Origin of the sequence: Mesorhizobium sp. WSM3873 (genome assembly GCF_001672445.1) — a bacterium.
Classification (GTDB): domain Bacteria; phylum Pseudomonadota; class Alphaproteobacteria; order Rhizobiales; family Rhizobiaceae; genus Mesorhizobium.
The window spans coordinates 170,518-227,613 of record NZ_LYTM01000054.1; the positions used below are offsets into that span (position 1 = coordinate 170,518).

The 57,096-nt window shown below is 63.7% G+C and carries 52 protein-coding genes and 1 tRNA gene (2 of these 53 cut by a window edge); 28 read left to right on the forward strand and 25 right to left on the reverse strand.

Going from position 1 to position 57,096, the window contains the following annotated elements:
• Positions 1–1,548: the start of a glutamate synthase large subunit gene (gene gltB / locus A9K71_RS25375; protein ID WP_067002524.1), read on the reverse strand. Its footprint begins 3,171 nt before the window's first position; the window shows 1,548 of its 4,719 coding nt (coding positions 1–1,548); its start codon is at positions 1,546–1,548; its stop codon lies beyond the left edge, outside the window.
• A 490-nt stretch (positions 1,549–2,038) separates the two neighbouring features.
• Here gltB and A9K71_RS25380 point away from each other — a divergent pair, with 490 nt between their 5' ends.
• Positions 2,039–3,091 carry a low specificity L-threonine aldolase gene (locus tag A9K71_RS25380; RefSeq protein ID WP_067002762.1) on the forward strand — a complete coding sequence of 351 codons (1,053 nt, stop codon included), beginning with the start codon at positions 2,039–2,041 and terminating at the stop codon, positions 3,089–3,091.
• 180 nt (positions 3,092–3,271) lie between these two features.
• Here the strand turns inward: A9K71_RS25380 and A9K71_RS25385 are convergent, their stop codons facing one another.
• Entirely contained in the window at positions 3,272–3,739 is a 468-nt protein-coding gene (locus tag A9K71_RS25385) for an Hsp20 family protein (RefSeq protein ID WP_067002526.1), read from the reverse strand.
• A 462-nt stretch (positions 3,740–4,201) separates the two neighbouring features.
• On the opposite strand from A9K71_RS25385, the gene A9K71_RS25390 reads away from it, so the two are divergent.
• Positions 4,202–5,158: an alpha/beta hydrolase gene (locus A9K71_RS25390; protein ID WP_067002528.1), complete on the forward strand. Its 957-nt coding sequence runs from the start codon at positions 4,202–4,204 to the stop codon at positions 5,156–5,158.
• Between the two features lie 20 nt (positions 5,159–5,178).
• Here A9K71_RS25390 and hisN read toward each other — a convergent pair whose 3' ends face one another.
• The gene (gene hisN, locus A9K71_RS25395; protein ID WP_067002530.1) at positions 5,179–5,952 is read right to left on the reverse strand and encodes a histidinol-phosphatase; all 774 of its coding nucleotides are present in this window, start codon (positions 5,950–5,952) and stop codon (positions 5,179–5,181) included.
• 303 nt (positions 5,953–6,255) lie between these two features.
• On the reverse strand, positions 6,256–7,197 hold the full coding sequence (locus A9K71_RS25400; RefSeq protein ID WP_067002532.1) for an N-formylglutamate amidohydrolase: 942 nt from the start codon (positions 7,195–7,197) through the stop codon (positions 6,256–6,258).
• A gap of 165 nt (positions 7,198–7,362) precedes the next feature.
• Between A9K71_RS25400 and A9K71_RS25405 the strand changes: the two genes are divergently transcribed.
• The 3 genes from A9K71_RS25405 (at position 7,363) to A9K71_RS31785 (ending at position 8,323) form a co-directional block, all read left to right on the forward strand.
• Entirely contained in the window at positions 7,363–7,725 is a 363-nt protein-coding gene (locus tag A9K71_RS25405; RefSeq protein ID WP_006199474.1) for a response regulator, read from the forward strand.
• Positions 7,726–7,939: 214 nt separating this feature from the next.
• A tRNA-Val gene (locus tag A9K71_RS25410) sits at positions 7,940–8,014 on the forward strand.
• Between the two features lie 126 nt (positions 8,015–8,140).
• Positions 8,141–8,323 (forward strand): hypothetical protein, encoded by a 183-nt coding sequence (locus A9K71_RS31785; RefSeq protein WP_128372237.1) that lies wholly within the window; start codon positions 8,141–8,143, stop codon positions 8,321–8,323.
• A 467-nt stretch (positions 8,324–8,790) separates the two neighbouring features.
• Here the strand turns inward: A9K71_RS31785 and A9K71_RS25415 are convergent, their stop codons facing one another.
• Positions 8,791–9,945 (reverse strand): dihydrodipicolinate synthase family protein, encoded by a 1,155-nt coding sequence (locus A9K71_RS25415; RefSeq protein WP_067002534.1) that lies wholly within the window; start codon positions 9,943–9,945, stop codon positions 8,791–8,793.
• 230 nt (positions 9,946–10,175) lie between these two features.
• On the opposite strand from A9K71_RS25415, the gene A9K71_RS25420 reads away from it, so the two are divergent.
• The 14 genes from A9K71_RS25420 (at position 10,176) to A9K71_RS25485 (ending at position 26,333) form a co-directional block, all read left to right on the forward strand.
• Entirely contained in the window at positions 10,176–11,228 is a 1,053-nt protein-coding gene (locus A9K71_RS25420; RefSeq protein ID WP_067002537.1) for a LacI family DNA-binding transcriptional regulator, read from the forward strand.
• Positions 11,225–12,241 carry a Gfo/Idh/MocA family oxidoreductase gene (locus A9K71_RS25425; protein WP_067002539.1) on the forward strand — a complete coding sequence of 339 codons (1,017 nt, stop codon included), beginning with the start codon at positions 11,225–11,227 and terminating at the stop codon, positions 12,239–12,241. Before A9K71_RS25420 ends, A9K71_RS25425 begins: the two co-directional genes overlap by 4 nt.
• Positions 12,241–13,839 (forward strand): acyl CoA:acetate/3-ketoacid CoA transferase, encoded by a 1,599-nt coding sequence (locus A9K71_RS25430; RefSeq protein WP_067002541.1) that lies wholly within the window; start codon positions 12,241–12,243, stop codon positions 13,837–13,839. The genes A9K71_RS25425 and A9K71_RS25430 overlap by 1 nt, the downstream gene beginning before the upstream one ends.
• Positions 13,832–14,608, forward strand: a complete 777-nt coding sequence (locus tag A9K71_RS25435) for an enoyl-CoA hydratase/isomerase family protein (protein ID WP_067002763.1) — start codon at positions 13,832–13,834, stop codon at positions 14,606–14,608. Before A9K71_RS25430 ends, A9K71_RS25435 begins: the two co-directional genes overlap by 8 nt.
• 10 nt (positions 14,609–14,618) lie before the next feature.
• Positions 14,619–16,130: an aldehyde dehydrogenase family protein gene (locus A9K71_RS25440; protein ID WP_067002544.1), complete on the forward strand. Its 1,512-nt coding sequence runs from the start codon at positions 14,619–14,621 to the stop codon at positions 16,128–16,130.
• A gap of 59 nt (positions 16,131–16,189) precedes the next feature.
• A complete protein-coding gene (locus A9K71_RS25445; RefSeq protein WP_067002546.1) occupies positions 16,190–17,443 on the forward strand; it encodes an ABC transporter substrate-binding protein in 1,254 nt (417 codons plus the stop codon).
• Between the two features lie 187 nt (positions 17,444–17,630).
• On the forward strand, positions 17,631–18,590 hold the full coding sequence (locus A9K71_RS25450) for a sugar ABC transporter permease (RefSeq protein WP_067002547.1): 960 nt from the start codon (positions 17,631–17,633) through the stop codon (positions 18,588–18,590).
• The gene (locus A9K71_RS25455; RefSeq protein ID WP_067002549.1) at positions 18,587–19,531 is read left to right on the forward strand and encodes a carbohydrate ABC transporter permease; all 945 of its coding nucleotides are present in this window, start codon (positions 18,587–18,589) and stop codon (positions 19,529–19,531) included. The genes A9K71_RS25450 and A9K71_RS25455 overlap by 4 nt, the downstream gene beginning before the upstream one ends.
• A 22-nt stretch (positions 19,532–19,553) precedes the next feature.
• The gene (locus A9K71_RS25460) at positions 19,554–20,669 is read left to right on the forward strand and encodes an ABC transporter ATP-binding protein (RefSeq protein WP_067002551.1); all 1,116 of its coding nucleotides are present in this window, start codon (positions 19,554–19,556) and stop codon (positions 20,667–20,669) included.
• Positions 20,670–20,775: 106 nt separating this feature from the next.
• Entirely contained in the window at positions 20,776–22,278 is a 1,503-nt protein-coding gene (locus tag A9K71_RS25465; RefSeq protein WP_067002553.1) for a GMC family oxidoreductase, read from the forward strand.
• Positions 22,275–23,036, forward strand: a complete 762-nt coding sequence (locus tag A9K71_RS25470; protein ID WP_067002555.1) for a 3-ketoacyl-ACP reductase — start codon at positions 22,275–22,277, stop codon at positions 23,034–23,036. The genes A9K71_RS25465 and A9K71_RS25470 overlap by 4 nt, the downstream gene beginning before the upstream one ends.
• Positions 23,037–23,048: 12 nt before the next feature.
• Complete coding sequence (locus A9K71_RS25475; RefSeq protein ID WP_067002557.1) at positions 23,049–24,677, forward strand: GMC family oxidoreductase N-terminal domain-containing protein; 1,629 nt, start codon at positions 23,049–23,051, stop codon at positions 24,675–24,677.
• 10 nt (positions 24,678–24,687) lie between these two features.
• The gene (locus A9K71_RS25480; protein WP_067002558.1) at positions 24,688–25,005 is read left to right on the forward strand and encodes a Dabb family protein; all 318 of its coding nucleotides are present in this window, start codon (positions 24,688–24,690) and stop codon (positions 25,003–25,005) included.
• Between the two features lie 92 nt (positions 25,006–25,097).
• Positions 25,098–26,333 carry an MFS transporter gene (locus A9K71_RS25485; protein WP_067002765.1) on the forward strand — a complete coding sequence of 412 codons (1,236 nt, stop codon included), beginning with the start codon at positions 25,098–25,100 and terminating at the stop codon, positions 26,331–26,333.
• On the opposite strand, the gene A9K71_RS25490 is transcribed toward A9K71_RS25485, so the two are convergent.
• The 14 genes from A9K71_RS25490 to A9K71_RS25555 form a co-directional block, all read right to left on the reverse strand.
• Positions 26,320–27,165 carry an EamA family transporter gene (locus tag A9K71_RS25490; RefSeq protein ID WP_067002559.1) on the reverse strand — a complete coding sequence of 282 codons (846 nt, stop codon included), beginning with the start codon at positions 27,163–27,165 and terminating at the stop codon, positions 26,320–26,322. The two genes, A9K71_RS25485 and A9K71_RS25490, sit on opposite strands and share 14 nt — an antisense overlap.
• 7 nt (positions 27,166–27,172) lie before the next feature.
• Positions 27,173–28,090 (reverse strand): endonuclease/exonuclease/phosphatase family protein, encoded by a 918-nt coding sequence (locus A9K71_RS25495; protein ID WP_067002560.1) that lies wholly within the window; start codon positions 28,088–28,090, stop codon positions 27,173–27,175.
• Positions 28,091–28,202: 112 nt separating this feature from the next.
• Positions 28,203–29,753: a sodium:proton antiporter gene (locus tag A9K71_RS25500; protein WP_067002561.1), complete on the reverse strand. Its 1,551-nt coding sequence runs from the start codon at positions 29,751–29,753 to the stop codon at positions 28,203–28,205.
• 156 nt (positions 29,754–29,909) lie between these two features.
• Positions 29,910–30,974 (reverse strand): ABC transporter ATP-binding protein, encoded by a 1,065-nt coding sequence (locus A9K71_RS25505; RefSeq protein WP_067002562.1) that lies wholly within the window; start codon positions 30,972–30,974, stop codon positions 29,910–29,912.
• Between the two features lie 27 nt (positions 30,975–31,001).
• On the reverse strand, positions 31,002–31,793 hold the full coding sequence (locus tag A9K71_RS25510) for an ABC transporter permease (RefSeq protein ID WP_067002564.1): 792 nt from the start codon (positions 31,791–31,793) through the stop codon (positions 31,002–31,004).
• A complete protein-coding gene (locus tag A9K71_RS25515; RefSeq protein ID WP_170950271.1) occupies positions 31,790–32,635 on the reverse strand; it encodes an ABC transporter permease subunit in 846 nt (281 codons plus the stop codon). Before A9K71_RS25515 ends, A9K71_RS25510 begins: the two co-directional genes overlap by 4 nt.
• A 134-nt stretch (positions 32,636–32,769) precedes the next feature.
• Entirely contained in the window at positions 32,770–33,876 is a 1,107-nt protein-coding gene (locus A9K71_RS25520) for an ABC transporter substrate-binding protein (protein WP_067002568.1), read from the reverse strand.
• 241 nt (positions 33,877–34,117) lie between these two features.
• Positions 34,118–35,290, reverse strand: a complete 1,173-nt coding sequence (locus A9K71_RS25525; RefSeq protein ID WP_067002570.1) for an iron-containing alcohol dehydrogenase — start codon at positions 35,288–35,290, stop codon at positions 34,118–34,120.
• Positions 35,291–35,307: 17 nt separating this feature from the next.
• Entirely contained in the window at positions 35,308–36,693 is a 1,386-nt protein-coding gene (locus tag A9K71_RS25530; protein WP_067002572.1) for an aldehyde dehydrogenase family protein, read from the reverse strand.
• 24 nt (positions 36,694–36,717) lie between these two features.
• Complete coding sequence (locus A9K71_RS25535) at positions 36,718–37,134, reverse strand: type II toxin-antitoxin system VapC family toxin (RefSeq protein ID WP_067002574.1); 417 nt, start codon at positions 37,132–37,134, stop codon at positions 36,718–36,720.
• The gene (locus A9K71_RS25540; RefSeq protein WP_067002576.1) at positions 37,124–37,534 is read right to left on the reverse strand and encodes a hypothetical protein; all 411 of its coding nucleotides are present in this window, start codon (positions 37,532–37,534) and stop codon (positions 37,124–37,126) included. Before A9K71_RS25540 ends, A9K71_RS25535 begins: the two co-directional genes overlap by 11 nt.
• 71 nt (positions 37,535–37,605) lie before the next feature.
• The gene (locus tag A9K71_RS25545) at positions 37,606–38,976 is read right to left on the reverse strand and encodes a glutamine synthetase family protein (RefSeq protein ID WP_067002579.1); all 1,371 of its coding nucleotides are present in this window, start codon (positions 38,974–38,976) and stop codon (positions 37,606–37,608) included.
• Positions 38,977–39,063: 87 nt separating this feature from the next.
• Positions 39,064–40,620 carry an amino acid permease gene (locus A9K71_RS25550; RefSeq protein ID WP_067002581.1) on the reverse strand — a complete coding sequence of 519 codons (1,557 nt, stop codon included), beginning with the start codon at positions 40,618–40,620 and terminating at the stop codon, positions 39,064–39,066.
• A 22-nt stretch (positions 40,621–40,642) separates the two neighbouring features.
• The gene (locus A9K71_RS25555) at positions 40,643–41,461 is read right to left on the reverse strand and encodes an N-formylglutamate amidohydrolase (RefSeq protein ID WP_067002583.1); all 819 of its coding nucleotides are present in this window, start codon (positions 41,459–41,461) and stop codon (positions 40,643–40,645) included.
• A 146-nt stretch (positions 41,462–41,607) separates the two neighbouring features.
• On the opposite strand from A9K71_RS25555, the gene A9K71_RS25560 reads away from it, so the two are divergent.
• The 3 genes from A9K71_RS25560 (at position 41,608) to A9K71_RS25570 (ending at position 46,987) form a co-directional block, all read left to right on the forward strand.
• Positions 41,608–42,438, forward strand: a complete 831-nt coding sequence (locus A9K71_RS25560; RefSeq protein ID WP_067002767.1) for a MurR/RpiR family transcriptional regulator — start codon at positions 41,608–41,610, stop codon at positions 42,436–42,438.
• Between the two features lie 263 nt (positions 42,439–42,701).
• Positions 42,702–43,859: an efflux RND transporter periplasmic adaptor subunit gene (locus A9K71_RS25565; RefSeq protein ID WP_067002585.1), complete on the forward strand. Its 1,158-nt coding sequence runs from the start codon at positions 42,702–42,704 to the stop codon at positions 43,857–43,859.
• Positions 43,856–46,987: an efflux RND transporter permease subunit gene (locus tag A9K71_RS25570; protein WP_067002588.1), complete on the forward strand. Its 3,132-nt coding sequence runs from the start codon at positions 43,856–43,858 to the stop codon at positions 46,985–46,987. The genes A9K71_RS25565 and A9K71_RS25570 overlap by 4 nt, the downstream gene beginning before the upstream one ends.
• A 27-nt stretch (positions 46,988–47,014) precedes the next feature.
• Here the strand turns inward: A9K71_RS25570 and A9K71_RS25575 are convergent, their stop codons facing one another.
• The 3 genes from A9K71_RS25575 to A9K71_RS25585 form a co-directional block, all read right to left on the reverse strand.
• Positions 47,015–47,473 (reverse strand): hypothetical protein, encoded by a 459-nt coding sequence (locus A9K71_RS25575; protein ID WP_067002590.1) that lies wholly within the window; start codon positions 47,471–47,473, stop codon positions 47,015–47,017.
• 63 nt (positions 47,474–47,536) lie between these two features.
• Positions 47,537–48,574: a zinc-binding dehydrogenase gene (locus tag A9K71_RS25580; protein WP_067002592.1), complete on the reverse strand. Its 1,038-nt coding sequence runs from the start codon at positions 48,572–48,574 to the stop codon at positions 47,537–47,539.
• A gap of 5 nt (positions 48,575–48,579) precedes the next feature.
• Positions 48,580–49,821, reverse strand: a complete 1,242-nt coding sequence (locus A9K71_RS25585; protein ID WP_067002593.1) for an acyl-CoA dehydrogenase family protein — start codon at positions 49,819–49,821, stop codon at positions 48,580–48,582.
• 114 nt (positions 49,822–49,935) lie between these two features.
• Between A9K71_RS25585 and A9K71_RS25590 the strand changes: the two genes are divergently transcribed.
• From A9K71_RS25590 to A9K71_RS25610, 6 genes are all read left to right on the forward strand, one after another.
• Positions 49,936–50,751, forward strand: coding sequence for an SDR family oxidoreductase (locus tag A9K71_RS25590; protein ID WP_067002768.1), 816 nt, complete (start codon positions 49,936–49,938; stop codon positions 50,749–50,751).
• A gap of 45 nt (positions 50,752–50,796) precedes the next feature.
• Entirely contained in the window at positions 50,797–51,282 is a 486-nt protein-coding gene (locus A9K71_RS25595; RefSeq protein WP_277816115.1) for a MaoC family dehydratase, read from the forward strand.
• Positions 51,279–52,316 carry a phosphotransferase gene (locus A9K71_RS25600; protein WP_067002595.1) on the forward strand — a complete coding sequence of 346 codons (1,038 nt, stop codon included), beginning with the start codon at positions 51,279–51,281 and terminating at the stop codon, positions 52,314–52,316. The genes A9K71_RS25595 and A9K71_RS25600 overlap by 4 nt, the downstream gene beginning before the upstream one ends.
• A gap of 36 nt (positions 52,317–52,352) precedes the next feature.
• Complete coding sequence (locus A9K71_RS32725) at positions 52,353–52,508, forward strand: hypothetical protein (protein ID WP_245299772.1); 156 nt, start codon at positions 52,353–52,355, stop codon at positions 52,506–52,508.
• Between the two features lie 106 nt (positions 52,509–52,614).
• A complete protein-coding gene (locus tag A9K71_RS25605; RefSeq protein WP_067002597.1) occupies positions 52,615–53,259 on the forward strand; it encodes a TetR/AcrR family transcriptional regulator in 645 nt (214 codons plus the stop codon).
• Positions 53,260–53,416: 157 nt separating this feature from the next.
• Positions 53,417–53,653 carry a DUF680 domain-containing protein gene (locus tag A9K71_RS25610; RefSeq protein WP_067002599.1) on the forward strand — a complete coding sequence of 79 codons (237 nt, stop codon included), beginning with the start codon at positions 53,417–53,419 and terminating at the stop codon, positions 53,651–53,653.
• Between the two features lie 87 nt (positions 53,654–53,740).
• Here the strand turns inward: A9K71_RS25610 and A9K71_RS25615 are convergent, their stop codons facing one another.
• The 3 genes from A9K71_RS25615 to A9K71_RS25625 all read right to left on the reverse strand — a co-directional run.
• Entirely contained in the window at positions 53,741–53,959 is a 219-nt protein-coding gene (locus A9K71_RS25615) for a hypothetical protein (protein WP_067002602.1), read from the reverse strand.
• Between the two features lie 85 nt (positions 53,960–54,044).
• Positions 54,045–54,629, reverse strand: a complete 585-nt coding sequence (locus tag A9K71_RS25620; RefSeq protein WP_067002603.1) for a sarcosine oxidase subunit gamma — start codon at positions 54,627–54,629, stop codon at positions 54,045–54,047.
• A protein-coding gene (locus tag A9K71_RS25625) for a sarcosine oxidase subunit alpha (protein WP_067002605.1) crosses the window boundary here: on the reverse strand, positions 54,622–57,096 show its 3' portion. 534 nt of this gene lie beyond the right edge of the window; 2,475 of the gene's 3,009 nt are visible here — the last part of the coding sequence; its start codon lies off the right edge, out of view; it ends in the stop codon at positions 54,622–54,624. Before A9K71_RS25625 ends, A9K71_RS25620 begins: the two co-directional genes overlap by 8 nt.

Here is a 57,096-nt window from a genome sequence, read left to right on the forward strand (position 1 = left end):
GGCCATCGGCGCCATCAGAAGCTTGGTGTCTTCCTGTGTGTAGCCGAAGGCCTGCTGGCGGTCGAGCAGGCTGACATCCTTGCGCAGCGCCCGCGGCTCTACCGGCTTCAGCTCTTCAAGAATCAACTGCGTGTTGGCGAGCCAGGTCTTGTAAGGATGCCTGGTCGCGATCTCCGACTTGATCTCCTCGTCGGAGATGATGCGGCCCTTTGCCAGATCGATCAAAAGCATGCGGCCGGGCTGCAGCCGCCACTTCTGCACGATCTTTTCCTCCGGCACAGGCAGCACGCCGGCTTCCGAAGCCATGATGACGCGGTCGTCGTCGGTGACGATGTAGCGCGCGGGGCGCAGGCCGTTGCGATCGAGCGTCGCGCCGATCTGGCGTCCGTCGGTGAAGACGACCGCCGCCGGCCCGTCCCACGGCTCCATCAGCGCAGCGTGGTACTCGTAGAACGCCTTGCGGTCGGAATCCATGAGCTTGTTGCCGGCCCAGGCTTCCGGGATCAGCATCATCATGGCGTGGCTTAAGCTATAGCCGCCCTGAAACAGGAATTCGAGCGCATTGTCGAAGCACGCCGTGTCGGACTGACCCTCATAGGAGATCGGCCACAGCTTCGAGATGTTGTTGCCGAACAGCTCGGAATCGACCGAGGCCTGACGCGCCGCCATCCAGTTGTTGTTGCCGCGCACCGTGTTGATCTCGCCGTTATGCGCGACCATGCGATAGGGATGCGCCAGCTTCCACGACGGGAAGGTGTTGGTCGAGAAGCGCTGGTGGACGAGGATCAGCGCCGTGTCGAAGCGCGGATCCTTGAGGTCCTTGTAATAGGCGCCGACTTGGTAGGCGAGGAACATGCCCTTGTAGACGATGGTGCGCGCCGACAGCGACACGCAATAGGCGCCGACATCCTTGTTGTCGTTCTCGGCATAGATGCGGCCCGAGATCACCTTGCGCAGCAGGTAGAGCCTCGCCTCGTATTCCTCGTCGTCCGGAATGTCGGCCGTGCGGCCGATGAACACCTGGCGATGGAACGGCTCGGAGGCGACAATCTCCGGCGCCTTCGACAGCGACGAATTATCGACCGGCACGTCGCGGAAGCCGATCAGCGGCAGCCCTTCGGACTGGGCCGATTCGGCGATGATGTCCTCGATATGGGCGCGAAGTGCTGCGTCCTGCGGCATGAACCAGTGGCCGACGCCATATTGGCCTGCCGGCGGCAGTTCGACGCCCTTTGCGGCCATCTCATCGCGGAAGAACCGATCCGGAATCTGCACCAGCACGCCGGCGCCGTCGCCGACCAGCGGATCGGCGCCGACAGCGCCGCGATGGGTGAGGTTTTCCAGCATCGCCAGACCGTCCTCGACGATCTGGTGCGACTTTACGCCCTTCATGTTGGCGATGAAGCCGACGCCGCAGGCGTCATGCTCGTTGCGCGGATCGTAGAGGCCCTGCGCGATCAAACCATTGGCGGTGGTACCAGTTTTGACGGCTGGCGCTTTCGTCTGCGCGGCCTGGCCGTTGATCGCAGATGGCGTCAGTTCCGTCATCGTCCTGTCCTCCGTTCCGCACCCTTGGCGGTGATTTCCCTCGGGGCGCTGGTTTGCCTCGGGAAGCACGATGCTTCCCTTCGTCCTTGCTGCACGTCTCGCGAAATTCTTGCCGAACTATGCGGCCATACGCCCGGTTCGCATCCGGTATCGTACAGGCCAGAGCGGAGCCGTCTACCCGCCGCTCGCGACAATGGCCGGAATGGCAGCGATGATATGCCAGTCCAGCCTGTTTTGTGCGACAAAATAAGACAGCACTACTGTCCTAAATTTTTTATGGCAGAAATCCCGCACCTGCACAAGACCGATTCACAAAATTGTTGGGCGTGCCGCGACACAAAATTTCGCGACGGGATCAAAAAACGCAACCTCTGGTCAGTTGTTACGGCCCGGCTGGCTTCACAGTTTTGCGAAAGATTGGCCCTTGCGCTTCGCGCGCCAAAGCAGTCAAGTCGCGCCGCTTTCTGCCAATCACAATACGGACCTCTCGATGTTCTTTGCATCCGACAACTGGGCGGGCGTTCATCCCGACATTTCGGCGAACCTCTCCCGCCACGCGGCCGGCATCGCGACCGCGTATGGCGACGGCGACCTGGACCGGGCCGTCTACCGCCGCTTCAGCGAGATCTTCGAGCGGGAAGTTCAGGTGTTCTTCGTCGCCACCGGCACCGCGGCCAACGCCATTTCGATGGCGGCGTTGAACCGTATCGGCGGCATCGCCCTTTGTCATTCCGAAGCGCATATGAATGTCGACGAGTTCGGCGCGATGGGCTTCTACACCGGCGGCGCTCGTACGGCGCCGGTTGCGGGCCCCCTGGGGCGCATCAACCCGCAGGCTCTCGACGACGCCATCAAGCGCTATTCGCAGGACCTTGCGCCGGCCGGCCAGCCGATGGCCGTGACGATCACCCAGGCGACCGAGGTGGGCACCGTCTACACCGTCGACGACGTCAAGGCGATCGCCGAGGTCAGCCGCAGGCACAAGCTGCCGCTGCATATGGATGGCGCGCGCTTCGCCAATGCGATTGCCGCGACCGACGTCACGCCGGCGGAAATGACCTGGAGGAGCGGCGTCGACCTGATCTCCTTCGGCGGCACCAAGAACGGTTGCTGGATGGCCGACGCGGTGGTGATCTTCAACCCGGAAGTCGGCCGGGATCTGCGCCTGCTTCGCCAGCGCGCCGGACAGACCTTTTCCAAGGCGCGCTTCATCTCGGCGCAATTCGAAGCCTATTTCACCGACGACCTTTGGCTGAGGATGGCGCGGCATGCCAATGCGATGGCGGCACATCTCGCCGAGACGATCGAGGACGCGCCGGCGGGCAGGCTCGCCTGGCTGCCGCAGGCCAACGAAGTGTTCGCAATCTTCGACCGCGCTCTTGCCGAAAAGCTGCAGACCGCCGGCGTCAAATTCTATGAATGGGGCGTGCCGCAGGGTTTCGATGGCCATCTCGGCGACAAGGAAGCAATCTACCGTTTCGTCGCCAGCTTCGCCACCACCACGCAAGAGATCGACCGTCTCGGCCAACAGCTCTCGCAATGATCAGGCGAGCAAAGGCCCCAGCGACAGTTCGAGGCCAAGCAGGATCAAAAACGCCAGAAAACATCGGCGAAATGTCGCCGCGTTGATTTTCTGGCGCAGGATTAATGTCACAAACAAGCGGCGCCCTTCGGCGCCGCTTTCGTCTCGGGAGGGAGACGTTTCTTACATGGAGCCCGCGGCTTACGCGGCGGCCTTGGCCTCGATCTGCTTGGCCTTGTCCGAAGACGAGGTGATCGCGATCTTGCGCGGCTTCAGCTCTTCCGGAATGTTGCGCTTGAGGTCGACGAAGAGCAGGCCGTTCTTCAGCGTGGCGCCCTCGACCTCAACGTGGTCGGCGAGTTGGAAGCGACGCTCGAAGGCGCGCGAAGCGATGCCGCGATAGAGCAGCTCCGAACCCTCGCCATTGTTCTCTTCCTTGCGCTCACCCTTGACGGTGAGCACATTGCGGTGCGCCTCGATCGAGATCTCGTCTTCCGAGAAGCCGGCAACCGCCATCGAGATGCGATAGGCGTTCTCGCCGGTGCGCTCGATGTTATAGGGCGGATAGGTCTGCGCGCTCTCGGGCTGGCCGAGCGTGTCGAGCATGGTGAACAGCCGGTCGAAACCGACGGTCGAACGATAAAGCGGGGAAAAATCAACGTGACGCATGATGTGTTCTCCTGTTGAGCAACATGGTTTGCGTTTGACCCGTTACGAAACCCTCGAAAGGCGTTCCGGATAGGCCAGCGGCCCCGACATCGGCGGCCGCAACCTCCATTTGGGAAGCGGAAAAGCCCATTTCAAGAACTTCGCGCACCAACTTTCCCTTCGATTTTTTCGCTCGATGAACGCCAGATGAACCGAGGCTTCGGCATCCGTTCAGCCTGGGCTCGCTAGGCTGCAGTCGACAATACGGATATGCGGCGCCTCGATCGGTGCGCCGCGACGAGGCCGACCGGGTGTAACGTCCCTTCCTCCCGGATCGACAGAGGCCGGAAGCGCGCCGCAGGTGCTTCCGGCCTTCCCGTTCAGGAAAGCGCGTATCCCGGACCTTTGCTTTTGGCGCATGGGCGTCTATCACCGTGGCGACGCCTGGCCCGCTCGGGCAAGAAGCAATCAACGAAGCGCCGAATGACGGACCTTTTCTATCTGACTGAGGGCAATCCGCCGCCGCAGAACGCTGCCGGCGGCTTCTTCACCACCCGCGACGGCAGGAAGATCCGCTACGGCGTTTTCGCCGCCGTCGCCCGCCCGCTCCAGGGCACGGTGGTGCTGCTGACCGGCCGCAACGAGTGCATCGAGAAATATTTCGAGACCATCCGCGATCTCGCCGACCGCGGATTCGGCGTCGCCACCCTCGACTGGCGCGGCCAGGGCGATTCCAGCCGCCTGCTGCGCGACCGGCAGCGCGGCTATGTCCGCAGCTTCCGCGACTACACCCGTGATCTCGAGCAGTTCTTCGAGGAGATCGTGCTGCCCGATTGCCGCGGCCCCTATTACATCCTCGCCCATTCGACGGGAGCGGTGATCGCGCTGCTTGCCTCGCCGTCGATGGTCAACCGGGTGCGACGCATGGTGCTGATCGCGCCTTTCCTGGCCGTGCCCGACTTGCGGGTTTCGATCGCCACCATAAGGCGTGTCTGCGCGGTGTTCTGCGCGCTGGGCCTCGGCCGCCTCTATGCCGCCTGGGGGCCGCGCCCGAAATTGCCGACGCCCTTCGAAATGAACAAGGTGACGTCCGACCCGGAGCGCTACCGGCGCAATACCGACATTTACAAGGCCTGGCCCCACCTTGGACTCGGTGGTCCGACCATCCGCTGGCTGAAGGCCGCCGCCGCAGCCGCGGAGGCGGTCAGCGACCCCGATTTCATGGCAAGGATCCAGGTACCGACGCTGATCGTCGGCGCCGGCGCCGACCAGGTGGTCTCGACCAAGGCGGTCGAATCCTATGCCAGACGGCTTCGCGTCGGCTCTTTGTTGATGATCGACGGCGCGCATCATGAGATCCTGCAAGAGAGGGATCTCTTTCGCGAGCAGCTCCTGGCGGCCTTCGATGCTTTTGTTCCGGGAACCGGCGACGCTGCCTGATCACGGAACGACGCCGCGGATCAGCCGCGCAGCGCCGCCATTGCCGCGGCGTGCAATTCCGGCGTCGCCGCCGCCAATATGTCGCCGCCGTTTTCTGCCGGCCCGCCTTCGAAGGTGGTGACGACGCCGCCCGCCTTCTCGATGATCGGGATCAGCGCCACGATGTCGTAGGGTTTCAAACCCGGATCGGCGACGATATCGACGCTGCCCGCCGCCACCATGGCGAAGGCGTAGCAGTCGGTGCCATAGCGGGCGAGCTGCACCTGTTTCTCGAACGCGTCATAGCGGTTGCGCGCCGCGCCCTTGAACAGCGCCGGCGTGGTGGTGAACAGGGTCGCCTGCGAAAGCTGCGTCGTCTTGCGCGTCGCGAGCCTGCGCGGGCCACCCGGGCCTTCGTAATGCGAGCCGGAGGCATTGGCATAAAACAGCTCGCCGGTGAAGGGCTGCGACATCAGGCCGGCTACGGCATCGCCGTCGATCGTCAGTCCGACCAGCGTTCCCCAGACCGGCAGGCCGGAAATGAAGGCGCGTGTGCCGTCGATCGGGTCGATGACCCAGACATGCCGGCTCGAAATGTTCTCGCTGCCATGCTCCTCGCCGAGGATGCCGTGGTCGGGATACTCCGCCGAGATAAGCGCCCGGATCGCCCGCTCGGCCTCGCGATCGGCCTCCGTCACCGGATCGAAGCTCTCCGCCAGCTTATTGGCGACTGCGGCCTGGCTGCGGAAGCGAGGCAAGGTCTCGGCGGCGGCGGCACGCGCGATGCGCCGCATGAAGTCGATGCTGATATCCAAACCACTCTCCCCGTTGCGGCAACCATCTCGCAGCCGCTGTCTTCTTGTCGGACCGGAGCGTAAAACCGGGTCAGGCGCCCTCGCCTGTTGCCTCAAAGTCACACGTCAGGCGCCGAAACCGGATTTGCACATCATATTGAATTAAAAAAGCCTGAAGTCGATTGACATTTGTGCATCGCACAATACTTTTGTTCTCGGACAGCTTATCCTGTCCATGCCCTCCTTGGGCGTTTCCTCCCTAGACTTCGACCGTGTCGTGAAAACGATGCGGTCTTTTTTTAGCCGCGGTTCCCAGCGCCGCCGTCATTCGGCGGCGAGCGGCAGGTCGAGGAAATGATGGCCGGGCATCGAAATCAGTTCGGCCGAAAACCGCGTCAGGTCGTCGGCTAAAGCGTCGAAGCCGGCCGATTTCTGGAATGTCCGCTCGTTCATGTAGAGCCCGCGATTGACCTCGATCTGCAGCGCGTGGAGATGACGCGCCGGCCGCCCGTAATGCTCGGTTATGAAGCCGCCGGCATAAGGCTTGTTATGCGCGACAGCGTAGCCCATTCCGGTGAGCAGGCCGATCGCCCTCTCGGTTAGAGCCGCGCTGGCGGAAATGCCGAAACGATCGCCGATGATGAAGTCCGGCCGCGCGCCATTGTCGCCGACCCGGACGCTGGCCGGCATCGAATGGCAGTCGATCAGCACGGCATAGCCGAACCTGGCGTGGGTCCTGGTCAAGAGCCGCTTCAGCGTCTCGTGATAGGGCTTGTAGACGGCCTCTATGCGTCCCACGGCCTCGGAAAGCGGCAGACGCCCGGGATAGATGTCGAGCCCCTCTCCCACCAGCTTCGGCACGGTGCCCAGCCCGCCCGCGACGCGGGCCGAACGGATATTGCAGAAGGACGGCACCGGCTCCGCGAACATGCGCGGATCGAGTTCCCACGGTTCGCGGTTGACGTCGAGATAGGCGCGCGGGAAATTTGCCGCCAGCATCGGCGCGCCGAGCGCGACGGCGCCGCCGAACAGTTCATCGACATAGCAATCCTCCGAGCGGCGTATGGCGTTGCGGTCGAGCCGCACCATGGCCAGGAAGCGCTCGGGATAATGGCGGCCGCTATGCGGCGAGTTGAACAGGAAAGCTACGCGTTGCTCGGCGCCCGATCGGATTTCGAAGGGTGGTGTGACCGAAAAATCCTCGGCTGCCGTCTTCAATTTGAACGAACCAGGACGAAGCACTGCATCATGATGCGAAACTGCCATCTTGCGCCCGGCATGTCCAGCATTTCAGCCCCGCGAAACGCACAGTCGAAGTGGTCGCGACAAGGCCAACGTTCACTTGATGTTTACCGTCTCCTCCTCATATACAGGATGGTTAACGGGCTTGCCCGGCGGCAGGCTTGGGGCGGGTGATTCGGACGGGATACGATGGCACGCATTCTTCTGGCGGAAGACGACGACGATATGCGCCGGTTCCTCGTCAAGGCGCTGGAACGCGCCGGCTACCAGGTGAGCGATTTCGACAACGGCGCCAGCGCCTATGAGCGGCTGCGCGAGGAGCCTTTTTCGCTGCTTCTGACCGACATCGTCATGCCGGAGATGGACGGCATCGAGCTTGCCCGCCGCGCCACCGAGATTGATCCGGACCTCAAGGTCATGTTCATCACCGGCTTCGCTGCCGTCGCGCTCAATCCGGATTCCAAGGCGCCCAAGGACGCCAAGGTGCTGTCGAAGCCGTTCCATCTGCGCGATCTCGTCAACGAGGTCGAGAAGATGCTTCAGGCGGCCTAAAGGGTTTTTCCGGCCGACGCATGTCGTCCAAAACGGCGCAGCGGCTGGGAAAACGACATCAACTAAACAAAGATCTAAGCGCGTCACTCGAACCCGTTTCGACGCGACGCGCTTTGGGCATTGGCGCTTCCGCCGCTGCGGCAAACGGAGCTTTCTTTTCTTGTTCCTGCTATTGACGCGCCGGACCAAAAATGGTGTATGCGCGGCTTCGGATGGGCGTGTAGCTCAGCGGGAGAGCACTGCATTGACATTGCAGGGGTCACAAGTTCAATCCTTGTCACGCCCACCATCCTTTCAATAACTTAGCTAACGCAATGTGCCCATTGGCACAGAAACTCCGGGGCGAAGATTTCCAACCGCGACCCCTGAACCAAAGCGGACGCGTTCCGTTGCACGCCAATGGGGACTGGCTGCAATGGCCGAAGACGACGACCGTCTCTGGAAGGTCTATAAAGATTCCATCAAATTGCGCGCCGAGCGGTATCGGCTTCGAGCCGAAGTCGACGCCGAACGGCAACAAGCGCGACGGATCCGCAGCGAATTGCAATCGGCCCGAGAGGGAGCCTGGATATTCCGGCAAGGCCCAGAAGATCTCTGACGCCCGCAGTGCAACTGATCTGACGCTCGCGAGTTCACCTTCATCGTCGGCAACTAGCAAAGGACGCCGGCGGCTGAGAGACAGCGACCGCGCTCCCGTCTGAACCAAGACCGGAGACGCGCCATGCGAGACCGATTTCCCGACAATCCGCGTCCGCGCCCTCTTCAAGCCGAGAGCGACAGGAAACTCCTCGCCCAAACGCGAGATGTGATCAATCGTTCGAGGCAGAAGCTCATCGACACAGAACCGCAGATCGATCCGCACCGGTTGAAGCGGATTTCTCGCAAAGCCACTGGGGTCTAGACCTCGGCCTGCGGGAACATGCCGCTACTGCCGATCGGCCGGCCTAATGATGGTCCACGACCGCGGTGCCAACCTCCTCCAGTTGAAGTTCGACTGCTGCCGGTCCAAGCCCGATATCAGGGTTACAATTTTCGCCAGCGGCAGGGAAGCGAGAGGCGACCCTCTCAGACGCCCGAGACGGCGCAAAGCGCTTTCATCCTGGCGACGGCGAGATCTGGATCGGCCAGCAATCCCGCCTGATCGGCGAGACGGAAGACATCGGCGTAGTGGCAGATGCCGCGCGCCGACTGCATGCCGCCGACCATAGTGAAATGATCCTGGTGGCCATTCAGCCAGGCCATGAAGACGATGCCTGCCTTGTAAAATTCCGTCGGGGCTTCGAAGATCTTGCGCGACAGCGGCACGGTCGGCGCCATCAGCGCGTCATAGCCGGCCCGGTCGCCCTCGGCGAGCCTGGCCAACGCGGCGTTGGCCACCGGGGCGATGGCATCGAAGATGCCGAGCAGCGCATGCGAGTGCCTCTTGCCGTCCCCCGCGATCAGCTCCGGATAGTTGAAATCGTCACCCGTGAACATCACCACGCCTTCAGGCAAGCGGTCGCGCAGCAGCACCTCCTTATGGGCGTCGAGCAGCGATATCTTTATGCCTTCGACCTTGTCGGCGTGCCGCTCGATGATGGCGACCACGGTGTCCAGGGCGGTATCGAAATCATTGCTGCCCCAATAGCCCTTGAGCGCCGGATCGAACATGTCGCCCAGCCAGTGCAGGATCACCTTGCCGGAGGCTTGGCCGAGGATGCGGTCGTAGACGCGGGCATAGTCGTCCGGGCCTTTGGCCACGGCCGCCAACGCGCGGCTTGCCATCATGATCGCCTTGCCGCCCCCGCCTTCGATAAAGGCGAACTGCTCCTCATAGGCTCGGATCACATCGTCCAGCGACTTTGCCGCGGCCGGCGCCAGATGGTCGGTGCCGGCGCCGGAAGCGAGATCGGCGCCTTTCACCGTGCGCGCCTCGGCGATCGAGCGCCGGATCAGTTCTTTCGCGCTCGCCCAGTCGAAACCCATGCCGCGCTGCGAGGTGTCCATCGCCTCGGCGATGCGGAAGCCGAGCCGCCACAGGTGATGACGGAACGCCATGGTCTTGTCCCAGTCGACCGCCGGCCGCGACCAGGGATCGGTCATGGCGAAGGGGTTGGCGACGACATGGGCAGCGGCATAGGCGACGCGCGGGAAATCCGCGCCGATGATGGGCTGCGCCGGTTGGCCGACCAGCCGGTAGCCGACACGATCGCCATTCTTCGCAGGCAGGATGATGTCCATCGAACTCTCCCTTTGCGGCAGCCTATAGATGGAACGTTCCAATAAATCAAGAACCTTTATGATCCCCGCCGCTGAAGCGATCCAACGCAGCATCGCGGTCCTAAGCCCATGCGTTCTCTGGAGGCCGATCAATTTTTCGAAATCAACATGATTCCCAGTTGACTCCGGTTTGACGCAATGTTTAGAACGTTCCAATAAATTCTAACACCGGACACGGGGGAAGCACGGATATGGCCAGCCGGGCCAAGGCGACGATCCTGGATATCGCCCGTGAGGCCGGCGTGTCCAAATCGACGGTATCGCTCGTGCTGCAAGGCAGCGGGCTGATCCGGCCTGAGACCGCGCTCAAGGTCCGCAAGGCGATCGAGGATGTCGGCTATGTCTACAACCGCGGCGCCGCCAACCTGCGCAAGGCGCATTCCAACGTCATCGGCATGGTGATCAACGATCTCACCAATCCCTTCTTCGCCGAGCTGGCTGTCAGCATGGAGCGCGTCTTTCAGGCCGCCGGCATCGTGCCCTTCATCGCCAACACCGCGGAAAATCCGGTCCGCCAGGAAGAAGTGCTGAAGTCGCTGCTGGAACAAGGCGTCGCCGGTCTGATCGTCTCGCCGGCGCGCGGCACCACGCCCGGCGCCTTCCGCCGCATCGAGGCTGCCGGCGTGCCGGTCGTCTTCGCCATGCGCCGCCTGCCCGAGAGCCGCATCCCGGCAATCGCGCCCGACAACCATCGCGGCGCCTATCTCGCCACTCAGCATCTGATCGGCAAGGGCCACCGCCGGCTGGCTTTCTTCGGCGGTTCGTCCGACCTCGTTGTCTATCACGACAGGCTCGGCGGCTTCATCGAGGCCTGCGAGGCGCTTGGCATCCCGACCGCCAACCGAACGATTGTCGAAGGCGAGACCAGCCGCAGAGGCGGCATGGCCTGCCTGGAGACCGCGCTTGCGGCAGCCGAGCCGCCGACAGCCGCGCTTTGCTTCAACGACGCCGTCGCTTTCGGCGTCATGCTCGCGCTGCGCAAGCGCGGCCTGGAGGCCGGGGCCGACTTCGCCGTGGTCGGTTTCGACGACGTGGCCGAAGCCGAGCACTACATGCCGGCGCTGACCAGCGTCGCCGTCGACACCCCAGGCCTTGGCGAGCGCGCCGCGCACGTCATGCTGAAGATGATCCAGTCGCGCACGACGCGCGCCGAGGACCATATCGGCGCGGTCAGCCTCGTCGTCAGGGAAAGCTGCGGCCCGAGCCGCAGCGCGCACGGCACTGGAATGGGAGACGCGGCATGAGCGTGAGATGGGGCCTGATCGGCGCGAGCACGATCGCCAGGCAGTTCATGGTCAACGCCATTCGCGCGCAGGCCGACGGCGCGGTTGCCGCCGTGATGAGCTCCAGCGCAGAGCGGGCTCAAGGCTACGCCAAGGAAAACGGCATTCCTAAAGCCGTCTCGACGCTCGATGCGCTGCTTGGCTCGGACATTGATGCCGTCTACATCTCGACCACCAATGAGCTGCATCTCGAACAGGGGCTGGCCGCCATCAAGGCCGGCAAGCATGTGCTCTGCGAAAAGCCGCTGGCGCTGACCAGCGCCGATGCGCGCAAGATGGTGGCGGCGGCCAGGAAAGCCGGCATCGTGTTCGGCACCAACCATCATCTGCGCAATGCCGGCGCGCACCGGGCGATGCGCGAGGCGATCGCAACCGGCCGTATCGGCAAGCCGATCGCCGCGCGTGTCTTCCATTCCGTCTATCTGCCCGAAAGCCTGCAGGGCTGGCGCATCACCAGGCCCGAAGCCGGGGGCGGCGTGGTGCTCGACATCACGGTGCATGATGCAGACACGCTGCGCTTCGTGCTCGGCGACGATCCGGTCGAGATCTCGGCCTTCACACAGTCGGCCGGCATGGCCGGCGGCGGGCTGGAGGACGGCGCGATGTGCATCTGGCGCTTCAAGTCCGGCGTCATTGCGCAATCGCATGAAGGATTCACGACCAAGTTCGCCGGCATCGGTTTCGAAGTGCATGGGTCGGAGGGCTCGCTGATCGCCACCGATGTGATGACGCAGAAGCCGGTCGGCTCGGTGCTGCTGCGCACTGCAAATGGCGAGGCAGAGCTGAGCTTCGATCGCAAGGACCTCTACACCCGCTCGCTGCGCCAGTTCCATGCCGCGATCCGCGGCGAAGGCCAGCCTTCGGCCACCGGCGAGGACGGCATTTGGTCGCTGGCATCCGCCGAAGCAGCACTGCAATCCTCGAAGACCGGCAAGGCCGTGATCATCGATCCGCAACTCGGGAGCCTCGCGTGATGAAGCTCGTCACGGCAGCGCATGCCGCCAGCCTGATCAAGGACGGCATGGTTGTCTCGGTGTCGTCCTCGAGCGGCCTCGGCTGCCCCGACGCCGTGCTCGCCGCCATCGGCGAGCGCTTCGATGCGGAAGGGCATCCGAGAGCGATCACCACGCTGCACCCGATCGCCGCCGGCGACATGTACGGCATCAAGGGCATCGACCATCTCGCCAAGCCTGGCCTGCTCAAGCGCACGCTCTGCGGCTCGTATCCGTCCGGCCCCTCCTCCGCCGAGCCGCCTCGGATCTGGCAGATGATCGGCGACAACTCGGTCGCGGCCTACAACGTGCCCTCCGGCATCCTCTTCGACATGCATCGCGAGGCGGCCGCCAAGCGTCCCGGCGTGCTGACCAAGGTCGGCCTCGACACCTTCGCCGACCCGCGCCACCAGGGCTGCGCCATGAACGCCGCCGCCAGGGAGCCGATCGTCTCGGTGCAACAGTTCGACGGCGAGGAGTGGCTCTATTTCCGCGCCGTCATCCCCAACGTCTCGATCATCCGCGCCACCTCCGCCGACGAGCGCGGCAATCTCACCTACGAGCATGAGGGCGCCTATCTCGGCGGTCTCGAACAGGCATTGGCTGCGCGCAACAATGGCGGCATCGTCATTGCGCAGGTGAAGCGCATCGTCGAGAACGGCACCCTCAAGCCGCACGATGTGCGCGTGCCCGGCGTCTTGGTCGACCATATCGTGGTCGCGCCCAATCAGCTGCAGACGACGCAGACGGCTTACGACCCGGCGATCTCGGGCGAGATCTTCCGGCCGCTCTCCACCTTCCGCACCCCGGAGATGAACATCCAGAAGGTGATCGCGCGCCGCGTCGCCATGGAGTTGCGCGACGGCATGGCCGTCAATATCGGCTTCGGCATCTCCGCCAACGTGCCGCGCATTCTTCTCGAGGAAGGCCAGCACGGCAAGGTCACCTGGGTGATCGAGCAGGGCGCGGTCGGCGGCGTGCCGCTGCTCGACTTCAAGTTCGGCTGCGCCTCGAATGCCGAGGCGATCATGCCCTCGCCGCACCAGTTCATCTATTTCCAGGCCGGCGGCTTTGATGCCTCGCTCCTGTCCTTCCTGCAGATCGACCGCCACGGCTCGGTCAACGTGTCGAAGCTTTCGGCGCGACCGCATGTGACGGCCGGCGCCGGCGGCTTCGTCGACATCACCGCGCGGGCGAAGAAGATCGTCTTCTCCGGCTTCTTCAATGCCGGCGCCAAGCTTTCGCTGGCGAACAGCGCTATCCGCATCGACCAGGAAGGCAAGGTGAAAAAGATCGTCGAGGAAGTCGAGCACATCTCCTTCTCCGGCAAGCGCGCGGTCGCGCAAGGCCAGGACATCACCTATGTCACCGAACGCTGTGTGATGAAGCTGACCCAGGACGGGCTGATGGTGACCGAGCTGGCGCCCGGCATCGATCTCGAACGCGATGTGCTGGCGCAGGCCGACACTCCGCTCGCCGTCGCAAACGACCTCAAGATCACGCCAGCGTCGCTCTATCAGGACCGGCCGATCGGCCTGTCGCTCAATGGCGGCGCTTCGCTTGGAGGCGCGCATGGCTGAACGCCTCGTCACCTTCGAGCAGGATGGCGTGATCGGTACCGTGACGCTCAGGCGGCCGGAAAAGTTCAACGCGCTCGACATTCCGATGCTGCGCGCGCTCGAAGCCGCACTCGATAAGGCCGAGCTGACCGAGGGTGTCCGTGTCGTGCTCATCCGCGGCGAAGGCAAAGGCTTCTGCGCCGGCGGCGATGTCGAGGCCTGGGCACAATTAAGCGCCGCCGATTTCCAGGTTCAATGGGTGCGCTACGGCCATCGTGTCTTCGACCGCCTGGCGCGGCTTCGGCAACCGACCATCGCCGTGCTGTCCGGCCATGCGCTGGGCGGCGGCTTGGAATTGGCCGCCGCCTGTGATTTTCGCGTCGCCGAAACCCAGATCAAGCTCGGCTTTCCCGAGACCTCGATCGGCGTCGTGCCCGGCTGGTCTGGTACGCAGCGCGCCGTGCGCCGCTTCGGCGCGCAAACGGTGCGGCGCATGGCAATAGGGGGCGAAGTCCTGCTGGCTAACGAGGCGCTTGCCCTCGGCGTCGTCGACCGCGTCGTCGAAACCGGCAAGGCCTTGGATGAAGCAAAAGCCTGGGGAGAAAAGATCGCCGAGCGTGGTCCGCTCGCAACCGAGGCCGCCAAGCTGATGATCGGCATTGCCGAAGGCGAGGAAGACGCCGCCGCCACGGAAGCGCTGGCCAGCGGCTTCATTGCGCTCACCGGCGATCTCAAGGCCGGTGTCGGCGCCTTCAAGGCCAGGCACAAGCCGGACTTTTCGAGATCCTAGAGAAGATACGATGAACGCACCGCTTAACATTTCCATGCCGGTCGAAGCGTCTCAGGCGCCGAAGAGCTACAAGCTTCTGATCGACGGCAAACATGTCGATGCCCGGGATGGCCGCACGATTGAACGCAACAGCCCCGGCCACGGTTTTGCGGTTTCACGCTATGCGCAGGCGGGTGCTGCGGAAGTCGACGCTGCGGTGCAGGCCGCGCACAAGGCCTTCGAGGCCGGCGCATGGCCGCGCATGAAGGCGTCGGAACGCGCCGCGGTGCTGCTCAAAGCGGCCGATCTGATCGAGGGCCGACTGGAAGAGATTGCCAGGCTCGAGGCGTTGGAATCCGGCAAGCCGATCGCGCAGGCGCGCGGCGAGATCGGCGGCGCCGTCGACATCTGGCGCTATGCCGCTTCGCTTGCTCGCACGCTCCATGGCGAGAGCTATGCCAATCTCGGCGATGACATGCTGGGCGTGGTCGTGCGCGAGCCGATCGGCGTCGTCTCGATCATCACGCCGTGGAATTTTCCCTTCCTGATCGTCAGCCAGAAACTGCCCTTCGCGCTCGCCGCCGGCTGCACTGCCGTGGTCAAGCCGAGCGAGATGACCTCGGCGTCGACCTTCGTGCTCGGCGATATCCTGCTGCAGGCCGGCCTGCCGACGGGTGTCGTCAACATCCTCGCTGGCCTGGGTAGCGATGTCGGCGCGCCAATGGTCAGGCATCCGCTGGTTGAGATGGTGTCCTTCACCGGCTCGACCCGCGTCGGCAAGATGACCATGGCGGCGGCGTCCAGTTCGCTGAAGAAGGTGTCGATGGAGCTCGGCGGCAAGAACGGCCAGATCGTCTTTCCCGACGCCGATCTCGAAGCAGCGGCGGATGCCGCAGTCTTCGGCGGCTTCTTCAACGCCGGCGAATGCTGCAATGCCGGCAGTCGGCTGATCGTGCATGAGGCGATCGCGGACGACTTTCTCGGCGCAGTCAAGGCGCTGGCCGAGAGGGTGAAAGTCGGCGATCCGCTTGACGACCGCACCAAGGTCGGCGCGATGATCTCGGCCGACCACATGGCGAAGGTAGCCGGCTATGTGAAGGCGGCCAAAACCGGCGGCGGCAGCGTCTTCAGCGGCGGCGGACAGCTCGCCTCCAACGCCGGCCAGTATCTCGATCCGACCATTGTCCGCAACGTTACCGAGGACATGGAAATCGCGCGCGAGGAAGTCTTCGGGCCGGTGCTGTCCGTGCTCACTTTTGAAACGATTGAAAGGGCATTGCACATCGCCAACAACACGCCCTATGGTCTGTCTGCGGGAGTGTGGAGCGCGAGCATCGACACATGCATGTCGGTGGCGCGCGGTGTGCGTTCGGGGACGGTTTGGGTGAATACGTTCATGGAGGGTTATCCCGAACTGCCCTTCGGCGGCTACAAGCAATCCGGTCTCGGACGCGAACTCGGCAAACGCGCCGTCGAGGACTATACCGAGGAAAAGACAATCCAGTTTCATCGCGGCCAGCGCACCGGATGGTGGCTCGGCTGAGTTGGGAGACCCCGGCGGTCACCCCGCCGGTTATGTGAATGCAACAAGGGAGGTAGTACATGTTGCGCAAACTGCTTATCGGAACGGCTCTTGCGACGAGCTTTGCGTTCTCGGCGCATGCCGCGGACGTCAAGGAAGTGCAGATGCTGCATTGGTGGACGTCGGGCGGCGAAGCGGCTGCTCTGAACGTGCTGAAGCAGGATCTGGCCAAGGAAGGCTATGCCTGGAAGGACGTGCCGGTGGCCGGCGGCGGCGGCGACGCCGCCATGACCGCGCTGAAGGCGATGGTCGCGGCCGGCAACTATCCGACTGCCTCGCAGATGCTGGGCTACACCGTGCTCGACTATGCCGCTGCTGGCGTCATGGGCGACCTCACCGAGACCGCCAAGAAGGAAGGCTGGGACAAGAGCGTTCCGGCCGCCCTGCAGAAGTTCTCCGTCTATGACGGCAAGTGGGTCGCGGCTCCGGTCAACGTCCACTCGGTCAACTGGCTGTGGATCAACAAGGCCGTGATGGACAAGATCGGCGGCACCGAGCCAAAGACCTTCGACGACTTCATCGCCCTGCTCGACAAGGCCAAGGCTGCTGGCGTCATCCCGCTGGCGCTTGGCGGCCAGAACTGGCAGGAAGCGACCATGTTCGACTCCGTCGTGCTGTCGACCGGCGGACCGGAATTCTACAAGAAGGCGATGAACGACCTCGATGAGGAGTCGCTCAAGTCCGACACGATGAAGAAGTCGTTCGACAACCTCGCCAAGCTCGTCACCTATGTCGACCCGAACTTCTCGGGCCGCGACTGGAACCTCGCCACCGCCATGGTCATCAAGGGCGATGCGCTGGTTCAGGTCATGGGCGACTGGGCCAAGGGCGAGTTCCACGCCGCCAACAAGACCCCGGGCACGGACTTCCTCTGCTACCGCTTCCCGGGCACCGACGGCTCGGTGATCTACAACTCCGACATGTTCGGCATGTTCAACGTTCCGGACGACCGCAAGGCCGCCCAGGTCGCTCTGGCGACCGCCACCCTGTCGAAGAGCTTCCAGTCGGCTTTCAACGTCGTGAAGGGCTCGGTCCCCGCTCGTACCGACGTGCCGGACACCGACTTCGATGCTTGCGGCAAGAAGGGCATCGCCGACCTTAAGGCTGCTAACGAAGGCGGCAAGCTGTTCGGCTCGTTGGCCCAGGGCTATGGCGCGCCCCCGGCTGTCGCCAACGCCTACAAGGACGTCATCTCGAAGTTCGTCCATGGCCAGATCAAGACCTCGGACGAAGCCGTGACCGAATTGGTCAAGGCGATCGACGACGCCAAGTAAGGCGTTTTTGCTGGAGCAATTCCAGGAAAAGTGCATAGCGGTTTTCCGTTCGGAATTGCATAAACAAAACCACTCGAGTCTCCCCCGCTCCGGCGGGGGAGGTCTCCTGTCGAGACGATATACGGGATTGCTGCCTGGTGTGCGCCGCACGCTGGCTGGTCCCCAATAACCGGTACTGGATGAGCCGATGAGCACAGTCGCCGAAACCCAAATCAAGCTGACGCCGGAACATGACGCCCGTCCCGGCGCCTCCGTCCGCTCGCGATTGCAGGACCTGTTGCCGAAGATCGTCCTGGCGCCGAGCTTCGCGGCGACGATCGTCTTCGTCTATGGCTTCATCCTGTGGACGATCTATCTGTCGTTCACCAATTCCAAGACCTTCCCATCCTACGACATCACCGGCGCCCGCGCCTATCAGCGGCTGTGGCGCTGGACCTTCGAGAGCGACCCGCCGTCGAGCTGGTACACCTCGATCACCAACATGGGGATTTTCGGCTTCCTCTACATCCTGATCTGCCTGGCGCTCGGCCTGTTCCTGGCCATCCTGCTCGACCAGAAGATCCGCGGCGAAGGCATGCTGCGGCCGATCTATCTCTATCCGATGGCGCTCTCCTTCATCGTCACCGGCGTCGCCTGGAAATGGTTCCTCGACCCCGGCCTCGGTCTCGAGCAGACCCTACACCAATGGGGCTGGACGAGCTTCCATTTCGACTGGATCAAGAACAAGGATTTCGTCATCTACACGGTGGTGATCGCCGGCGTCTGGCAGGCTTCCGGCTTCATCATGGCGATGTTTCTGGCCGGGCTTCGCGGCATCGACGGTGAGATCATGAAGGCCGCGCAGATCGATGGCGCCACCACCTTCCAGCTCTACCGCCGCATCGTTATTCCGCTGCTCAGGCCGGTGTTCCTGTCGGCCTTCATCGTGCTCGCGCATCTGGCCATCAAGTCCTATGACCTTGTCGTGGCGCTGACCAGCGGCGGACCGGGCGGCTCGGCCTGGCTGCCCTCCAACTTCATGTATGAGTTCACCTTCAAGCGCAACGAGATGGCGGTCGGCTCGGCGAGCGCGGTGATCATGCTGATGACGCTGACCGCGATCATCGTGCCTTATCTCTATTCCGAGCTCAGGGAGAAGCCGCGATGAGCGCCGTCACCTCACCGGCCCGCCAGGCATCGAGCGGCGTCAGCGCCAGGACGATCAACCGCATCGTAATCTACGGGCTGCTCGCGCTGTTCGCGCTGTTCTACCTGATGCCGCTCTTCGTCATGCTGGTCACCTCGTTCAAGACCATGGATGAGATCCAGAACGGCAATATGCTGGCGCTGCCGCAGTCGCCGACCATCGCGCCATGGTTCAAGGCCTGGGGCGAAACCTGCGTCGGCCTGACTTGTGCCGGCATCAAGGGCTACTTCTGGAACTCCATCAAGATGGTGGTGCCGGCGGTGCTGATCTCGACGCTGCTCGGCGCTCTCAACGGCTATGTGCTGACCAAATGGCGCTTCCGCGGCCACACGCTGGTCTTCGCGATGATGCTGTTTGCCTGCTTCATTCCGTTCCAGTCGGTGCTCTTGCCAATGGCGACCATCCTCGGCAGCATCGGCCGCTTCGGCGCCAGCCTGCAGAACGCGACGGGGTTCAACTTCGGCCTCGGCAACTCGACGGTCAACCTGGCCTTCGTCCATGTGGTCTACGGCCTCGGCTTCACCACCCTGTTCTTCCGCAACTATTACGAGGCCTTCCCGACCGAACTGGTGAAGGCGGCGCAGGTCGACGGCGCCTCCTTCTTCCAGATCTTCCGTCGCATCATGCTGCCCAACTCGATGCCGATCTTCGTCGTCACCGTCATCTACCAGTTCACCAACATCTGGAACGACTTCCTGTTCGCTTCCGCTTACGCCGGCACCGGCGACGTGATGCCGATGACGGTGGCGCTCAACAATGTCGTCAACACCTCGACCGGCGTCGTCGAATACAACGTCAACATGGCCGCGGCGATGATTGCCGCGCTCCCCACCCTGATCGTCTATGTCGTCGCCGGCCGCTATTTCGTGCGCGGGCTGATGGCCGGCGCGGTCAAGGGCTGACCCTATCTCTGAAGGAACGACCATGGCTTTTCTGGAAATTGATGGGCTGAAGAAGCGCTTCGGGAATGTCGAGATCCTGAAGGGCATCGATGTCGAGCTCGAAAAGGGCGGCTTCCTGGTGCTGGTCGGCCCGTCCGGCTGCGGCAAGTCCACGCTGCTCAACACCATTGCCGGGCTGGAAACCATCACCGAGGGCCAGATCCGCGTCGACGGCCGCGCGATCAACGATTTGCATCCCTCGAAGCGCGACATCGCCATGGTTTTCCAGAGCTACGCGCTCTATCCGAACATGACGGTTGCCGGAAACATCGCCTTCGGCATGGAGATGCGCGGCGTGCCGGCGGCGGAGCGCCAGGCGGCGATCGACAAGGTGGCAAAGATCCTGCAGATCGGTCACCTGCTCAACCGCAAGCCCAGCCAGCTTTCCGGCGGCCAGCGCCAGCGCGTCGCCATGGGCCGGGCGCTGGTGCGCGACCCGAAACTCTTCCTGTTCGACGAGCCGCTTTCCAACCTCGACGCCAAGCTGCGCGTCGACATGCGCATCGAGATCAAGCGCTTGCACGCCACGACCGGCACCACGATCGTCTATGTCACCCACGACCAGATCGAGGCGATGACGCTGGCGACCAAGATCGCCGTGATGCGCGATGGCGAGGTACAGCAGTTCGGCACGCCGGCCGAAGTCTACAACAACCCGACCAATGTCTTCGTCGCCGATTTCATGGGCTCGCCGGCGATGAACCTGATCCCGGCCAAGATCGGCGCCAATGGCAGCGGGCTTTCCGTTGTTCTCGATCGTGAGGCCCGCCAACCGATCACGCTGTCGCTGCCCGGCGCGCCGACCGGCCTTGCGGCCTTCAAGGACAAGCCGGTCATCTTCGGCGTGCGCCCGGAAGCGCTGACCGATCCAGAAGGCGCCGAGCGCAACGGATCCGAAATCGCCACCGCCGACTGCCACATCGAAGTGGTCGAGCCGGCGGGATCGGACACGTTCGCCGTCACCAATCTCGGCGGCAAGGGCGTGGTGGCGCGGCTGCGCGCCGACGCCAGGATCCAGCCCGGCACCAGCACGCCGCTGGCCTTCAATCTCAGCAAGGCGGTGTTCTTCGATCCGGCGACCGAGAAGCGCATTCTCTGATGCATGTCGCCCAAAAGTGGATCCGGTTTTGGGGCAGCGACATGCGTCAAGACAAAGATCTAAAGCGCGTGGTCCCCGTCAGTTCAAACACGACGCGCTTTAGACCATGACAAATCCGGATATCGTCATCATCGGCTCCGGCATCGGCGGCGCCACGATCGCCTCCGGCTTGGCCGGCAGCGGCGCCTCGATCCTGATCCTGGAGCGCGGTGAACCGCTGCCTGCGACGCCGCATGCGCGCTCGACGCGCTCGATCTTCGTCGACGGGCATTACCGGCCGAAGGAGATGTGGCGCGAGGCCGGCGGCGCCGCGTTCAACCCCGGCAATTACTATTATGTCGGCGGCAACTCGAAATTCTTCGGCGCGGTGCTGATCCGCTACCGCAAGGAGGATTTCTCCGAGCTGGAGCATTTCGGCGGTGTCTCGCCGGCCTGGCCGTTTTCCTATGACGAGTTCGAACCCTGGTATTCGAAGGCCGAGCAGCTTTTCCGCGTGCGGGGCGCGCTCGGCGAGGATCCGACCGAGCCGTTCCATTCGATTCCCTATGCCTTCAAGCCGGTGCCCGACGAACCTTCGATCGCGCGTGCCCGCGCCGAGCTCAAAGGCCTCGGCCTGCATCCTGCCTCGCTGCCGCTCGGCGTCGACATCGAAGCCTGGCTGAAGGAGGGCAAGACCGGCTGGGATGCTTTTCCGAACACCGGCCAAGGCAAGGTCGACGCCCAGACCGGGCCTCTGGCGGCGGCGCTCAATGACAAGAACATCAAGCTCGAAACCGGCGCCCATGTCGACTGGCTCGAGGCCTCGCCGGACGGCAAATCGATTGCCGCCATTCATTACACGCAGAACGGCTCGCAAAGGACGCTCTCGCCGAAGCTGGTCATCCTTTCGGCCGGCGCGATCAACTCCGCCGTCATCCTGCTGCGCTCGCCCTCGACAAACGGCAAAGGCCTCGCCAACAGTTCCGACCAGGTCGGCCGCAATTTCATGAACCACAATTCGAGCGCGATGCTGGCGATCGACCCGCGCCGCCGCAACGACGCCGTCTACCAGAAGACGCTGATGCTCAACGACTATTATCTGTCGGACGGCAAGGGCGGTAAACCACTCGGCAACGTGCAACTGCTCGGCAAGATCGACGGCAACATGCTGCGGGCCAATGTGAAGCTGGCGCCGAGATTCGCGCTCGATTTCATGGCCGGCCACGCCGTCGACTGGTACCTGATGTGCGAGGACCTGCCCGATCCTGAAAGCCGCATCCTGGTCGACGGCAAGGAGATCGTCATGCAGTGGCGGCGCTCCAACATGCAGTCGCTGGAAGGCCTGACCAAGGTGATGCGCGAAAACTTCCGCGCCTGCGGTTACCCGATCGTGCTGTCGCGCCCCTTCGACAAGCGCACGCCCTCGCACCAGTGCGGCACGGTGCGCATGGGCAACGACCCGGCGACGGCGCCACTCGATACGTTCTGTCGTGCTTACGACCATAAGAACCTGTTCGTCGTGGACGCCGGCTTCCTGCCGACCTCGGCGGCGGTCAATCCGGCGCTGTCGATCGCCGCCCAGGCGCTGCGCGTGGCAGACCATATCCGCAAGACGGAGTTCGCGGCATGACCCGCCGGGCAGCCATCGTCACCGGCGGCGCGCGCGGCATCGGCCTTGCCTGCACCGAGGCGCTGGCCGATGCCGGCTTCGATATTCTTGTTGCCGACCTTGCGGACAAGCCGGCCGATGGACTTGCCGAAAGCATCGCCGCGCGCGGCGCGAAGTTTGCCTATGCCAGCTGTGACATCGCTGATCTCGCCGGCCATCCAAAACTGGTCGCGACGGCGGTGGACGCCTTCGGCAGCATCGATTGCCTCGTCAACAACGCCGGCATAGGCGCCGTCGTGCGCGGCGACCTTCTGGAATTGAAGCCTGATAATTTCGACCACGCGCTAAATATCAATCTGCGCGGCACGGTGTTCCTCAGCCAGGCCGTCGCCAAGGCGATGCTGGCGACACCAGCCAGCTTTGCGAGGTCGATCGTCACCATCACCTCGGTCAGCGCGACAATGGCCTCGCCGGAGCGCGCCGACTACTGCATCTCAAAGGCAGGGCTTTCGATGTGGGTGAAGAACCTGGCGCTGCGGCTCGCCGCGGAAAACATCGGCGTGTTCGAGGTGCGGCCGGGCATCATTCGCACCGACATGACGGCAGGCGTATCCGCCAAATATGACGCGTTGATAGACGGCGGGTTGGTGCCGGCCAAACGCTGGGGCGAGGGCGCCGATATCGGCGCTGTGGTGGCCGCACTTGCCAGCGGAAAATTCGGCTTTGCAACCGGATCGGTCATCGATGTCGACGGCGCGCTCTCCGTGCCTCGTCTGTGAGTGAGTGGAACCATGGCTGACTACATCATCGTTGGCGCCGGACCGGCCGGTTGCGTGCTGGCCAACCGACTGAGCGAGGAGCCGACCAATTCAGTCCTGCTGCTCGAAGCGGGCGGCAAGGATTGGCACCCGCTGATCCACATGCCGGCAGGCTTCGCCAAGATGACCAAGGGCATCGCTTCCTGGGGCTGGTCGACGGTGCCGCAGAAGCACATGAAGGACCGCGTCTTCTGGTACACCCAAGCCAAGGTTGTCGGCGGCGGCTCGTCGATCAACGCCCAGATCTACACGCGCGGCAACGCCCGCGACTATGACGCCTGGGAGAAGGAAGAGGGCTTGGCCGGCTGGGGCTATCGCGATGTGCTGCCCTATTTCAAGCGCGCCGAGAACAACCAGCGCTTCGCCAACGATTATCACGGCGACCAGGGGCCGCTCGGCGTTTCCAACCCGATCTCGCCGCTGCCGATCTGCGAGGCCTATTTCCGCGCCGGCCAGGAGATGGGAATCCCCTTCAATCCGGATTTCAACGGCGCCAGCCAGGAAGGCGTCGGCTATTACCAGCTCACCCAGAAGGACGCGCGGCGCTCCTCCGCCTCGGTCGCCTATCTGAAGCCTATCCGCGCCCGCAAGAACCTGACGGTCAGGACCGATGTACTCGTCACCCGTGTCGTCGTCGAGAAAGGCCGCGCCATCGGCGTCGAGATCGTCGACAGGCCGAGCGGAGAGAAGACGATCCTGCGCGCGGAACGCGAGGTGATCATCTCCTCCGGCGCCATCGGCTCGCCAAAGCTCTTGATGCAATCTGGCATTGGCCCGGCCGATCATCTGAAGTCGGTCGGCGTCACGCCGGTCCATGACCTGCCCGGCGTCGGCTCCAACATGCAGGACCATCTCGACCTGTTCGTGATCGCCGAATGCACCGGCGACCACACCTATGACAACTATGCCAAGCTGCACCGCACGATGTGGGCCGGCCTGCAATACGTGCTTTTGAAGAAGGGCCCCGTCGCCTCCAGCCTGTTCGAGACCGGCGGCTTCTGGTACGCCGATCCGACCGCCGCCTCGCCCGACATCCAGTTCCATCTCGGTCTCGGCTCCGGCATCGAGGCCGGGGTCGAGAAGCTGAACAATCCCGGCGTGACGCTGAACTCCGCCTTCCTGCGCCCGCGCTCGCGCGGTACGGTGCGATTGAAGAGCGCCGACCCCGTCGATCATCCGCTGATCGACCCGAACTACTGGTCCGATTCCTACGATCGCGACATGTCGATCAAGGGACTGCGGCTGGCGCGGGAGATCATGCGGCAGAAGGCGCTGCAGCCTTTTGTGCTGCGCGAGGTGCTGCCCGGCCCTGCGCTGCAAAGCGACGCCGACCTCTTCGACTATGCCTGCCGCGCGTCCAAGACCGATCACCATCCCGTCGGCACCTGCCGCATGGGACATGATGCGATGGCTGTGGTGACGCCCGATCTCAGGCTGCGCGGCATCGACGGCCTGCGGGTCTGCGACGCGTCGGTGATGCCGCGTGTCCCCTCCTCCAACACCAATGCGCCGACCATCATGGTCGGCGAGAAGGGCGCCGATCTGATCCTCGGACGCGAGCCGCTGCCGCCGGCCGTGTTCAAGGGCAATAAGGCGGCTTGAGGGGAGAACAATGATCCGCCACTGCGTCTTTGTCCGCTTCGGCGACGGCACCTCCGCCGCCGAGCGCGCCGCGATTCACGCCGATCTCGAAGCGCTGCGCCCGGCCATCGACGGCATGGGCAAGGTTCATTTCAGCGCCAATGTCAGCCCGGAGCCGTTCGCGCGCGGTTTCGGCCATGGCTTTACCATCGATTTCCGCGATGCTGCCGCCCGCGACGCCTATCTGGCGCACGAGGCGCATCAGCGCGCCGGCGCTCGCCTGGTCGCCGCGCTCGAAGGGGGCACCGACGGGCTGATGGTCCTCGACTTGGAGTTTACGGAAATGTGACCGTCGGTTGATCGGAAACCGGCAAATGACCCGTTCTCTTTTGCACCGCATGGAACATATCGTTCCTTTCGCGGATGCAAAGGAGCAGCGATTTGAGTCTCACCTCGGAGCAGAAGAAAACCGTCGTCGCATCTTTCTTGGGCTGGACGCTCGACGCTTTTGATTTCTTCCTTCTGACATTCCTGCTCACCGATATCGCCGCTGAATTCCACACCGATGTCCCGGCGGTCTCCAAGGCGCTGTTCCTGACCTTGGCCACGCGATTCATCGGCGCGTTCTTGTTCGGCATGCTGGCCGACAAATATGGGCGCAAACCGCTGCTGATGCTCAACATCGTCAGCTACTCGGTGATCGGGGCGCTGGCCGCTTTCTCGCCGAATCTCGGCATATTCCTGGCGCTTCGGGCGCTGTTCGGCATCGCGATGGGCGGCGAATGGGGCCTTGGCAGCTCGCTCGCCATGGAATCCATTCCGCCCAGCGCCCGCGGCATGGTTTCGGGCATCCTGCAATGCGGCTATCCGGCGGGATATCTGCTGGCGGCAGTTGTCTATGGGCTGCTCTACGGCCAGAAGATCGGCGATTTCACCTTCGGCTGGCGCGCCATGTTCCTGCTGAGCTTCGTGCCGGCGCTGATCGTGCTCTTCATCCGCTCGCACGTGCCGGAATCGCCCGCCTTCGTCTCAGGCCGGGCGCAGGCGCGGCCAGGCCTCCTCGTAACGCTGCAGAAGCACTGGGGCATCGCGCTCTATGCCGTGGTGCTGATGATGTTCTTCAACTTCTTCAGCCATGGCACGCAGGACCTCTACCCGACCTTCCTGAAGAAGCAGCACGGCTTCGATCCGCACACGGTGAGCTGGATCACCATCGTCGCCAATATCGGCGCCATTGTCGGCGGTCTGGCGTTCGGCGCGCTGTCGGAGAAGATCGGGCGCATAAACGCCATCACGCTCGCCTGCGTCATTGCCCTGCCGGCTATTCCGCTCTGGGCCTATACGACGACGCCCTTCATGCTGGCGCTCGGCGCCTTCATCATGCAGGTGGCGGTGCAAGGCGCCTGGGGCGTCATTCCGGTGCATCTCAACGAGCTATCGCCGGGCTCCGTGCGGGCGACCTTGCCTGGCTTCATCTACCAGGCCGGCAATCTGGCGGCCTCCTATGGCGGCCCGTATCAGGCCGGCATCGCCGAAGCGCCGGGAGGCAGCTATGGCTATGCGCTGGCATTGTTTGCCGGCGTGGTCGCCGTCTGCATCATCGTCGTGATCCGCTTCAGCCCCGAGAAGCGTGGCGAGGTCATGACCGTGATCGACCGGGAAGTCAGCCCAGTCTGAGCGCCACCACGCCCGCGACGATGCCCAGCGCCGCGGCGGCGCGCCATGCCGTCATCTTCTCGCCCAGCGCCAGCACCGAGATCAGCATGGCGAACAGGATCGAGGTCTCGCGCAGCGACGCCACCGAGGCGATCGGCGCCTTGGTCATCGCCCACATCACGATCCAGTAGGCGGCGCCGCTCAGCACGCCGGTGAAGAGGCCTGCCTTCCAGTCCCGCGCCAGCAGGGGCAGCGACTGTGGCCCGCGAAAGGCGATGCACAGCACCAGCGCCCAGAGCGCATCGCAGACGAACAGCCAGGCCGCATAGCTTTGCGCGGTTGCCGCCAGCCGCGCGCCGCTGCCGTCCGACAGCGTGTAGCTGGCAATGAAGATCGATGTGCCGAGCGCGAAGCTGACGGCGCGCAGATTGAACCGTTCAAGATGCACGCCGCCGCGAAACGACATGACCAGCGTGCCTGCCGACAGAAGCACGATGCCGAAGATGGAGAGTGGCGCCGGTATCTCTCCGAGCAGAACGATGCCGCCGAGCGCGGAGAGCAGCGGCGCGGTACCGCGCGCCAGCGGATAGGTCTGAGCGAAATCGCCGGCCTTGTAAGCGCCGATCAGAAACGTCCGGTAGCCCATATGGAAGAAGACCGAGGCGAGGATGAATGGCCAGACCTCGGCTTTCGGCACTTCAACGAAAGGCAGCGCCAGCAGCGCCGCAGCCCCCATGCCGAGCGTCATCAAGGTGATCGACAGGAAGCGGTCGAGGTGCACCTTGACCAGCGCGTTCCAGATCGCGTGCATGGCGGCCGCCGACAGCACCGCGAGGAAGACGAAAAGCGTCATGCCCGCCTCACCCGCCTGCAAGCCCAGCGGCGATGCCTGGCGTTTCCAGATCGATATCGACCCTGAGCGGGAAATGGTCGGAGGCCACTTCGCCGATATCGGCGCTCACGGAACGCACCCGCCCGGCCAGCATGCCGCCAACGAAGCAATGATCGAGCCGGCGTTTCGCCAGCTTGCCCTCGATGTTCTTTTCATGCGTGTGGAAGTCCGTCACCGGCTTGGCGGCGACGGCTGCGGCATCGACGAACCCGTCGATATAGACGGCGCCGCGATGATAGGGCGTGCTGCCGACGATGCGCCGGTATTCCGCACTTCCCGGCTCCATGTTGAAATCGCCGAGCCAGATCGCCGCCAGCGGGTTTTCCGGCTCCGGCTCGCCATTCGCCCAGTTGCGCTGCGGCTCGTCATCGGCGCCGCTCCAGGGACCGCCATCGGACCGCGCGCGGCGCTGTTCGGCGAGCAGATAGTCGATCTGCTCCAGCCGCTCTTCGGCCGCGATATGGGCAAGATGCAGCGAGAAGACCCGCACGGATCCCGCCGGCGTCCGGATCATGCACTCCAGCGCGGCGGTGCGCGTGTTGAGGGGCTTGAGCGTGCGGCGCAGCGGCAGCGCATGCAGCCGCGACCAGACGATCGGCAGCTTCGACAGAAGCATCGTGCCGAACTGCCTGCGGCGGTTGACGATGCGCCCATCACGCTTTTCGCTGGCGTCCATGTCGAAGGCCGGACCGTAGACCCAGTGATAGTCGGGCAGCAGCCTGGACAGGATTTTCGGCTGGTCGTCGCCGTTGCTGCGCTGCCAGTGCCGCTCCACTTCCTGCAGGGCGATGATGTCGGCGCCGTCGACGAGGCGCGTGGCGCGCGCCAGATCGTAGCGGCCGTCGCTGCCGTAGCCGTACTGGATGTTGTAGCTGACCAGCTTCATCGATTAACCGGCTGAATATCCGGCCACGGCACTAGTGCCTCGGCCATCGCGTTGCAATGGACGCCATCGACGTGCGGGATGGTCCAGTCATGACCGCCGACCCTGGCATCGTCTAGGTCGTGAGCGACTGGAACCGCCCCGCCGGCGATGCTGCCAGCTCGGACCAGTCGATTTCTTCTTCCAGACGGTGATAGGCTTCGTCGCCGATCGTACCGTCGCGGCGCAATTCTTCGAGCCTATCGCGCTGCCGCTTGATGGCATAGAGGCGCAGCCGGTCGTATTCGGTGGCCGCCTGCGCATCCTCAGGATTCTCGGCGATCTTTCGTTGGGCCTCGTACTGCTCGCGCACAACGTCCGCAGCGGCAGACGTCTTGCGGCTCAGGACGTCGAGCGCGGCTTCCATGATGGCAACGCGTGCCTGCGCCACTTCGCGATCTATCGTCGTATCCTCTTCGAAATTGAGCCAGCGCAGCAGCGGCTTCAAGCTCATGCCTTGCAGCACCAGCGTGCCGAGCACGACCGCGAAGGCGGCAAGCACGATCGGGTCCCGGCCAGGGAAATTGGCCGGCAATGCAATGGCTACCACCAGGCTCACCAGCCCACGCATGCCGCACCAGCCGACAAGCAAGGCGCCCCCGAATGTCGGCGCATCCCGCCTTTGCTCTTTGCTGTCGAAGCGGGCGAACCGCCGTATGATCGCGACGTAGCCAAACACCCAGACGAGGCGTGCCACGATGACAACGGCCAGCACCGTTGCGGCGAAGACAAATTCATCGCCCTGCCCATCGCCGGAGAGCCTGCCGACGATCGACCGGGCCTGCAGGCCCATCAGCACGAAAGCCAGCACATTGAGCACGAACACTGCCGACTCCCAGACCGAGTAGGTGCTGACGCGGCGTCTGGCCGACATCTGGCGCGGCGCGGTGCGCGCAATGGTGATGGCATAGACGACGATGGTGATGATGGCGGAAAGGCCGATCCTGTCGGCGATGATCCAGACGGCAAAGGTTCCGGCAAACTGCACCACGGTGCTGCTTGCGGCATCCTCGATGCGCGTCAGCGTCAGCAGCGAGAGGCGGCCGAACAGATAGCCGGCGGCGACGCTGCCGACCGTCGACAGAAGGATCACCGGCACCGCATCGCTCAGCATGACCGAGCCGACCGCGGCCGAAACGGCGATGCGGTAGATCAGAAGCGCCGTGGCGTCGTTGAGCAGGCTCTCCCCTTGCAGGATGGCGTTGAGGCGGTGCGGCACCTTGAACTGGCCAAGCACGGCGCTCGCCGCCACGGCGTCCGGCGGCGCGACGATGGCGCCGAGCGCGATCGCCGCCGCGATCGGCAGACCGGCCATCTTCCAGCCGACGAAGGCGACGACCACGGTGGTGAAGACAACCGCGCCCAACGCCAGCAGCACCAGCGACAGCCGGTAGCGCTTCAGGTCGCGCAGCGACGTATCATAGGCGGCATCGAGAAGCACCGGCGCGATGAACAGGGCAAGCGCCAGTTCCGGATCGATCTCGATGGTCGGCGCACCTGGCAGAAAGGCGATCCCCACTCCGGCCAAGGCCAGCAGGGAGGGATAAGGTATCCCCAGCCATCGCGACAACGCCGTCAGCCCGACGGCGATCAGAAGCAGGATGAGGGTGAGCTCGAAAAGCGCCATGACTCATCGTAGCGATGGAACCAGGCCTTTGGCACTGCAAAAAGCGATGGTGAATGGTGAATGGTGAATGGTGAATGGGCATCATCAGAACAATTCGAGCACGTAAAGTGCTCTCTTCGCTGACTACCATTCACTATTCACTATTCACCATTCACCCTAGTGCAGCACCAGCATGTCGCCCGACGAGAACGAGATGTCCGCCTTCTCGCCGACGACAGGCGGCGGCGTCGCCGAGTTGTTGAAGGTGTCGAGCGATACCGTGTTGCCGCCGATGCCGACGCGCACCCGGATGACCGAGCCGAGGAAATGCACCTCGGCGATCTCGCCCGAAAGGCTGGTGTCGTGGCCCGGCTGGCGTCCGAGCGAAATCGCTTCGGGCCGCAGCGCCAGCGACAGCGTGTCGCCGGACTTCGAGCCGTTGAGCTTTCCCTTCAGCGAGACTTCCTGCGTGTTGACCTGCACCTTGCCGGACGCGGCATCGGTGACCTTGCCTTCCAGGACGTTGAGCGTGCCGACGAAATTGGCAACGAATTTGGTCGCCGGCCGGTTGTAGATCTCGAACGGCGTGCCGACCTGTTCGGCCTTGCCGCCATACATGACCGCGATGCGGTCGGAGATCGACAGCGCCTCTTCCTGGTCGTGCGTCACGAAGATGGTGGTTATGCCAAGCTTCTTCTGGATCGAGCGGATTTCCTCGCGCAGCGAAATGCGCACTTTGGCGTCCAGCGCCGACAGCGGCTCGTCGAGCAGCAAAAGCTTCGGCTTCGGCGCAATGGCGCGCGCCAGCGCAATGCGCTGCTGCTGGCCGCCGGAGAGCTGGTAGGGATAGCGGTCGGCCATCTGCGGCAGCCTGATAATTTCGAGCATCTCCGCGACACGGGAATCGATGGCCGCCTTGGGCATGCCCGCCACCTTCAGGCCGAACCCGATATTCTGCGCCACAGTGAGGTTGGGAAACAGCGCATAGGCCTGGAACACCATGCCGATATTGCGCTGGTTGGGCTTCAGCCTGGTGATGTCCTTGCCGCTAACCACGATCTTGCCGGCCGAGGGCTCCTCGAAGCCGGCCACCATGCGCAGCACCGTCGTCTTGCCGCAGCCGGACGGACCGAGGAAGGAGACGAATTCGCCCGGCGCGACATCGAGGTTGAAATCCTCGACCACGGTTGTGGCGCCGAAGGACTTTCGCACATGCTGGATGGAGAGGAACGGCTCGGCCATGGCTTTTTCTTTCGGTCGGTACTTCGCTCAATTGGGGCGGTTCGCCGATTTCGGCGCGAAACGGGACAAGATCTGGATCAGCGACATGCAGCCCCAGGTTATGACGAACGCGATGATCGACAGCGCCGCCGGCTCATAGGCGCGGTTGGCCACAAGATTCTGCAAATACGGGCCGAATGCCGGCCGGTTGAGCAGGCTGGCCATGGTGAATTCGCCGATCACGATGGCGAAGGTAAGGAATGCGCCCGAAAGCACCGCGATCAGCACATTGGGCAGGATCACGCGGCTGATGATCGTGCCCCAGCCGGCACCCAGGATCTGCGCCGCTTCCGTCAACGTGCGCACGTCGATGGTGCGAAGCCCGGTGTCGACGGCGCGGTACATGTATGGCAGTGCAAGCGTTGCATAGCCGATGACCAGCAGAGCATTCGCGCCTGGATTGGTTGCCAGGAACGGCAGCGGCGAATTCGACCCATACATCCTGATATAGCCGAAGACGATGACGATGGCCGGGATCACCAGCGGCAGCAGCGTGATGAACTCGACGATCGGCCTGATCTGCGGCATGCGAAGGCGGATCCAGTAGGCCGTAGGCACGACGATCAGCACGCCGAGGAGAATGGTGAAGATGGCGACGACCACCGAAAACATGAAGGTCGCCTGGAACTGGCTGTCGCCGAGCACGACCTTGTAGGCGTCCAGGGAATAGACGCCGCGGCGCATGCGCAGCGAGAACTCGATCGTCGCGATCAGCGGGATGAAGAAATACGCCGCGCCGAGGACAAAGACGACCCAGGCCCAGAACCTGCCGGATTTCATTTCAGCCACCTCTCCGAGCGCGTCCGGAACCAGATGTAGAAGATGTTGGCAAGCCCGGTGATGACGATCATGCCGAAGGCGATCGCGTAACCGAGATGGGCATTGTGCAGCACGTCGCCGCGGATCTGGGCGTAGAGCAGGATCGGCACGATGTTGAGCGACGAGCCGGTCAGCGCATAGGCGGTGGCGATCGCCCCGAAGGCATTGGCGAAGAGCAGGATGACGGTGCCGAGGAAGCTCGGCCACAGCACCGGGATGACGACCAAGCGCCAGTATTGCGCCTGGGTGGCGCCGAGCGTGGCGGCGGCTTCGCCCCATTCCCTTTTTAGCCCGTCGATCGCCGGCACGATGATGACCACCATCAGCGGAATCTGGAAATAGACATAGGTGATCGTCAGACCCCAGAACGACAGCAGGTTGAAGCCATGCGCATAGATGTTGAACCCGACCAGCGTGTTGAGCAGCACGGTGACGAGGCCCAGCCGACCCAGGGTCGCGATGAAGGCGAAAGCCAGTGGCACTCCGGCGAAATTGGACGCGACACCGGAAAACGTCAGCGTCCCCGACCGTATCCAGTTGGGCAGGCCCCCGCGCACGATGGCGATGGCGATGGCAAGACCGGCGAAGGCGCCGATCAGCGATGACGCCAGGCTGACCTTTATCGAAATCCAGTAGGCGGCAACGATGTTGGCCGAAAAAAGCGCAACAATGTTGGCGAAGGTGAACTCGCCCGCCTCGTTCTGGAAGGCGCCCAGCATCAAGTAGAGCGTGGGCAGAATCAGGAACATGACGGCGAAGACGAAGAACGGCGTTACGCCAAGCCAATGCGTCGGCAGCCGCATTGCGCGCGCTTCGCCGGGGGGCGCGGCCTTGCCCGCAATTGCCTGATTGGAAACCGAGAGATCGGTCATGCGCCGGCTACCGTTTTGGGAAGGGAGTCCGGGCGGCCATCGGGCCGCCCGGACCATATTGATGCTTACTTCACATTGGCGCCGACGACGGCGTCCCAGTTCTTGGTGATGGCTTCTTTCGCCTTGCCCTGTTCATCGAGCGTCGGAAACACCGCGGCTGCATAGGACTCGGCCGGAGGCATCTTTGCCAGCATATCCGCCGGAACCTTGCCGTTCTTGGCGAGATCGTTGAAGCGGATCGGGTGGCAATAGCCCTTCAGCCAGCCGATCTGGCCTTCGTCGGAGTAGAGATATTCCAGCCAGAGCTTGGCCGCATTCGGATGCGGCGCGTAAGCGCTGATCGCCTGCACGTAAACGCCGGCGACGACGCCGGTCTTCGGCACAATGACGTCAACGGGGGGATTGCCCTTCAGCGTGTCGCGACCGGAGAGCGCGTTGTAGTCCCAGGTGACGAGGATCGGCGTCTGGCCCTGGGCGAGCGTCGCGGTTTTGCCGATGACCGGCACGAAGTTGCCGGCGGCATTGAGCTTCTTGAAAAATTCGAGCCCGGCAGTGCCTGCGGCTTCGCCAGCGGCAGCGCCGCTGGCAAGGCCGGCGGCGTAGACGGCCTGGATAGCCTGGTTCGAAGCGCGCGGATCGCCGGCAAGGGCAACCGAGTTGGCGAATTCAGGCTTCAGCAGGTCGGCCCAGTCGGTCGGCGATTCCTTGACCAGATCCTTGTTCACCTGGAACGAGAGCACGCCATAATAGTCGCCTGTCCAGTAGCCGTCAGCGTCCTTGGCGCTGTCCGGAATGGAATCCCAGGTCGAGACTTTATAAGGCTGGATCAGGCCGTCCTTCTTGGCGGACGGACCGAAGGACAGGCCGACGTCGATGACGTCAGGTGCCTGCGGGCCCTTGTTGTCCTTGTTCGCTTTGATCGCCTCGATCTCATCGCCGGAGCCTGCATCCGGGTTGAGCTCGTTGACGGTGATCTCCGGATACTTCGCCTTGAAGCCGGCGATGACGTCGCCGTAGCCGCACCAGTCGTGCGGTAGCGCGATGGTGGTGAGTTGGCCCTCGGCTTTCGCCGCCTTGACGAGATCGTCCATCGCGTCGGCGGACGAAATCACCGTCGACGCAAACAGCGCCGCGGCCGAAAGGGAAAGCACTTTCCCCGTGAATTTGAACATGTGTTCTCTCCGTTGAACTGACGCCATTGGACGCCTGCGATGCGGTATCGTTTTCGTGTGACAGCCAGATGAAAGCTTTGTGAAAGCGGCACCCCGCAACACGAAAAAGTAAACTCTCTTTAACCGGCTGTAGCAATCGCTTCGCGATTCTTTTTCCGGCTAATTATTCTCCTCCTTGCATTCCGCCCGTTGCCCTTTCCTTTCCCCTCGTTTCCAGATCAACTTTCCGCCGAAGATTGTCTTACACCGACCCTGCGATGGCATTTTCGAGCAGAGCAAGCGCCCCTTTCTTGGTGAGCTTGACCGGATTGCCGCCGGCGGTCGGATCGACCACCGCCATGTCGGCGATCAGCGTCTTGCGGTTCTTGTCCATGTCGAGGCCCTTGATCAGGCCGGGCAGCGCATGCGGCACCTTGAGCTCCTTGCGCAGTTTGATGACGGCTTTTGCGAAGCCATCGAAGCCGCCCTTGATGCCGCAATAGGCGGCGAGCCGCGCGATGCGGTCCTCGATCGCATCGCGGTTGAAGGCGAGGACATAGGGCATGAACACCGCATTGGTCATGCCGTGATGGGTGTCGTAGAGCGCGCCGATCGGATGCGACAGAGAGTGGATGGCGCCCAGCCCTTTCTGGAAGGCGGCCGCGCCCATCGCGGCCGCGCTCATCATATTCGCGCGGGCGACCAGATCCTTGCCGTTGGCGAAGGCCTTGGGCAGGTTCTCGAACACCAGCCGGATGCCTTCCACGGCGATGCCGTCGGCCATCGGATGATAGCCCGGCGCGCAATAGGCTTCGAGGCAGTGGGCGAGCGCGTCCATGCCGGTGCCGGCCGTGATGAAGGGCGGCATGCCGACCGACAGCTCCGGATCGGCAATCACGATCGCCGGCAGAAGCTTCGGGTGGAAAATGACTTTCTTGGTGTGGGTCTCTTCATTGGTGATGACGCCGGCGCGGCCGACCTCGGAACCGGTGCCCGCCGTGGTCGGCACCGCGATGATCGGCGCGATCGCATCCGAGTTGGCGCGCGCCCACCAGTCGCCGATGTCCTCGAAATCCCATACCGGACGCGTCTGCCCGGCCTGGAAGGCGATCAGCTTGCCGAGGTCGAGCGCCGAGCCGCCGCCGAAAGCGACGACCCCGTCATGCTTGCCTTTCCTGAAGACGGCGATGCCGGCGGTCAGGTTGGACTCGACCGGGTTCGGCTTCACCTCGGAAAAGACGCCATAAGGCACATTGGCATCGTCGAGGATCTTCAGCGTCGAAGCGACGACGGGCAGCTTCGCCAGCCCCGGGTCGGTGACGAAAAGCGGGCGCTTGATGCCTGCCGCGGCCAGCGCGTCCGGCAGTTCCTTGATGCGCCCCGCGCCGAAGCGGACGGTGGTGGGGTAGTTCCATTTGGAGGTGAGCTTGGACATGGATTGTCTTTCGAAATTCAGATCGCTTCGCGCAGGTGATAGGATTTCGGCCGGGTCAGGTTGTCGTAGCCGATGGCGGACAGCGCCGCGCCCTTGCCGGTGTCCTTGACGCCGGTCCAGACCAGCGCCGGATCGAGATAGTCGCAGCGGTTCATGAACACGGTGCCTGTCTGGACCCGGTCGCCGATCGCCACGGCGCGCTCGGTGTCGCGCGTCCAGATCGAGGCCGTCAGCCCATAGGGGCTGTCGTTCATCAGCGCGATGGCTTCCTCGTCGTCGCGCACCTTCATGATGCCGACGATCGGGCCGAAGCTTTCCTCGCGCATGACGCTCATCTGGTGGTCGACACCGGTCAGCACTTCCGGCGCCAGATAGGGCGAGCCCGGCCTGTCGTTTTCCACCTTCATGTCGATATGCGCCTTGGCGCCCTTGCGCAGCGCCTCTGCCTTTTGCTCGCGGATCAGGTCGGCGAAGCGTGCCTGCGCCATCGGACCCATGGTCGTCGCCTGCTCCAGCGGATTGCCGACGATATAGTTCCTGGTCTCGGCGACAAAACCTTCGACGAACTCGTCATAGACCTTTTCGTGCACGTAGACGCGCTCGATGCCGCAGCAGCATTGGCCGGAATTGTAGAAGGCGCCGTCGACCAGATTGGCGACCGCATGGTCCATTTTGGCGTCGGGAAGGACATAGGCCGGATCCTTGCCGCCGAGCTCGAGGCCGAGCGTCATGAAGGTGCCGGCCGCGGCCTTCTCGATGGCCCGGCCGCCGGCGACCGAGCCGGTGAAGTTGACATGATCGATCTTGCCCGAGCCGAGCAGCCTTTCGGTCTGGTCGTGGTTCATGACCAGGTTCTGGAACAGGCCTTTCGGCAGGCCCACCTTGTCGAACGCCTGCTGGAAGCGCTCGCCGACCAGCAGCGTCTGCGCCGCATGCTTGAGGATGACCGCGCTTCCGGCCATCAGCGCCGGCACGATGGTGTTGACCGCGGTGAGATAAGGATAGTTCCACGGCGCGATCACCAGCACGACGCCGAGCGGCACCTTCTTGACATAGCGGCGAAAGCCGTCCTTCGGATTGGAGGCCATGATCGGCTTCAGCGCGGCTTCCGCGATCTCGACCATGTAGCTGGTGCGTTCCTTGACGCCGCCGAACTCGCCGCCATAGCGCACCGGCCGCCCCATCTGCCAGGCGATCTCGGGCACGATCTCGTCGCTGATGCCGACCAGCGCTTCCAGCATCGCCAGCATGTACTTGCCGCGCTCGGCGACCGGTGTCTCGGCCCATTTCTCCTGCGCCGCCCTGGCTCGCTCTACCGCCGCATTGATCGCCTGATCCGTCGCGACCGGCCGCTCGGCGTAGATCGAGCCGTCGATGGGTGATTTAAGTTTTACGGTATCCAAGAAGACGTCTCCAAATTGACTCTTTCAGCAGCCGATGGCTCTGACATGACCCTGCGCGGCATAGGCCAAAATGGCCTTGTCACGGGTTACGATAGTCAAATCGCGCTCCCGCGCGGTCGCTATCAGAATTCGATCCATTGGATCGCTGTGAACGACACCTGGGAGGTAGGAGGCCGCGATGAGAATACGTGGCGTCACCCCTTCCACTGTGACGGCCGCCGACTCAACGAACTCGTCGAACCAACGGTCGGGCGTCTTCGTCGACGGCAACCTGCCCTTCGACACCAGCATGCCCATCTCCCATGCCGACATGACCGATACGTTCAGCGTGCCGGACTGAGGAGCCTTGCTGATAGCCGTTGTCGCCGCATCGGCTATCGGTTCGTCCTGCGAAATCCAGATGACCGCGCAAGTGTCCAACAGAAGGTTCTCAGTCTTCATAGACCTTGCCCCAATCCTGCTCGACAGGCTCCGTCAGATCGACCTCTGGGAGGATAGTAAGCGTTCCCTTCATGCAGCCGAAGATCGGGTGCCGTGTCGGTGTCCCGCCGATCTCGGCCTGAGCCGATTCGCCGAACCCCTTTGAAGTGCCGGAACCTGGCTGAACGCGCCGAAAGACCAGATTTTCGCCCGCTATATTGACGGACTCAGTCTGGAACCCCGCGGCCAGCCACTCCTTTGTCATTGGATTGTTGCTGGGGTTATTGCTCCACCAAGCCGGATACTGCTTGGACGCCGGTAGCTTTTCGCCAAGCAGCTTCTCGATGTCGCTGAACGACATCGGAACCCGCTCGCCGGTTTGAGCCATAAGATACGAACGCAAAGGCGAATACTTTCCCATTCTCACGCTCCCGAACTCAACCAGCCAAGACTACAGCTTTAGTTAGGTTCAGTCAACGTTCGACTACAGCTTTAGTAGCGTTCAAACCCCCGGTGCAGTTCCCAATCCGTGATCCGGCGGTCGTATTCGAACTGCTCCCAGCGGGCGGTGTGGACATAGTGCTCGATCACCTCCTCGCCGAAGGCCTGCTTCAGCATCGTGGAGCCTTCCAGCGTCTCGGCGGCATCGCGCAGCGTCTTCGGGATTTCCGGCAGTTGCGACGCCTGATAGGCGTCGCCGACAAACGGCTTCTGCAGCTCCAGCTTCTCGTCGATGCCGGCGAGACCGGCCGCGATCAGCGCGGCGAAGGCGAGATAGGGGTTGAGATCGGCACCGCCGATGCGGCATTCCATGCGGATGCCCTTGGTGCCCTCGCCGCACAGCCGGAATCCCGCCGTGCGGTTGTCCTCGCTCCACATGATCTTGGTCGGCGCGAAGGTGCCGGCCTGGAAGCGCTTGTAGGAGTTGATGTACGGCGCCAGGAACCAGGTGAACTCCTTGGCGTATTTGAGCTGGCCGGCCGCCCATTGCTGGCCGAGGCTCGACAGCGTCCATTCGGCGTTTTTGTCGAAGAACAGCGGCGTCCCGCCGTCGGCGCTCCACAGCGAATTATGGATGTGGCTGGAATTGCCGGCGAGCCCGTAATTGTACTTGGCCATGAAGGAGATGGCCTTGCCTTCGGAATCGGCGATCTCCTTGGCGCCGTTCTTCAGGATGACGTGGCGATCCGCCATCTCGAGTGCTTCGGCATAGCGCACATTGATCTCTTCCTGGCCCGGACCCCACTCGCCCTTGGAATTTTCGATCGGGATACCGGCTGCCTCCATCTCGTTGCGGAGCCGGCGCATGACGCCTTCTTCCTTGGTGGTGATGCCGATCTGGTAGTCGCCGATATAGGGCGAAGCGCTGTCGAGCCCTTGCCAGTGCTTCCTGCGCGCCGATTCATAGGTTTCGCTGAACAGGTAGAATTCGAGCTCGGAGGCGAAGTAGCCGATATAGCCGCGCTCGCTCAGGCGCTTGACCTGCTTCTTCAGGATCGCGCGCGGCGAATGCGCGAGGTCCTCATGGTCGTGATGATCGAGCACGTCGCAGATGACCAGCGCCGTCTTCTCCAGCCATGGGACGCGCCGCAACGTCGACAGGTCGGGTTTCATGACAAAGTCGCCATAACCCTTCGACCAGCTCGCCGCCTTGTAGCCTGGCACCGGCTCCATATCGATGTCGCAGGCCAGCAGATAGTTGCAGCCATGCGTCTCGCCATGCGCGGAATCGACGAAATACTGGGCCAGGAAGCGCTTCCCCGCGAGCCGGCCCTGCATGTCGACGATGCAGGCCAGCACCGTGTCGACCTCGCCGTTCGAGACCGCTTTCTTCAACTGATCGAACGAGAAATTCCCGGCCATTCCTTTGGCACTCCAACACTTGTCGATTGAAAGGGAGAAACGAAGCCCTGGCCGGCGTGACGCCGGCCAGGGCGATGATGTTCGATATCAGTGGCCGGTCTCGCCGACCGCCTGCTCTGCCGCCTTGATCGCCGCCTGGCGCGCCGCGATAATGTCGCCGAGCGGCGGCCCCTGGAAGCGGTTGCGCTCGAAGGCGAACCAGACGACCGCCGTCAGGATGAAGAAGCCGACGGTGATGTAGAGCGCCCAGTCGTTCGGCGGCTGGATGCCGATGACGAAGATCAGGATCATCGACACGATCGAGAGCAGACCGAACAGCATGAAGATGCCGCGGCCCATGTTCCACGGCCCCATCTTGTCCCACTTCGGCGTCCCCCAGGCCATCATGCCGAGCACGATCGGCACGGTGAAGGAGAGGAACAAGAAGATGACGGTGCAGGACACCACAATCGTGTAGGCCGAGGTGCCGGCGACCGAGACCACCGACGAGCCCCACACGAACAGCACCGACAGGATCGAGGCTGTCCAGATCGCCGCCACGGGCGTGCGATAGGTCGGGCTGACCTTGGAAAGCGCTGCCGAGCCCGGCAGGCCGCCGTCTCGCGAGAAGGCGAAGATCATGCGCGAGGCCGAAGTGACGGTGGCAAGGCCGCACAGCAGCTGTGCCAGGAACACGACGAGATAGACGAACTCCTTCAGTCCGGTTCCGACGCGCTGGTCGAAGGCCCAGAAGAACACGTTCCAGCCCTGCTTGGCGGCCTCGTCCATGTTCGGGATCATCAGCACGAAGGCAGCCAGGAACAGGTAGCCGAACAGCGCCGACCAGATGACCGACATGACCATCGCGCGCGGCACGGAAGAAGCCGCCTTGATGGTTTCCTCCGAAGTGTGCGCCGAGGCGTCATAGCCGGTGATCGTATAGATCGGCAGCAGGAGGCCAAGCGCGAAGACCCAGGCGTTCGAGACCTGCGGCCACACGCCGCCTCCGGCATCGCCTGAGTAGTTGTGGAAGGTGAAGAGGCGGCTGAAGTCCCAGGTCTCGGCCGAGAGCAGGCAGACCACCGCGATCAGGATCGAGCCGAAGAAGATCAGATAGCCCGAAAAGTCGGTGAGCTTTGCCGTCAGCTTGATGCCCAGATGGTTGATTAGCGCCTGCGCGCCGGTGATGATGACCAGGAAGATCGTCTGGGTGGTCAGGTTGTTTTCAATGCCCAGCGCCGGCCCGAAAGCGCCGACGAAGAAAGTCCAGGTGCCGACATTGATGGCGCCGAGCACGGTGATCAGGCCAAGCAGGTTGAGCCAGGCGGTAACCCAGCCGGTGCCGCGATTGCCGAGGATCGAGCCCCAGTGATAGAGGCCGCCGGCCGTCGGATAGGCCGAGCTGATCTGCGACATGGCGACCGCGAAGGTGAGCGACACGAAACAGCCCACCAGCCAGCCGATGCCGATGCCGATGCCGCCGGCGCCGGAGGTCGCCTGCGCCAGCGAGTTGATGCCGCCGGACAGGATGCAGATGATGGAGAAGGAAACCGCGAAATTCGAGAAGCGGCTGAGGCGCCGCTCCAGTTCCTGGGCATAGCCCATGCTGTGGAGGACTTGTATGTCCTCAGCCTTGTCGACTTCGGTGTAGTCATTTGCTGCCATGTTGGAAGTCCCCTGTGGTTTCTTAGCTGGCCGACTGTACTGACTTTCCCATTGCGCGTTGTCGGGAGCCCCTGGCCTCCTCGGGCTCCAGATTCGAGAATATGCCTGTGAGCAGATCCGCCCATTTCCGCTGCCCGGTCTCGCCGGAGATCTCGTCGTTGCGGATTTCGATCATCGCGCAGGCAAGGCCGCGCGAGCGCGCGTGCCGTTCCAGCGTGAAATAGACGCGGTCGGCCGGCGAATAGGGTTCGTTGACGCCAACGGTGACGCCGGAGAGCCGCTTGAGCGCCGATATCAGCGGCGCGGCGAGCCGGCGATCGTCGTCATGGATGATGCCGATATGCCAGGGACGGGTCCTGCCCTTATACACCGGCGTGAAGGAGTGCACCGACACCAGGCGCGTTTCCTGGCCGAGCGCCAGCCGCTGCTCGATGATCTCGGCGATCGTGTCGTGGAACGGACGCCACGCGAGATCGATCCGCTCCGCGCGTTGCTTGCCGGAGAGATTCGAATTGCCCGGAATGGCCGTCGCCTCGCTGACCGGCGGCACGAGGTCCGGCGCGTCGAGCGGGCGGTTGCAGTCGATCACCAGGCGCGAGATGCGGGTTTCGACCAGCGTGGCGTCGAGCGCGTCGGCCATCCGGCTGGCGACCGGCAGCGCGCCCGGATCCCAGGCGATATGCCGGGAGAGATCCTCGGCGGGCAGCCCGAGCGTTCCGAATTCGGCGGGCAGGAAGTTCGAGGCGTGGTCGCAGGTGAGGACGAAGGGGCTCGAGCCGCCGGGGTTGGTCACCCTCACGGTCTCCGACGGTGCAAGGCTGGCGCGCCGTGCTTTCTCCATACTGCCGTCCCCTCGGGAGCGCTGTATCTTATGTTACGTAATTTGCCTCATTGCGCCCCTGTGAATGATTTCATACAGTTTACGCGGCTTTGTCAAACGCGGAATTCCGAAAACGGCGGCGACCGGGTCAAAGGGTGGGGAAAACGATGATCTCCAGTATTGCCGAACTGATTTCGGACCGCATCGGCACCATGCCGGCAGGCGAGCGCCGCGCCGCGCAGACGCTGATTGCCAACTATCCGCTGACCGGGCTGAAGACCGTGGCCGAATTCTCGACCGCGGCGGGAGTCTCCTCACCGACGATTCTGCGTTTCGTCGCCAGGTTGGGTTTCCAGAACTATCCCGAATTCCAGTCGGCGCTGCAGGATGAACTGGCCGCGCAATTGCAGTCGCCGGCCTCTCGCACGCTCAACTCGGCGTCGCCCGCCAATGGCGGCGCCGTTTCGCCGATGCTGGAGGCGACGCTCGACAACATGCGCGAGACGTTCCGGCACCTTACCGACAAGCAGTTGGCCGACATTGCCGCACGGCTTGCCGAGCGCCGCGGCAAGACCTTTCTGATCGGCGGCCGCTTCACCGATCCGCTGGCGCGCTACATGGCAGCCCATCTCGCCATCATCCAGCCAGACGTCTACCACCTCGCGGGCCAGGAGAGCATCTGGCGCGACCGGCTGATCGACATGGGCAAGCGCGACGTGCTGGTTATCTTCGACATCAGGCGCTACCAGGAAAGTCTGCTCCGCTTTGCCGAGAAGGCGCACCAGCGCGGCGTCCAAATCGTGCTCTTCACCGATCAGTGGCTCTCGCCGATCGCCCGCTTCGCCCGCCATGTGATCGCCGGGCGTACCGCCGTGCCTTCGGCCTGGGATTCATCCGCCGCCCTCTTTGTCGTCGCCGAAACGCTGATCGGCGCGGTCACAAGGCAACTCGAAGCCGCCGGCGCCAAGCGCATCCGCGACCTGGAGAGCCTGCGCTAGGCAGTTCCAGGTAGCGTGCAACGGCTTCCGTTCGGTTTTGCTTTAACCGAATGGCGGCCGGCGCCCCCCAAATTGCGGCAAAAGATGCGACCGAAGCGATGATCCCGCTTCACGTTACCGAGATTTAATGTGCACGTTTGCGTGATAATTGCCATAAAACGCTGATATTATGATGTGGCGTGGCCGGTATCGCTCTCACGCCGTATCGTCGCTCAGCCTGCTTCCACTTGGAACCGGCGGACGATTCTGCCGCTGGAGTGTCAATGTCGAGCTGGAAACAGATTGTTCTTGCGCTTGTGATCGTGGTTGCCGCTGCGGCCGCCTGGGCGCGCTTCTATCCCGGCGCGCCTGAGGTACTGGCACGCTGGGGTATGGACTGGGCGATTGCGGCGACGCCCCCCGCCACGGGAAGCATCGAGACCGGTTCGGCCCGGTCCGGTCGCAACCGCGGCGGCCAGATCGTGACCATTGTCGCCTCCCCTGCCGGCACCGCCACCATCAACGACAGGCTTCAGGCGATCGGGACCGGCCGCGCCAATGCGACAGTCACCGTCAATCCATACTCTTCCGGCCGCCTCACCGAACTGCCGGTGCAGTCCGGCACCCATATCGAAAAAGGCGACGTCATCGCCAGGCTCGATTCGGAGACGGAAGTGATTGCGCGCGACCGTGCCAAGGTCGCGCTCGACGACGCCCAGGCGAAGCTCGATCGGGTCAAGTCGCTGCGAGCCTCCAATGCCGCCACGCAAGTTGCCGTCGCGGATGCCGAGGTGGCGCTCGCCAATGCCAAGCTGGCGCTGCGCGATGCCGAGCTCGCGCTCGAGCGCCGCTCGGTCGTCGCGCCTATCGAAGGCACTGTCGGTATCCTGCCGATCGCCGCCGGCAACTATGTCACCAGCCAGTCGGCGATCGCCACGCTTGACGACCGCTCGAGCATATTGGTCGATTTCTGGGTGCCGGAGCGTTTTGCCGCCGCCGTAAAGGTCGGACAGCGATTGTCGGCCACGCCGCTGGCCAACCCCAACCAGGTCTATTCCGGCACGGTTTCGGCCATCGACAACCATATCGACGAGAACAGCCGCACGCTGCTCGTCAAGGCGACGATCGCCAACCCGGCGGATTCGCTGCGCGCCGGCATGTCGTTCCAGATCGCCATGAAATTCCCCGGCGACACCTATCCGGCCGTCAGCCCACTGGCCATCCAGTGGGGCACCGACGGCGCCTATATCTGGACCGTCGAAAACGGCAAGGCAAAGCGCGTGCCGGTGCGCATCATCCAGCGCAACACCGAGACGGTGCTGATCGATGCTCCCGTCGAGAGCGGCGATATGGTGGTGACCGAAGGCACGGAGACTGTCAGCGAAGGCGGCGACGTCCGGATCGCCGGCGAGGACCGCGCCACCGCGGCCGAAGGCTCATGAGCGCCGCCGGCGACCAGACCGCGGGATCGGGCCTGACCGCGCTCTTCATCCGCAGGCCGGTCATGGCCTTCGTGCTCAATACGCTGATCGCGGTCGCCGGCCTCGCAGCCTTCTGGGGCGTCGAAATCCGCGAACTGCCGGATGTCGACCGCCCGGTCATCACCGTCAACACCACCTTCGAGGGCGCGGCCGCCGAAACCGTCGACCGCGAGTTGACCGACCCGATCGAGGGCGCCGTCGCGCGCGTCTCGGGTGTCAAGTCGATCTCGTCGACTTCATCTTTCGGCCAGAGCCGCGTCACCATCGAGTTCAACGACGGCGTCGATCTCAATGTCGCCGCCTCCGATGTCCGCGATTCCGTCAGCCGCATCACCAACCAACTGCCCGAGACCGCCGATGCGCCGCGCATCGTCAAGGCCGACGCCAATTCCGACCCGGTGATGCGGCTGGCGGTCACGTCCGACACCATGTCGGTGCAGGACATGACGGTGCTGGTCCAGGACCGCATCGAGGACGAGCTCGCCGCCGTCCCAGGGGTCGCCGACGTTCAGGTATCCGGCGACCGCGACAAGATCTTCCGCATCGACGTCGACCAGAACAAGCTGGCAAGCCATGGCTTCACCGTGGCGGATTTGCGCAAGGCGCTCGCCTCCGTCGCCTTCGATTCCCCGGCCGGCTCGATCACCACCACCAACCAGGACCTCGTCGTGCGCACGACGGCCGACGTGACCACGCCGGAGGAATTCGAGAGCATCGTCATCGGCGGCGCGACGCGCATCCGCGACGTCGCCACCGTGACGCTCGGCCCCGACATCGGCCAGACCTCATTGCGCTCCGACGGCAAAACCGGCATCGGCCTCGGCATCATCCGCCAGGCGGAATCGAACACGCTCGATATATCGACCGGCGTCAGGGCTGCCGTCGAGAAACTCCAGGCAAATCTTCCGCAAGGCATGTCGATCAAGGTCACAAGCGACGATGCCGTCTTCGTCAACGGCGCGGTGCACGAGGTTGAGATCGCGCTCGCGCTTTCCGTCTCGATCGTGCTGATCGTCATCTACGCCTTCCTGCTCGACTGGCGCGCGACGCTGATCCCGGGCCTGTCGATGCCGGTCGCCATGATCGGCACCATCGCCGCGATCTATCTCGCCGGCTTTTCCATCAACATCCTGACGCTGCTGGCGCTGGTTCTGGCGACGGGCCTCGTCGTCGACGACGCCATCGTGGTGCTCGAAAATATCGTGCGCCGCCGCAACGAGGGCATGGGGCCGCGCGCGGCCGCCGTGCTCGGCACCCAGGAAGTCTTCTTCGCCGTCGTTGCCACGACGCTGACCCTGGTCGCCGTCTTCGTGCCGATCTCCTTCCTGCCGGGACAGACCGGCGGGCTCTTTCGCGAGTTCGGCTTCGTGCTGGCGATGTCGGTACTGCTCTCCTGCGTCGTGGCGCTGACGCTCTGCCCGATGCTCGCCTCGCGCATGCTGACCAGCGCCTCTCTTCACCACGAAGGCGGCAGCGGCGTGGGCGCTCGCATCGGCGGCGCATTGCATCGGCTCTACAAGCGCTGCCTGCATGCCTGCCTCGGCGCCCCCTGGATCGTAGTGCTCGTCGCTATGCTCTTCGCTGGCACCGCCTTCACTTTGTTCGGCACGATACGTCAGGAGCTGACGCCGACCGAAGACCGCGCCGTCGTTTTGCTGCGCATCAACGCGCCGCAAGGAGTCAGCCTCGACTACACGACCGAGCAGATGCGCAAGATCGAGCGGCTGATCCAGCCTTTGCGCGATTCCGGCGAGATCCGCAGCACCTTCGCGAATGCCGGCAACAACGGCGCCTACAATAGCGGCTTCATGGTGATGACGCTGGCGCCGTGGGCCGAGCGGACGCGCAGCCAGCAGGAGATCATGGCCGAGATCAGCCGCCTAACGAAGCAGGTGCCAAGCGTCCGCGTTTTCCCGGTTCAGCCCAACAGCCTTCGCATCCGTGGCGCCGGCAGCGGCCTGCAATTCGCCCTGGTCGGCAACGACCGCAAGGCGCTAAGCGCGGCGGCGGTGCAGATCGTCGAGGAGATGCGGCAGGATCCGCGCTTCCAAGCACCGCGACTTTCCGTCGACCTTACGCAGCCGCAGCTTGCTGTTGCCATCGACCGCGAGCGCGCCTCCGACCTCGGCATCGACATCACCGGGCTTGCGGACACGCTGCAGGCAATGCTCGACGGCAACGATGTCGTCGACGTCTACATCGCCGACCGCAGCTATGGCGTGAAGCTGGTCTCGACCACCAATCCGATCAACGATCCGACCGATCTGGAAAATATCTTCCTCAAAACGTCGGACGGCCGCTTCGTGCCGATGTCGACCATCGCCACGCTGACCGAGCGCGCCGTGCCGCCGTCCCTCACTCGCGAGCAGCAGCAGCCGTCGGTGGCGATCACCGCCAATCTCGGCGGCAGCTTCGCGCTCGGCGATGTGCTGACCCGCGCCGAGGAGATCGCAACACCGCTGCTGCCGTCGGACGCGCGGATCGTGCCGCTGGCCGAAGCGGCGACGCTTGGCGAGAGCAACAGCGCCATGGCGACCATTTTCGGTTTCGCGCTGGTCATCATCCTTCTGGTGCTGGCAGCCCAGTTCGAGAGCTTCGTCAGCGCCGTCATCATCATGGCGACAGTGCCGCTCGGGCTCGCCTGCGCCATCTTCGCGCTGCTCTTGTCGGGCACCAGCCTCAATGCTTACAGCCAGATCGGCCTGGTCCTCCTGGTCGGGGTCATGGCCAAGAACGGCATCCTGATCGTCGAGTTCGCCAACCAGCTGCGCGACCGCGGGCTTGGCGTGCGCGAGGCGATCGAAGAGGCCGCCACCATTCGCCTTCGCCCGGTGATGATGACGATGATCTGCACCGTGCTCGGCGGCGTGCCGCTGGTGCTGGCTTCAGGCGCAGGCGCCGAGGCGCGCGTGGCGCTCGGTTGGGTGATCGTCGGCGGCCTTGGCCTGGCGACCGTCTCCACGCTTTTCCTGACCCCTGTCGCCTATCTCTTGCTTGGCCGCTTCGTCACGCCCAAGGCGCATGAGGAAGCCCGTGTGAAGCGCGAACTCGAGCAAGCCGCCTATGCCAATGTCGAGCCGGCGGAATAGTGGACGAGCACGAGCCAGGCAGCTCAGCTACTTGCCGGTGAATTCGGGCAGCCGAATGTATGGATTGCGCTGATCGTAGGAATATCTTGGCTCGCCTTTGCCTGACGAAACGGCACCCGCTATGAGCACTCCTTTCGGCCCAAACTGATAATCGATGCCGGCACAAAGATGCGCGAGCGTTTCATAGTCGAAGTTGCGCAATTCGCTGCCGGCTGCGAATGCAGCCGCTTTCAATGCATCCGACGAAAGCGAGCCGAGCATGCTATCGCGATAGGCCCTGACCTTGGCCTTGCTGAGCCGCGATGACTGGCATTCAGAGCCGACGACGCGCGCCAGCATGATATTTCTAATTGCGGTCGATGCTGGATCATTCAAAGAGGCCGAATATTTATTGAGAAAATAGTTCGTACCCGGATCATTGGTCATCGACTTGCGCCAAATGGGCGGGAACTTGTCGGCGGCCTCGGCACTAAATGTACCTGCCATTGACACCAGGACGAATCCGACAAACCACCGTAGCCTCATAGACGCGACCTCGAGTTATTTTGATCAGGGCTTAACAAACACCTTGCCGTTCGGCTTGGCCAGCTCGTCCGGCAGCCTGGCAATGGCCTCGTCCAGCGGGACCACCGCCGTCACATCCGTCGACCAGCGCCCGTCGGAAAACCTCTTCTGCGCCTCCAGCACCGCCGGGCCGAGCCGGTCGCGGAACTGCCGCATCCATTCGGCCAGCCAGAAGCCTTCGATGCGCTTGTGCTGGAAGATCAGTTGGCCGGGCTCGCGGATGACTGTCGGCTCGGCGTCGAGCCTTCCATAGACGATCCAGCGCGAGCGCTTCGGCATGGCTATGAAAATGGCCGAGGCAAGCGGTCCGGTCACTGCGTCCAGGAAGATGCGGGGCTGCTCCGCCTTCATCACCTCGCGCAGCGCGGCCTCGAAATCCGCCGCCTTCTCGTTGAGCGCATGGGCGGCGCCCAGCTCTTTCAGCAGCGGGATCTGCTCGTCGCGGCGCACGGTGACGATCGGCCGAAAACCCTCCTCTTTCGCCAGCCCGATGATCAGCTTGCAGAGCTGGCTGGCGCCGGCAGTCATGATGAAGGCCCTCTCACCCTCCTCTCTGACGATGTCGAACATGGCTAAGGCGGTCAGCGGATTGACGATCATCGCCGCAGCGTCCTCGTCGCGCACCGTGTCGAGCAGTGGAATGCAGGAAGCCGCCTCGGCGACCGCGTATTCTGCCCAAGCACCCCAGTTCGACACGCCGGTGGCGAAGGCGACGCGCTTGCCCGCAAGGCTTTTTGCGTAGGCGTCCTCACCAGTCGCGACGACAACGCCTACGCCCTCAAATCCGGCCGGCCGGCCCTGCACACGGGGCTGGCCGTATTGCCCTGTGATGAAGGCGATATCGGACGGGTTGATTGAGGCGAGACTGACCTTGATCAGCGCTTGTGTTGGACCAGGCGCCGGCACGGCGATGCTGCCGGGCTTCAAATAAGGCTCCATCGCCTCCGGCACGCTGGCCGAAGGCGTTTTGCTGTAGCCGTCGCCGACAAGCAGCAAGCCTCGCATTTCCGATGGAAGCGTCATGGCGGTCAGATCTTCTCCTGGGTGTATTTCCTGAGCTCGGCGCGCGCCACCTGCCGCCGGTGCACGGCGTCCGGCCCGTCGGCCAATCGCAGAGTTCTCAGATGCGTCCACGAGCGGGCGAGCGGCGTGTCCTGGCTGATGCCTTGCGCGCCGAACATCTGCACCGCCTCGTCGGTGACCTTGAGCGCGACGCGCGGCGCTACCACCTTGATCTGGCTGATCCAAGGGGCCGCAGCGCGTGCATCGCCCTGGTCGATCATCCAAGCTGCCTTCAGGCACAGGAGCCTCGCCATCTCGATCTCCATGCGGCATTCGGCGACGATGTCGAAATTGGCGCCGAGCTTTGCCAGCGATTGGCCGAACGCCTCGCGCCGCACCGAACGCTGGCACAGCATCTCCAGCGCCATCTCGGCCTGGCCGATCGCGCGCATGCAATGATGGATGCGGCCTGGCCCAAGCCGTCCTTGCGCGATCTCGAAGCCCCTGCCCTCGCCGAGGATCAGGTTCGCCGCCGGCACCCGCACATCCTCGAACCTTAGATGCAAATGGCCATGCGGCGCGTCGTCGTCGCCATAGACCTGCATTGGACGGAGCTTGGTGATCCCCTCGCTCTCCGCCGGCACCAGGATCATCGAATGCCGGCGATGCTGCGGCTCCTCGTCCGAGCCGGTCCTCACCATGACGATATAGATGGCGCAGCGCGGGTCGCCGGCCCCGGACGCCCACCATTTCTCGCCGTTAAGCACATAGTCGTCGCCCTGCCGCTCGCAGCGCATCGAAATATTGGTGGCATCGGATGAGGCGACGTCCGGCTCGGTCATCAGATAGGCCGAGCGGATCTTCCCTTCGAGCAGCGGCTCCAGCCACTGCCGCTTGTGCTCTTTTGAGCCGTAGCGCTCCAGCACTTCCATATTGCCGGTATCGGGCGCCGAGCAGTTGAAGGCCTCGGCGCCGAGATGCGCCTTGCCCATCTCCTCCGCCAGATAGGCATATTCGACCGTCGACAGGCCGTAGCCGCGCTTGGAATCGGTCAGCCAGAAGTTCCACAGCCCGCGCTCCCGCGCCGTCTTCTTCAGCCCTTCGAGGATTTCGGTCTGCCTGGCCGTGTAAGTCCAGCGGTCACCGTTTCTGCCGACCTCGGCGAGAAACTCCTCGCCGAGCGGCGCGATCTCGTCGCGCACCATCGCGGCCACGCGCTGATGGATCGGCTTCAGCCGCTCGGTCATGCCGAGGTTCATGTCCGCCATCGGTTCCGACCCTTTCGCTCCTTTATCCGTGGCAAGGATGACCGTACTTCGGCTAGCCTTGTCAACGCGAGTCCTTCGGTTCCGGCCGGGACGAGGCGCGCGGGAGGAATTATGATGAGCTATCTCGACAAGCTGTTCTCGGTGGTCGGCAAGACCGCGCTTGTGACCGGTGCCGCAACAGGCATCGGCCGCATGGTCGCGACCGGACTGGTGCAGGCCGGCGCCTCCGTGATGATCGCCTCGCGCAAGGGCGAGGACTGTGTGCGGGTCGCCGACGAAATCAACGCGCAGGGCGGCTCCGGTCGGGCCGAGGGATTTGCCGGCGACGTGTCCAGCGAAGCGGGCATCGCCGCGCTGGTTGCCGAGGTGAAGGTCCGAACGGACCGGCTGCACATCCTGGTCAACAATGCCGGCATTTCCTGGGGCGCGCCGCTCGCAGAGTTTCCCTACCACGCCTGGGCCAAGGTGTTGGGCGTCAACGTCACCGCCGTCTTCCATCTGACGCGCGAGCTTTTGCCGCTGCTCGATGCCGCAGCAAGCGACGATGACCCGGCCCGCGTGATCAATCTGGGCTCGGTGATGGGCACGCAGCCGCTGGCCGACGATGCCTATTCCTACACCGCCTCCAAGGCTGCGGTGCATCACCTGACGCGCACGCTGGCGATCGAATTCGCCGCCCGCCGCATCACCGTCAACGCCTTTGCGCCCGGTCCCTTCCAGAGCCGGATGACGGCCTTTGCCACCGCCACGGAGGAGCAGGCGAAACGTGTCGGCAGCCATGTTCCGCTCGGCCGCATCGGCGTGGCGGATGACATTGCCGGCGCAACGCTCTATTTGTGCAGCCGTGCCGGAAGCTATGTCACCGGCGCCATCCTGCCGATCGACGGCGGCCAGTCGGTGCAGCACGGGATGACATTGTTCAAGGAGTAGGACGCCCGGTTCAAGCAATCGCGATCCGGGCGGGGTGCGGAGGACATCAGCGTGGAACCGATCAGTCTCGATACGCTTCTGGCCAGCGTCGGCAAGGAAGTCGGCGTGTCGCCCTGGCGCACGGTGACGCAGCGCATGATCGATCAGTTCGCCGACGCCACCGACGATCACCAGTTCATCCATTGCGATCCGGAACGGGCCGCGCGCGAGACGCCGTTCGGCGGCACCATCGCGCACGGCTTCCTGTCGCTGTCGCTGCTGTCGGCCATGACCTTCGAGACCATGCCGCCGATCGAAAACACCAAGATGGGCGTCAATCACGGCTTCGACACGCTGCGCTTCCTGGCGCCGGTGAAGACCGGCTCGCGCATCCGCACCCATTTCGTGCTGGCCGACGTCAAGGTGCGGCCTTCGGGATGGGTGCAGACGGCGCACGACGTCACCATCGAGATCGAAGGATCGAAGAAGCCGGCGCTCACCGCGCGCTGGCTGACCCTGACGCTGATCGAGCGCCAGCCCGAGACCGCATGAGCGGCGACGCCAACGCGCTCGACCAAGCAGCGCTTGCGCCTTATCTCGAAGCGCATGTGCCTGGTTTTTCCAAGCTTTGCGCGGCCGAAAAATTCAAGTCCGGACAGTCGAACCCGACCTATCTGCTGACCGCCGCCAGCGGCCGCTACGTGCTGCGCGCCAAGCCGCCGGGGCAGTTGCTGAAATCGGCACATCAGGTCGACCGCGAATTCCGGGTCATGCAGGCGCTGAGCACGACCTCCGTGCCGGTGCCGCGCATGCTCCATCTTTCAGGTGAGATGACGCCGATCGGCCGCATGTTCTACGTCATGGAGTTCCTCGACGGGCGCATCTTCTGGGATCCGTCGCTGCCGGATACATCCGGCAATGACGAGCGTGCCGCGATCTACGACGCCATGAATGCGACCCTCGCCGCCCTGCACCAAGTCGATGTCGAGGCTGTGGGCTTAGGCGATTTCGGCAAGCCCGGCAGCTATTTCCAGCGCCAGTTCGCGCGCTGGACAAGTCAGTACCGCGCCTCCGAAACCGAAAGCATAGCCGCTATGGATCGGCTGATGACCTGGCTAGAGACGCATATGCCGGCCGATGACGGCCGGGTCTCGCTGGTGCATGGCGACTACCGATTGGACAATATGATTTTCGCCAAGGACGAGCCGAAGGTCATCGCCGTGCTCGACTGGGAACTGTCGACGCTTGGCCATCCCTTTGCCGACCTCGCCTATCAATGCATGCAATGGCGGCTGCCGCATGGGTCGGGCTTTCGCGGCCTAGACGGCATCGACCGCGCCTCGATCGGCCTGCCGTCCGAGGAGGCCTATGTCGCCGCCTATTGCCGCCGGCGCGGCATCGACGGCATCGGCAACTGGACCTTCTTCCTCGCCTTCTCCTTCTTCCGCCTGGCGGCGATCTGCCAGGGTGTCTACCGCCGCGCGCTGGACGGCAATGCCTCCAACCCGGAAAAGGCCAGGACCTATGGCGAGGCGGTGAAGCTGCTCGCCGCGCTGGCGGTGGAACTGATTGACAAGAAAAGTTGAGGGAGCCAAGCCACGGGCCGTTTCGATGGAGCGACGGTGCTGATCACCGGTGCGACAGGCGGTCTCGGCAGCGGCGCGGCCAAAGCCTTCGCCACTGAGGGCTCGCGGCCATGCGCAGGCGCTGGACGGCGGCATCAGCGCGATTTAGTTCAGAAAAAGTGGGTAGCGGCTTTCCTGTTCGGAATTAAGTAGGAACAAAGCGTTAGGGCGTATCTTGGGGAACCAGGCCGCTCCCTTGTCCGTTTCCGTACAGCGTATATAATTTTATCAGGCAACCAACCATAAAGGCAGGCGGAAATTGCCGCTGAGCGTTCAGAAACGCCGCGAGAAACAGAAAGCCGAGCTTCGTTCCGAACTGGTCGACGCAGCTCACAAGCTTGTGCAGGAAGAGGGCTACGAAGGGCTTACCATTCGCAAGCTTGCCAAGCGGGTCGGCTACGCGCCGATGTCGGTCTATTCCTATTTTGCCGATAAGCAGGACATCCTGTTCGCGCTCGCCGAGGACGCGTTCGAAACGCTTGCCCGCCGCATCGAGGAGCACCCGGCAGACGATCCCGTTGAGGCGCTGCGGGCTGTGATGACCGAGTATGCCGCCTTCGGGCTCGGCAATCCCAATGAATACCGCACCGTCTTCATGACAGAGAAGACCCGGCTGCCGGAAGGCCGGAGCTACGAGGACATGGAACAGGGCAATCCGGCGATGAAGGTGCTGATCAGCAGGGTCGAGGCCTGCGTCGCAGCCGGCAAGCTCAAAGGCGACCCTCGCGCCATAGCCACCATGCTGTGGACCGTTGGCCACGGCACGATTTCGCTGCTGATCACCTTTCCCTTCTATCCGTTCGGCGACCCCCAGGCCTATGTGAAGCGGATGTGCGATTTTATGTTGGCCTCGTTGTCGGCGCAGCACATACCCCCCCTCACCGATACACCCGTCAACTGCTGACCGGCTGCGCCGGTTTGAACAAGCCGGTCGCTTGATTCGCGAGGCCGGTACTCCGTTCAAGACAATTTGTCGTACGTGTACAAATTGCCTCTTGAATTCGGCCTCCGTTAACCGTATCTGTACGTTGTATCGTACATGTACGATTGGAGACGGAAAGATGAAAAAGACAATCCTCGCGCTCGCTGCCGTGCTGTCTCTCTCAGGCGCCGCTTGCGCTGGCGGGAGCCAGCCGGCCAAGCACGCCCCTGCGGCCTGCACCCAGACTCACACCAATCAGGCGCTCGACTGCGCCGCGACCGGCTCGGTGGAAAAGACCGATGCCGCCAACATCCAGACGAACAAGAGCCCGCGGCTCGGCATCGACGTGAACCCTTGGTTCGTGCCCGGCCTCTAATCACCGCCAAATCGCAAACGAAAACGGGCGACACTTGGCCGCCCATTTTCGTTTCGCCTGAAGCCCGATTTGACAGCGGCAGCGGCTCTACTTCTTGCGCGACTTCATTCCAGGCAAGGTCTTGGCCCTGCCAGGCCTTGCTGGGCCGCCGGGGATGGTGGTGCTGGTAATCGATACCGGATCGCTGGCCGGGAAGGTGTCCTCGAGGCCTTCCTCGAGCTCTTCTTCCTCGATCTCGCGATCCCGCTCCAGCGAACGGACCGCCTCTGTCTTCTTGGGCGTCTTCGGCGCGGATTTGGACGGCATCGGCAGTCTCCTCGCAAGCCGCAGAAACGGCCCGGACCGGTGAAGGTTTCCCCGAGGCCGGCCCTTCGGACCGGTTGGCGCAGGATCAGTTCGCCGCGTCGCTCGCCGCTTCCGACAGCAAAGTAAATACATAGTCCGAGAAGGAACGCCAGCATTCCACCCGGAACGTGTCTTCAGCGGTACGCAGCAGCACGATCTCGGACTTGCCGAGAATGGTGCGCGATGCTGCCCCGACCGGGAAGGCCTCGAGCGACAGGTCCTGTGGGCAACCGGAATTGACCGTCACCGCGGCCGTCGGCCCGGCAACCGAGATCGCCACATTGCGATGCGAGATGCCGACCGCGGAGTGCAGCGCCGAGACCTTGGCGCAGTCGGCCAGCGGATCGTTCCCGGCGTCGTCGATGACCAGCCATTCGTCCGGCCCGAGCCATAAGGCGGTGCGCCCGCCTTTCGCCGCCGAGCTCTTCGGCTTCGCCGGCAGCGTCACGGCGAGCGCCTTGGAAAGCGCGGCGACGGAAGTTTCGGGCGCGCGCAGCGAGATGCGTTCGGCCGGCGGCAGGATCTCGACCTTGACGGCCGGCGCCGACACCGCGCGGCCGGCAAGTGCCGGACGCCGTTCGGTGGCAGCTGAAGCGTCGGCGGCTTTTGTCTTGGCGGCAGCCTTAGCCATTGAGGCGCTCCCCCTTTTCGTCGACGAACACCATGCCGGTGACCTCCACCTCGATCGTGCCGTTCGGCATCGGCACATAGAGCGTCTGGCCCATGCGATCACGGCCGCCGGCGACCAGCGCCAGCGCGATCGAGCGCCCGCAGTTCTCCGACCAGTAGCTGGAGGTGACGTGGCCGATCATCTTCATCGGGATCGCCTGTTTCGGATCCTCGACGATCTGCGCGCCTTCTTCCAACACGACCTTCGGATCCTTGGTCTTCAGACCGACCAGTTGCTTGCGGCCCTTGGCGACGAGATCCGCGCGCATCATGCCGCGAATGCCGACGAAGTCGGTCTTCTTCTTGCCGACCGCCCAGTCGAGACCGGCATCGTTCGGCGTCACCGTGCCGTCCGTATCCTGGCCAACGATGATGTAGCCCTTTTCGGCGCGCAGCACGTGCATTGTTTCGGTGCCGTAAGCGGTCGCGCCATGCTTCTGGCCTTCGGCCCACAGCGCTTCCCACACCGCTTCGCCGTAGTCGGCCGGCACGTTGACCTCGAAGCCGCGCTCGCCGGTGAAAGACATGCGGAACAGCCGCGTCGGCACGCCGCAGATCTTGCCTTCGCGCACCGACATATGCGGCAGTGCCTCGTCCGACATGTCGATGCCTTCGACCAAAGGTTCGATGATTTTCCGCGCGCTCGGCCCCTGCACGGCGATTACCGCCCATTGCTCGGTGATCGAGGTCAGCCAGACATTGAGATACGGGAACTCGGTCTGGAGATAATCCTCCATGTGATGCATGACACGCGGCGCGCCGCCGGTGGTCGTCGTCACATGGAAGCGGTCCGGCGCCAGCCTGCCGACGACGCCGTCATCATAGATGAAGCCGTCCTCGCGCAGCATGATGCCGTAGCGGCAGCGGCCGGGCTCCAGCTTCTCCCACGGGTTGGTGTAGAGCAGCTCCATGAACTTCGCCGCATCCGGCCCGACGACCTCGATCTTGCCGAGCGTGGAGGCGTCGAACAGGCCGGCCGCTTTGCGCACCGTGACGCATTCGCGGTTGACGGCGGCGTGCATGTCCTCGCCGGCTTTCGGGAAATACCAGGCGCGCTTCCACTGGCCGACATCCTCGAACACGGCACCTTGGGCGGCCGCCCAGCCATGCGTCGCCGTGCGGCGCGTCGGGTCGAACAGCGCGCCACGCGCATGGCCGACGATCGAGCCGAAGGTGACCGGCGTATAGGGCGCGCGGAACGTGGTGAGACCAACCTGCGGGATCGGCTTGCCGAGCGTCTCGGCGGCGATCGCCAGGCCGTGCATGTTCGACGTCTTACCCTGGTCGGTCGCCATGCCGTTGGTGGTGAAGCGCTTGACGTGCTCGATCGAGTGCATGCCTTCATGCACCGCCTGGCGAATGTCCTTGGCGGTGACATCGTTCTGAAAATCGACGAAGGCCTTGACCGTGGTGCCCGGCCCGGCGCCGGGCGCAGCGCCAAGCATGCCGCGTGACCAGCTTTCACTGGCATCGACCTTTGGCTTGGCGCCCTTGCCCATCTTGCCGCTGGAATCCTTGCCGCCGGCGTCCCTTGCCGCCTGGGCACCTGCCGCATAGGCCTCGTCGACCGTTGCCTCCAGACCGTCCGTGCCGTTGCAGGCGCCGACCGAGACGCAGTCCTGCGCATAGGTCCCCGGCACGAAGCGTCGCGCCTCCTCGTTGAAGGCGACCTTGCCGCGCGACTGCGAGAACAGATGCACCGACGGCGTCCAGCCGGCGGACATCAGGATGGCGTCGACCGCGATCGTGCGCTCGCCGCCGCCGTTCTTCGGCTGCACCGTCATCGACGATACGCGCAGCTTGCCGCCGGCGCTAACCACAGCGCGACCGAAATTGATCTCGATGCCGAGGCTCCTCGCTTCGTCGATCACCGCCCCCGACGGGTTGTCGCGCAGGTCGACGATGGCAGCGACATTGACGCCGGCCTTCCTCAGGTCGATCGCGGCCGCGTAGGCCGAGTCGTTTGCCGTATAGACGCCGACATTCCTGCCGACCGCCACGCCATAGTGGTTGAGGTAGGTGCGCGCCGCCGATGCCAGCATGACGCCCGGCCGGTCGTTGTTGGCGAACACCATGTGCCGCTCGATGGCGCCGGTCGCGAGCACGACCCGCTTGGCGCGAACCTGCCACAGGCGCTCGCGCGCCAGCTCCCGGCCGGGGCTCTTGAGATGGTCGCTGACCCGCTCGACCAGGCCGACGAAGTTCTGCGCGTAGTACCCGAAAGCTGTCGTGCGCGACAGCACTCGGACATTGTCCATCGCCCTGAGTTTGGCGATCGCGGCTTGTGCCCAGGCAAAGCCGTCCTCGCCATCGATCCTGGCGCCGCTCTCGAAGCGCAGGCTGCCGCCGAATTCGGCCTGCTCGTCGGCGAGGATTACCCGCACGCCGGTTTCGGCTGCGGCAAGCGCCGCGGCGATGCCGGCCGCACC

Excerpts from the sequence above, each read along its gene's own strand:
- A9K71_RS25580 (WP_067002592.1), bottom strand. The coding sequence starts at position 48,574 with ATGACGCTTCCATCGGAAATGCGAGGCTTGCTGCTTGTCGGCGACGGC.
- A9K71_RS25505 (WP_067002562.1), bottom strand. The coding sequence starts at position 30,974 with ATGGCCGAGCCGTTCCTCTCCATCCAGCATGTGCGAAAGTCCTTCGGC.
- A9K71_RS25495 (WP_067002560.1), bottom strand. The coding sequence starts at position 28,090 with ATGAAGCTGGTCAGCTACAACATCCAGTACGGCTACGGCAGCGACGGC.
- A9K71_RS25445 (WP_067002546.1), top strand. The coding sequence starts at position 16,190 with ATGTTGCGCAAACTGCTTATCGGAACGGCTCTTGCGACGAGCTTTGCG.
- A9K71_RS25430 (WP_067002541.1), top strand. The coding sequence starts at position 12,241 with ATGAAGCTCGTCACGGCAGCGCATGCCGCCAGCCTGATCAAGGACGGC.
- A9K71_RS25620 (WP_067002603.1), bottom strand. The coding sequence starts at position 54,629 with ATGGCTAAGGCTGCCGCCAAGACAAAAGCCGCCGACGCTTCAGCTGCC.
- A9K71_RS25520 (WP_067002568.1), bottom strand. The coding sequence starts at position 33,876 with ATGTTCAAATTCACGGGGAAAGTGCTTTCCCTTTCGGCCGCGGCGCTG.
- A9K71_RS25475 (WP_067002557.1), top strand. The coding sequence starts at position 23,049 with ATGGCTGACTACATCATCGTTGGCGCCGGACCGGCCGGTTGCGTGCTG.
- A9K71_RS25380 (WP_067002762.1), top strand. The coding sequence starts at position 2,039 with ATGTTCTTTGCATCCGACAACTGGGCGGGCGTTCATCCCGACATTTCG.
- A9K71_RS25415 (WP_067002534.1), bottom strand. The coding sequence starts at position 9,945 with ATGGACATCATCCTGCCTGCGAAGAATGGCGATCGTGTCGGCTACCGG.
- A9K71_RS25500 (WP_067002561.1), bottom strand. The coding sequence starts at position 29,753 with ATGGCGCTTTTCGAGCTCACCCTCATCCTGCTTCTGATCGCCGTCGGG.
- A9K71_RS25515 (WP_170950271.1), bottom strand. The coding sequence starts at position 32,635 with ATGCGGCTGCCGACGCATTGGCTTGGCGTAACGCCGTTCTTCGTCTTC.
- A9K71_RS25570 (WP_067002588.1), top strand. The coding sequence starts at position 43,856 with ATGAGCGCCGCCGGCGACCAGACCGCGGGATCGGGCCTGACCGCGCTC.
- A9K71_RS25560 (WP_067002767.1), top strand. The coding sequence starts at position 41,608 with ATGATCTCCAGTATTGCCGAACTGATTTCGGACCGCATCGGCACCATG.
- A9K71_RS25490 (WP_067002559.1), bottom strand. The coding sequence starts at position 27,165 with ATGACGCTTTTCGTCTTCCTCGCGGTGCTGTCGGCGGCCGCCATGCAC.
- A9K71_RS25565 (WP_067002585.1), top strand. The coding sequence starts at position 42,702 with ATGTCGAGCTGGAAACAGATTGTTCTTGCGCTTGTGATCGTGGTTGCC.
- A9K71_RS25420 (WP_067002537.1), top strand. The coding sequence starts at position 10,176 with ATGGCCAGCCGGGCCAAGGCGACGATCCTGGATATCGCCCGTGAGGCC.
- A9K71_RS25470 (WP_067002555.1), top strand. The coding sequence starts at position 22,275 with ATGACCCGCCGGGCAGCCATCGTCACCGGCGGCGCGCGCGGCATCGGC.
- A9K71_RS25550 (WP_067002581.1), bottom strand. The coding sequence starts at position 40,620 with ATGGCAGCAAATGACTACACCGAAGTCGACAAGGCTGAGGACATACAA.
- A9K71_RS31785 (WP_128372237.1), top strand. The coding sequence starts at position 8,141 with ATGGCCGAAGACGACGACCGTCTCTGGAAGGTCTATAAAGATTCCATC.
- A9K71_RS25615 (WP_067002602.1), bottom strand. The coding sequence starts at position 53,959 with ATGCCGTCCAAATCCGCGCCGAAGACGCCCAAGAAGACAGAGGCGGTC.
- A9K71_RS25405 (WP_006199474.1), top strand. The coding sequence starts at position 7,363 with ATGGCACGCATTCTTCTGGCGGAAGACGACGACGATATGCGCCGGTTC.
- A9K71_RS25535 (WP_067002574.1), bottom strand. The coding sequence starts at position 37,134 with ATGAAGACTGAGAACCTTCTGTTGGACACTTGCGCGGTCATCTGGATT.
- A9K71_RS25525 (WP_067002570.1), bottom strand. The coding sequence starts at position 35,290 with ATGTCCAAGCTCACCTCCAAATGGAACTACCCCACCACCGTCCGCTTC.
- A9K71_RS25455 (WP_067002549.1), top strand. The coding sequence starts at position 18,587 with ATGAGCGCCGTCACCTCACCGGCCCGCCAGGCATCGAGCGGCGTCAGC.
- A9K71_RS25460 (WP_067002551.1), top strand. The coding sequence starts at position 19,554 with ATGGCTTTTCTGGAAATTGATGGGCTGAAGAAGCGCTTCGGGAATGTC.
- A9K71_RS25600 (WP_067002595.1), top strand. The coding sequence starts at position 51,279 with ATGAGCGGCGACGCCAACGCGCTCGACCAAGCAGCGCTTGCGCCTTAT.
- A9K71_RS25390 (WP_067002528.1), top strand. The coding sequence starts at position 4,202 with ATGACGGACCTTTTCTATCTGACTGAGGGCAATCCGCCGCCGCAGAAC.
- A9K71_RS25610 (WP_067002599.1), top strand. The coding sequence starts at position 53,417 with ATGAAAAAGACAATCCTCGCGCTCGCTGCCGTGCTGTCTCTCTCAGGC.
- A9K71_RS25425 (WP_067002539.1), top strand. The coding sequence starts at position 11,225 with ATGAGCGTGAGATGGGGCCTGATCGGCGCGAGCACGATCGCCAGGCAG.
- A9K71_RS25545 (WP_067002579.1), bottom strand. The coding sequence starts at position 38,976 with ATGGCCGGGAATTTCTCGTTCGATCAGTTGAAGAAAGCGGTCTCGAAC.
- A9K71_RS25510 (WP_067002564.1), bottom strand. The coding sequence starts at position 31,793 with ATGAAATCCGGCAGGTTCTGGGCCTGGGTCGTCTTTGTCCTCGGCGCG.
- A9K71_RS25435 (WP_067002763.1), top strand. The coding sequence starts at position 13,832 with ATGGCTGAACGCCTCGTCACCTTCGAGCAGGATGGCGTGATCGGTACC.
- A9K71_RS25480 (WP_067002558.1), top strand. The coding sequence starts at position 24,688 with ATGATCCGCCACTGCGTCTTTGTCCGCTTCGGCGACGGCACCTCCGCC.
- A9K71_RS25555 (WP_067002583.1), bottom strand. The coding sequence starts at position 41,461 with ATGGAGAAAGCACGGCGCGCCAGCCTTGCACCGTCGGAGACCGTGAGG.
- A9K71_RS25385 (WP_067002526.1), bottom strand. The coding sequence starts at position 3,739 with ATGCGTCACGTTGATTTTTCCCCGCTTTATCGTTCGACCGTCGGTTTC.
- A9K71_RS25585 (WP_067002593.1), bottom strand. The coding sequence starts at position 49,821 with ATGGCGGACATGAACCTCGGCATGACCGAGCGGCTGAAGCCGATCCAT.
- A9K71_RS25465 (WP_067002553.1), top strand. The coding sequence starts at position 20,776 with ATGACAAATCCGGATATCGTCATCATCGGCTCCGGCATCGGCGGCGCC.
- A9K71_RS25590 (WP_067002768.1), top strand. The coding sequence starts at position 49,936 with ATGAGCTATCTCGACAAGCTGTTCTCGGTGGTCGGCAAGACCGCGCTT.
- A9K71_RS25540 (WP_067002576.1), bottom strand. The coding sequence starts at position 37,534 with ATGGGAAAGTATTCGCCTTTGCGTTCGTATCTTATGGCTCAAACCGGC.
- A9K71_RS25400 (WP_067002532.1), bottom strand. The coding sequence starts at position 7,197 with ATGGCAGTTTCGCATCATGATGCAGTGCTTCGTCCTGGTTCGTTCAAA.
- A9K71_RS25450 (WP_067002547.1), top strand. The coding sequence starts at position 17,631 with ATGAGCACAGTCGCCGAAACCCAAATCAAGCTGACGCCGGAACATGAC.
- A9K71_RS25440 (WP_067002544.1), top strand. The coding sequence starts at position 14,619 with ATGAACGCACCGCTTAACATTTCCATGCCGGTCGAAGCGTCTCAGGCG.
- A9K71_RS25575 (WP_067002590.1), bottom strand. The coding sequence starts at position 47,473 with ATGGCAGGTACATTTAGTGCCGAGGCCGCCGACAAGTTCCCGCCCATT.